General features: G+C 72.9%; 53 protein-coding genes and 1 tRNA gene (1 of these 54 cut by a window edge). 42 read left to right on the top strand and 12 right to left on the bottom strand.

The window, feature by feature from the left end:
* The first annotated feature begins 10 nt into the window (after positions 1–10).
* Positions 11–751: an endonuclease III gene (gene nth, locus ACFQQL_RS04800; protein ID WP_382391785.1), complete on the top strand. Its 741-nt coding sequence runs from the start codon at positions 11–13 to the stop codon at positions 749–751.
* Positions 752–756: 5 nt separating this feature from the next.
* On the opposite strand, the gene ACFQQL_RS04805 is transcribed toward nth, so the two are convergent.
* The 5 genes from ACFQQL_RS04805 to ACFQQL_RS04825 form a co-directional block, all read right to left on the bottom strand.
* Positions 757–1,671 (bottom strand): alpha/beta fold hydrolase, encoded by a 915-nt coding sequence (locus tag ACFQQL_RS04805; protein ID WP_382391787.1) that lies wholly within the window; start codon positions 1,669–1,671, stop codon positions 757–759.
* A gap of 30 nt (positions 1,672–1,701) precedes the next feature.
* Positions 1,702–2,022 (bottom strand): branched-chain amino acid transporter permease, encoded by a 321-nt coding sequence (locus ACFQQL_RS04810; RefSeq protein ID WP_382391789.1) that lies wholly within the window; start codon positions 2,020–2,022, stop codon positions 1,702–1,704.
* Positions 2,015–2,713 carry an AzlC family ABC transporter permease gene (locus ACFQQL_RS04815; protein WP_382391791.1) on the bottom strand — a complete coding sequence of 233 codons (699 nt, stop codon included), beginning with the start codon at positions 2,711–2,713 and terminating at the stop codon, positions 2,015–2,017. Before ACFQQL_RS04815 ends, ACFQQL_RS04810 begins: the two co-directional genes overlap by 8 nt.
* A 188-nt stretch (positions 2,714–2,901) precedes the next feature.
* Positions 2,902–4,890: an acetate--CoA ligase gene (acs, locus tag ACFQQL_RS04820; protein WP_382391793.1), complete on the bottom strand. Its 1,989-nt coding sequence runs from the start codon at positions 4,888–4,890 to the stop codon at positions 2,902–2,904.
* Positions 4,891–5,026: 136 nt separating this feature from the next.
* Positions 5,027–6,157 (bottom strand): hypothetical protein, encoded by a 1,131-nt coding sequence (locus ACFQQL_RS04825; protein WP_382391795.1) that lies wholly within the window; start codon positions 6,155–6,157, stop codon positions 5,027–5,029.
* A 192-nt stretch (positions 6,158–6,349) separates the two neighbouring features.
* Here ACFQQL_RS04825 and ssd point away from each other — a divergent pair, with 192 nt between their 5' ends.
* The 4 genes from ssd to ACFQQL_RS04845 are packed head-to-tail and all read left to right on the top strand — an operon-like array spanning position 6,350 to position 9,886.
* Positions 6,350–7,396: a septum site-determining protein Ssd gene (ssd, locus tag ACFQQL_RS04830; RefSeq protein WP_382391797.1), complete on the top strand. Its 1,047-nt coding sequence runs from the start codon at positions 6,350–6,352 to the stop codon at positions 7,394–7,396.
* The gene (locus ACFQQL_RS04835; protein ID WP_382391799.1) at positions 7,393–8,583 is read left to right on the top strand and encodes a TadA family conjugal transfer-associated ATPase; all 1,191 of its coding nucleotides are present in this window, start codon (positions 7,393–7,395) and stop codon (positions 8,581–8,583) included. Before ssd ends, ACFQQL_RS04835 begins: the two co-directional genes overlap by 4 nt.
* Positions 8,580–9,323, top strand: coding sequence for a type II secretion system F family protein (locus tag ACFQQL_RS04840; protein WP_382391801.1), 744 nt, complete (start codon positions 8,580–8,582; stop codon positions 9,321–9,323). The genes ACFQQL_RS04835 and ACFQQL_RS04840 overlap by 4 nt, the downstream gene beginning before the upstream one ends.
* A complete protein-coding gene (locus ACFQQL_RS04845; RefSeq protein WP_382391803.1) occupies positions 9,320–9,886 on the top strand; it encodes a secretion system protein in 567 nt (188 codons plus the stop codon). The genes ACFQQL_RS04840 and ACFQQL_RS04845 overlap by 4 nt, the downstream gene beginning before the upstream one ends.
* On the opposite strand, the gene ACFQQL_RS04850 is transcribed toward ACFQQL_RS04845, so the two are convergent.
* On the bottom strand, positions 9,811–10,416 hold the full coding sequence (locus ACFQQL_RS04850) for an NUDIX hydrolase (protein WP_382391805.1): 606 nt from the start codon (positions 10,414–10,416) through the stop codon (positions 9,811–9,813). The genes ACFQQL_RS04845 and ACFQQL_RS04850 overlap by 76 nt on opposite strands.
* A 197-nt stretch (positions 10,417–10,613) precedes the next feature.
* Between ACFQQL_RS04850 and ACFQQL_RS04855 the strand changes: the two genes are divergently transcribed.
* The 3 genes from ACFQQL_RS04855 to ACFQQL_RS04865 all read left to right on the top strand — a co-directional run bounded on the left by ACFQQL_RS04855 (position 10,614) and on the right by ACFQQL_RS04865 (position 11,705).
* Entirely contained in the window at positions 10,614–10,832 is a 219-nt protein-coding gene (locus ACFQQL_RS04855; RefSeq protein WP_382391807.1) for a DUF4244 domain-containing protein, read from the top strand.
* A 112-nt stretch (positions 10,833–10,944) separates the two neighbouring features.
* Entirely contained in the window at positions 10,945–11,304 is a 360-nt protein-coding gene (locus ACFQQL_RS04860; RefSeq protein ID WP_382391809.1) for a TadE family type IV pilus minor pilin, read from the top strand.
* Complete coding sequence (locus tag ACFQQL_RS04865) at positions 11,301–11,705, top strand: Rv3654c family TadE-like protein (RefSeq protein ID WP_382391811.1); 405 nt, start codon at positions 11,301–11,303, stop codon at positions 11,703–11,705. Before ACFQQL_RS04860 ends, ACFQQL_RS04865 begins: the two co-directional genes overlap by 4 nt.
* 7 nt (positions 11,706–11,712) lie before the next feature.
* Here ACFQQL_RS04865 and ACFQQL_RS04870 read toward each other — a convergent pair whose 3' ends face one another.
* Positions 11,713–14,166: a DEAD/DEAH box helicase gene (locus ACFQQL_RS04870; RefSeq protein ID WP_382391813.1), complete on the bottom strand. Its 2,454-nt coding sequence runs from the start codon at positions 14,164–14,166 to the stop codon at positions 11,713–11,715.
* A gap of 93 nt (positions 14,167–14,259) precedes the next feature.
* On the opposite strand from ACFQQL_RS04870, the gene ACFQQL_RS04875 reads away from it, so the two are divergent.
* On the top strand, positions 14,260–16,572 hold the full coding sequence (locus ACFQQL_RS04875) for a sodium-translocating pyrophosphatase (RefSeq protein WP_382391815.1): 2,313 nt from the start codon (positions 14,260–14,262) through the stop codon (positions 16,570–16,572).
* Positions 16,573–16,647: 75 nt separating this feature from the next.
* Here the strand turns inward: ACFQQL_RS04875 and ACFQQL_RS04880 are convergent, their stop codons facing one another.
* Positions 16,648–18,507: a BCCT family transporter gene (locus ACFQQL_RS04880; protein WP_382391817.1), complete on the bottom strand. Its 1,860-nt coding sequence runs from the start codon at positions 18,505–18,507 to the stop codon at positions 16,648–16,650.
* A 260-nt stretch (positions 18,508–18,767) separates the two neighbouring features.
* Between ACFQQL_RS04880 and ACFQQL_RS04885 the strand changes: the two genes are divergently transcribed.
* The 12 genes from ACFQQL_RS04885 to ACFQQL_RS04940 all read left to right on the top strand — a co-directional run bounded on the left by ACFQQL_RS04885 (position 18,768) and on the right by ACFQQL_RS04940 (position 30,630).
* A complete protein-coding gene (locus ACFQQL_RS04885; protein WP_382391819.1) occupies positions 18,768–19,622 on the top strand; it encodes an SDR family oxidoreductase in 855 nt (284 codons plus the stop codon).
* Between the two features lie 113 nt (positions 19,623–19,735).
* A complete protein-coding gene (locus tag ACFQQL_RS04890) occupies positions 19,736–20,611 on the top strand; it encodes a phosphatase PAP2 family protein (protein ID WP_382391821.1) in 876 nt (291 codons plus the stop codon).
* Between the two features lie 95 nt (positions 20,612–20,706).
* Positions 20,707–23,415 (top strand): type I DNA topoisomerase, encoded by a 2,709-nt coding sequence (gene topA, locus ACFQQL_RS04895; RefSeq protein ID WP_382391823.1) that lies wholly within the window; start codon positions 20,707–20,709, stop codon positions 23,413–23,415.
* Between the two features lie 3 nt (positions 23,416–23,418).
* Positions 23,419–23,805, top strand: a complete 387-nt coding sequence (locus tag ACFQQL_RS04900) for a hypothetical protein (RefSeq protein ID WP_382391825.1) — start codon at positions 23,419–23,421, stop codon at positions 23,803–23,805.
* A 61-nt stretch (positions 23,806–23,866) separates the two neighbouring features.
* Positions 23,867–24,892 carry a Gfo/Idh/MocA family protein gene (locus tag ACFQQL_RS04905; RefSeq protein ID WP_382391827.1) on the top strand — a complete coding sequence of 342 codons (1,026 nt, stop codon included), beginning with the start codon at positions 23,867–23,869 and terminating at the stop codon, positions 24,890–24,892.
* A 319-nt stretch (positions 24,893–25,211) separates the two neighbouring features.
* Positions 25,212–25,877, top strand: a complete 666-nt coding sequence (tmk, locus tag ACFQQL_RS04910) for a dTMP kinase (RefSeq protein ID WP_382391829.1) — start codon at positions 25,212–25,214, stop codon at positions 25,875–25,877.
* The gene (locus ACFQQL_RS04915) at positions 25,874–27,049 is read left to right on the top strand and encodes a DNA polymerase III subunit delta' (protein ID WP_382391831.1); all 1,176 of its coding nucleotides are present in this window, start codon (positions 25,874–25,876) and stop codon (positions 27,047–27,049) included. The genes tmk and ACFQQL_RS04915 overlap by 4 nt, the downstream gene beginning before the upstream one ends.
* Positions 27,050–27,115: 66 nt before the next feature.
* On the top strand, positions 27,116–28,657 hold the full coding sequence (locus tag ACFQQL_RS04920; protein WP_382391833.1) for an alpha/beta hydrolase: 1,542 nt from the start codon (positions 27,116–27,118) through the stop codon (positions 28,655–28,657).
* A 112-nt stretch (positions 28,658–28,769) separates the two neighbouring features.
* A tRNA-Thr gene (locus ACFQQL_RS04925) sits at positions 28,770–28,845 on the top strand.
* Between the two features lie 346 nt (positions 28,846–29,191).
* Complete coding sequence (locus ACFQQL_RS04930) at positions 29,192–29,356, top strand: hypothetical protein (RefSeq protein WP_382391835.1); 165 nt, start codon at positions 29,192–29,194, stop codon at positions 29,354–29,356.
* A gap of 128 nt (positions 29,357–29,484) precedes the next feature.
* A complete protein-coding gene (locus ACFQQL_RS04935; RefSeq protein ID WP_382391837.1) occupies positions 29,485–29,814 on the top strand; it encodes a histone-like nucleoid-structuring protein Lsr2 in 330 nt (109 codons plus the stop codon).
* A 78-nt stretch (positions 29,815–29,892) separates the two neighbouring features.
* Entirely contained in the window at positions 29,893–30,630 is a 738-nt protein-coding gene (locus ACFQQL_RS04940) for a phosphoglyceromutase (RefSeq protein ID WP_382391839.1), read from the top strand.
* Between the two features lie 87 nt (positions 30,631–30,717).
* On the opposite strand, the gene phoU is transcribed toward ACFQQL_RS04940, so the two are convergent.
* On the bottom strand, positions 30,718–31,404 hold the full coding sequence (gene phoU, locus ACFQQL_RS04945) for a phosphate signaling complex protein PhoU (protein WP_382391841.1): 687 nt from the start codon (positions 31,402–31,404) through the stop codon (positions 30,718–30,720).
* Between the two features lie 187 nt (positions 31,405–31,591).
* Here phoU and ACFQQL_RS04950 point away from each other — a divergent pair, with 187 nt between their 5' ends.
* Together ACFQQL_RS04950 and ACFQQL_RS04955 are read left to right on the top strand one after the other, a co-directional pair.
* Positions 31,592–32,881 carry a sensor histidine kinase gene (locus ACFQQL_RS04950; protein WP_382391843.1) on the top strand — a complete coding sequence of 430 codons (1,290 nt, stop codon included), beginning with the start codon at positions 31,592–31,594 and terminating at the stop codon, positions 32,879–32,881.
* On the top strand, positions 32,878–33,570 hold the full coding sequence (locus tag ACFQQL_RS04955; protein WP_382391845.1) for a response regulator: 693 nt from the start codon (positions 32,878–32,880) through the stop codon (positions 33,568–33,570). The genes ACFQQL_RS04950 and ACFQQL_RS04955 overlap by 4 nt, the downstream gene beginning before the upstream one ends.
* Before the next feature lie 28 nt (positions 33,571–33,598).
* Here the strand turns inward: ACFQQL_RS04955 and ACFQQL_RS04960 are convergent, their stop codons facing one another.
* Positions 33,599–34,114 (bottom strand): hypothetical protein, encoded by a 516-nt coding sequence (locus ACFQQL_RS04960; RefSeq protein ID WP_382391847.1) that lies wholly within the window; start codon positions 34,112–34,114, stop codon positions 33,599–33,601.
* A 190-nt stretch (positions 34,115–34,304) separates the two neighbouring features.
* Between ACFQQL_RS04960 and ACFQQL_RS04965 the strand changes: the two genes are divergently transcribed.
* Genes ACFQQL_RS04965 through ispF form a run of 3 tightly spaced genes read left to right on the top strand, consistent with a single transcriptional unit; the run spans position 34,305 to position 36,019 of the window.
* Complete coding sequence (locus tag ACFQQL_RS04965) at positions 34,305–34,787, top strand: CarD family transcriptional regulator (protein ID WP_382391849.1); 483 nt, start codon at positions 34,305–34,307, stop codon at positions 34,785–34,787.
* Positions 34,788–34,808: 21 nt separating this feature from the next.
* Positions 34,809–35,534: a 2-C-methyl-D-erythritol 4-phosphate cytidylyltransferase gene (gene ispD / locus ACFQQL_RS04970; RefSeq protein WP_382391851.1), complete on the top strand. Its 726-nt coding sequence runs from the start codon at positions 34,809–34,811 to the stop codon at positions 35,532–35,534.
* 5 nt (positions 35,535–35,539) lie between these two features.
* Positions 35,540–36,019, top strand: coding sequence for a 2-C-methyl-D-erythritol 2,4-cyclodiphosphate synthase (gene ispF, locus ACFQQL_RS04975; protein WP_382391853.1), 480 nt, complete (start codon positions 35,540–35,542; stop codon positions 36,017–36,019).
* A 36-nt stretch (positions 36,020–36,055) separates the two neighbouring features.
* On the opposite strand, the gene ACFQQL_RS04980 is transcribed toward ispF, so the two are convergent.
* Positions 36,056–37,375 carry an MFS transporter gene (locus ACFQQL_RS04980; protein WP_382391855.1) on the bottom strand — a complete coding sequence of 440 codons (1,320 nt, stop codon included), beginning with the start codon at positions 37,373–37,375 and terminating at the stop codon, positions 36,056–36,058.
* A 73-nt stretch (positions 37,376–37,448) separates the two neighbouring features.
* Between ACFQQL_RS04980 and cysS the strand changes: the two genes are divergently transcribed.
* The 8 genes from cysS to ACFQQL_RS05020 all read left to right on the top strand — a co-directional run bounded on the left by cysS (position 37,449) and on the right by ACFQQL_RS05020 (position 47,780).
* Positions 37,449–38,876, top strand: coding sequence for a cysteine--tRNA ligase (cysS, locus tag ACFQQL_RS04985; RefSeq protein WP_382391857.1), 1,428 nt, complete (start codon positions 37,449–37,451; stop codon positions 38,874–38,876).
* Entirely contained in the window at positions 38,876–39,862 is a 987-nt protein-coding gene (gene rlmB, locus ACFQQL_RS04990; protein WP_382391859.1) for a 23S rRNA (guanosine(2251)-2'-O)-methyltransferase RlmB, read from the top strand. Before cysS ends, rlmB begins: the two co-directional genes overlap by 1 nt.
* Positions 39,863–40,117: 255 nt before the next feature.
* The gene (locus tag ACFQQL_RS04995; RefSeq protein ID WP_382391861.1) at positions 40,118–40,786 is read left to right on the top strand and encodes a winged helix-turn-helix domain-containing protein; all 669 of its coding nucleotides are present in this window, start codon (positions 40,118–40,120) and stop codon (positions 40,784–40,786) included.
* A gap of 315 nt (positions 40,787–41,101) precedes the next feature.
* Positions 41,102–42,727 carry a DUF1800 family protein gene (locus ACFQQL_RS05000; RefSeq protein WP_382391863.1) on the top strand — a complete coding sequence of 542 codons (1,626 nt, stop codon included), beginning with the start codon at positions 41,102–41,104 and terminating at the stop codon, positions 42,725–42,727.
* 13 nt (positions 42,728–42,740) lie between these two features.
* Complete coding sequence (locus ACFQQL_RS05005; protein ID WP_382391865.1) at positions 42,741–44,198, top strand: DUF1501 domain-containing protein; 1,458 nt, start codon at positions 42,741–42,743, stop codon at positions 44,196–44,198.
* A gap of 99 nt (positions 44,199–44,297) precedes the next feature.
* Positions 44,298–45,350, top strand: coding sequence for a glycosyltransferase family 2 protein (locus ACFQQL_RS05010; RefSeq protein ID WP_382391867.1), 1,053 nt, complete (start codon positions 44,298–44,300; stop codon positions 45,348–45,350).
* The gene (locus ACFQQL_RS05015; RefSeq protein WP_382391869.1) at positions 45,338–46,900 is read left to right on the top strand and encodes a hypothetical protein; all 1,563 of its coding nucleotides are present in this window, start codon (positions 45,338–45,340) and stop codon (positions 46,898–46,900) included. Before ACFQQL_RS05010 ends, ACFQQL_RS05015 begins: the two co-directional genes overlap by 13 nt.
* Entirely contained in the window at positions 46,893–47,780 is an 888-nt protein-coding gene (locus tag ACFQQL_RS05020; protein ID WP_382391871.1) for an NAD-dependent epimerase/dehydratase family protein, read from the top strand. The genes ACFQQL_RS05015 and ACFQQL_RS05020 overlap by 8 nt, the downstream gene beginning before the upstream one ends.
* Positions 47,781–47,807: 27 nt before the next feature.
* Here ACFQQL_RS05020 and ACFQQL_RS05025 read toward each other — a convergent pair whose 3' ends face one another.
* Positions 47,808–48,947: an Ig-like domain-containing protein gene (locus ACFQQL_RS05025; protein WP_382391873.1), complete on the bottom strand. Its 1,140-nt coding sequence runs from the start codon at positions 48,945–48,947 to the stop codon at positions 47,808–47,810.
* Positions 48,948–49,295: 348 nt separating this feature from the next.
* On the opposite strand from ACFQQL_RS05025, the gene ACFQQL_RS05030 reads away from it, so the two are divergent.
* The 8 genes from ACFQQL_RS05030 to ACFQQL_RS05065 all read left to right on the top strand — a co-directional run.
* A complete protein-coding gene (locus tag ACFQQL_RS05030) occupies positions 49,296–50,159 on the top strand; it encodes a glycosyltransferase family 2 protein (protein WP_382391875.1) in 864 nt (287 codons plus the stop codon).
* A gap of 81 nt (positions 50,160–50,240) precedes the next feature.
* Positions 50,241–51,314 (top strand): hypothetical protein, encoded by a 1,074-nt coding sequence (locus ACFQQL_RS05035; protein ID WP_382391877.1) that lies wholly within the window; start codon positions 50,241–50,243, stop codon positions 51,312–51,314.
* Positions 51,311–51,721: a hypothetical protein gene (locus ACFQQL_RS05040; RefSeq protein WP_382391879.1), complete on the top strand. Its 411-nt coding sequence runs from the start codon at positions 51,311–51,313 to the stop codon at positions 51,719–51,721. The genes ACFQQL_RS05035 and ACFQQL_RS05040 overlap by 4 nt, the downstream gene beginning before the upstream one ends.
* Positions 51,722–51,750: 29 nt before the next feature.
* Positions 51,751–52,983, top strand: a complete 1,233-nt coding sequence (locus tag ACFQQL_RS05045; protein WP_382391881.1) for a polysaccharide biosynthesis protein — start codon at positions 51,751–51,753, stop codon at positions 52,981–52,983.
* Positions 52,980–54,818: a hypothetical protein gene (locus ACFQQL_RS05050; protein ID WP_382391883.1), complete on the top strand. Its 1,839-nt coding sequence runs from the start codon at positions 52,980–52,982 to the stop codon at positions 54,816–54,818. The genes ACFQQL_RS05045 and ACFQQL_RS05050 overlap by 4 nt, the downstream gene beginning before the upstream one ends.
* Complete coding sequence (locus tag ACFQQL_RS05055; protein ID WP_382391885.1) at positions 54,815–55,054, top strand: hypothetical protein; 240 nt, start codon at positions 54,815–54,817, stop codon at positions 55,052–55,054. Before ACFQQL_RS05050 ends, ACFQQL_RS05055 begins: the two co-directional genes overlap by 4 nt.
* A gap of 10 nt (positions 55,055–55,064) precedes the next feature.
* The gene (locus ACFQQL_RS05060; RefSeq protein ID WP_382391887.1) at positions 55,065–55,973 is read left to right on the top strand and encodes a glycosyltransferase family 2 protein; all 909 of its coding nucleotides are present in this window, start codon (positions 55,065–55,067) and stop codon (positions 55,971–55,973) included.
* A 143-nt stretch (positions 55,974–56,116) separates the two neighbouring features.
* Positions 56,117–56,657, top strand: the 5' portion of a protein-coding gene (locus tag ACFQQL_RS05065; protein ID WP_382391889.1) for a hypothetical protein. The gene runs 329 nt beyond the window's last position; only the first 541 of its 870 coding nucleotides appear in the window; the start codon lies at positions 56,117–56,119; its stop codon lies off the right edge, out of view.

Consider the following 56,657-nt stretch of genomic DNA (forward strand, 5'->3'; position numbering starts at 1 on the left):
GTCTCGACCCATGACCGCACGTGCCTCCGGCGCCCGCACGTCGACCACCCGGCGCAGGCCACCGCGACCACGCTCGAAGAAGGCCGCCAAGGAGCAGGCTCTCGCCGTCGATGCGCTGCTTGCCGAGGAGTGGCCGGACGCTCGGTGCGAGCTCGATTTCACCAACCCGCTCGAGCTGCTCGTGGCAACCGTGCTGTCCGCGCAGACCACAGACAAGCGTGTGAACCAGGTGACGCCCGCGCTCTTCGCGGCCTACCCCGACGCCGCCGCGTACGCCGCGGCCAGGCGCGAGGACCTCGAGGAGATCCTGCGTCCACTCGGCTTCTTCCGTGCCAAGGCGGCGTCCCTCCAGGGCCTGGCCGCCGCCCTGGTGGCCGACCATGCCGGCGAGGTGCCGGACACGCTGGAGGAGCTCGTGAGGCTGCCCGGCGTCGGCCGGAAGACCGCGAACGTCGTCCTCGGCAACGCGTTCGGCATCCCGGGCATCACGGTCGACACGCACGTCGGCCGTCTCGCCCGGCGCCTCGCGTGGAGCCGGGAGAAGGACGCGGTCAAGGTCGAGAAGGACATCGCCGCGCTGCTGCCGCCCGAGGAGTGGACGATGGCGTGCCACCGGCTCATCTTCCACGGCCGTCGGGTGTGCCACTCGCGCAGGCCCGCCTGTGGTGCGTGCGTGCTGGCCGGGCTGTGCCCGTCCTACGGCGAGGGCGAGACGGACCCGGAGAAGGCCCGCGCGCTCGTGACGGCCTGAGACCGTCAGAGGCAGATCTCTCCGAGGAAGTCCACGAGAAGCTCGGTGACTGCGTCGGGAGCTTCCTCGGGCAGGAAGTGCCCGGCGCCGTCGATCGTCTCGGTCCGGAACGGACCGGTGACGAAGCCGGCGTCGTGCCGGAAGGACCAGGCCGGCCACAACGGGTCGAGCGCACCGCGGACCGTCAGGGTCGGCACCGTGACCGGGGCACTCACCTGCTCGAGGTAGCGGCGGCCGTCGGGTCGCGGCGTCGAGCGGAGCAGCCAGCGGAAGTGCTCCATCGTGGAGTGCGCGGCGAACGGCAGCGCCAGCGCGTCCGTGTAGCGGACGGCCTCGGCGAACGCGCCGTCGTTGCCGGGTGCCGACCAGGCCACCAGCAGCCGCCGCACCAGGTCACCGGTCCGGATCGCCCGTTCCGGGAACCACGGCACCTGGAAGCGCAGCAACATGGCCAGCGCCCGCGGGGGGACCGGTGTGCGGAGCCGGTGCAGCGGCACCGGATGGGGGTTCGCGAGCACGGCGACGGCGCGGGTCAGCGACGGCGCGACGTGCGGCATCGACCACGCCACGGTCCCGCCGAACCCGTGGCCGACCACTACGGCCTCGCCGAATCCGAGCGACCGGACGACGCCGGCGACGTCCCGTGCCAGGACGTCCGTCTCGTGATGGTGCGGAGGCTTGTCACTCCCGGCGAACCCGCGCAGGTCCATCGCGACCACCGCGTAGCCCGCCTCCGCCAACCGGGGAATCTGGTGCCGCCACGCCCACCAGAACTGCGGGAACGCGTGCAGCAGGACGACCAGGGGCCGTCGTGGCTCGAGGTCACCGGCAGTGGCGACGTGGAACTGCGCACCGTTGGCGGCGACGTCGCGGTGCTGCCACGGACCTGGGACCAGCACACTGCTCGAGTCGGCGACCACGCTCCGCGACGTTACCGTCACCGGCCGCCGTCACATGAGCGACTGTGTCGCGATGTAGGCCGCGGTGCCGCCGATGATGCTCAGCAGGGCGTTGCGGCGCCACAGGTGCAGGCCCGCGGTGACCGCCACGCCGACCAGCTCCGGCACGCCGTGCGGGGCGGCGGTGAGGTCGACCTCCGCGAGCGTGTAGACCACGAGGATGGCCATGACTCCGAGCGGCATGGACCGTGCCAGGTAGTCGACGACGGCGGAGTCCTGCACCCGCCGCAGGGCGACGAACGGCGCCAGCCGGAGCGCGTAGGTCACGGCGAAGATCACCAGGAGCGTCAGGAGGATCCGCCACTCAGGCACGGCGGCTCCTCCTCACTGCGAGCCGGGCCACCAGCACGATCACGAAGGCGCCGAGTGCGAGGACCAGCATGGCCCCCGGCGCCACCACGAGGGCCAGGACCGCGCAGCCGAGGGCGATCAGCAGCGAGGTGCGGTCCGGTGCGGCACGGTAGGCGTCGATGGTCAGCACGACGAACAGGGCGGTGAGCGCGAAACCGAGGCCCTCGACGTCGAGGCCGACGCCGTGGCCGAGGAGCGCGCCCACGGTGGATCCGGTCACCCAGTACATCTGGCAGAAGATCTCGGTGCCGAGGACGCGCGGGCCGGTCAGCTGAGCGTGCGGCCGGGTCGCCAGCAGGGCGTACGCCTCGTCCGTCAGGGCGTGCACGCCGTACAGCCGGCCTGGGGCCGACCGGATCTTCCGCAGCGGGAAGGACAGGCCGTAGAAGACATGCCTGAAGTTGACGAAGAACGTCGTGGCCGCGACCTGGACGAGCCCGACGCCGCCCGTCACCAGGCTGATGGCGAGGAACTCCATTGAGCCGGCGTAGATGACCACCGAGAAGACCGGTGCCCACCACCACTCCAGCCCGGAGGTGACGAGCAGGACTCCGAACGCCGCACCGAGCGGCAGGTAGCCCATCCCGACGCCGACGGTGTCCCGCAGGGCCTTGACGACCTCGTCACGTGTGCGGACGGGTCCATCTGGCATGCCCTCAGGCTACGAGAGCACGAGGGCCTCCCAGGCCCGCGAACGTGACGGAGTGGCGCGAGGCGTCTGCGGGGGCGGCGGTCGGAGTGCCGGCAGGCTGGGTGGGCCTGGCCGTCGCGACGAGGAACGAGGAGCGACTGGTGCGCCTGCCGGCGCCCGACCGCCGCCCCCAGGAGAGCAGGTGGGCCTCAGCCCGCCTTCATGCCCTTGGAGATCTGCTCCATGACCGAGGAGTCGGCCAGCGTCGTGACGTCACCCGCCTCGCGGCCCTCGGCGATGTCCCGGAGCAGCCGGCGCATGATCTTCCCCGACCGCGTCTTCGGCAGCTCGGCGACCACGAGGATCGACCGCGGCTTGGCGATCGGGCCGATCTCCTTCGCCACGTGGTTGCGCAGCTCGGCGACCACGTCGCCACCCTCGCCCTCCTCGTCCGCGCGAGAGACCGCCTCGGCGCGGAGGATGACGAACGCGACGACGGCCTGACCGGTCGTGTCGTCCTTGGCGCCGACGACGGCCGCCTCGGCCACGGACGGGTGGGAGACGAGCGCCGACTCGATCTCGGTCGTCGAGAGCCGGTGCCCGGAGACGTTCATGACGTCGTCCACGCGGCCGAGCAGCCAGACGTCGCCGTCCTCGTCCTTCTTGGCGCCGTCACCGGCGAAGTACATGTTCTCGAAGCGCGACCAGTAGGTCTCCTGGAACCGCTGCGGGTCCCCCCAGATGCCGCGCAGCATGGACGGCCACGGCTCGGTGAGGACGAGGTACCCGCCGCCGCCGTTCGGGACGGGCTTGCCGGCCTCGTTGAGGACGTCCGCGCTGATGCCCGGCAGCGGCACCTGGGCGGAGCCTGGCTTGGCCGCGGTGACACCGGGGAGCGGGGAGATCATGATGGCGCCCGTCTCGGTCTGCCACCACGTGTCGACGATCGGCGTCTTCCCGCCGCCGATGGTGTTGCGGTACCAGATCCACGCCTCGGGGTTGATCGGCTCGCCGACGCTGCCGAGCACCCGCAGCGAGGACAGGTCGTGCTTGTTCGGGTACTCCTCGCCCCACTTCATGCAGGCGCGGATCGCGGTGGGCGCGGTGTAGAGGATCGTGACCTTGTACTTCTCCACGATGTCCCACCACCGGTCCTTGTCCGGGGTGTCCGGCGTGCCCTCGTAGAGGACCTGCGTGGTGCCGTTGAGGAGCGGGCCGTAGGTGACGTAGCTGTGCCCGGTGACCCAGCCGATGTCGGCGGTGCACCAGTAGACGTCGGTCTCCGGCTTGTGGTCGAAGACGTGGCGGAACGTGAAGGCGGTCTGGGTGAGGTAACCGCCGGTGGTGTGCAGGATGCCCTTGGGCTTCCCGGTGGTGCCGGAGGTGTACAGGATGAACAGCGGGTGCTCCGCCTCGACGTCGACCGGCGCGTGCTCTGGGGAGGCCGCCTCCAACGCCTCGCCCCACCGGACGTCACGCCCCTCGGTCCAGGCGACCTCCTGGCCGGTGCGCTCGACCACGAGGACGTGCCGCACGTCGGTGCCCTTGGCGAGCGCCTCGTCGACCGCGGGCTTCAGCGCGCTCGGCTTGCCCCGGCGGTAGCCGCCGTCGGCGGTGATGACCACGCGGGCGTCGGCGTCGATGATCCTGCTGTGCAGGGCCTCGGCGGAGAACCCGCCGAAGACCACCGAGTGCGGGGCGCCGATGCGGGCGCACGCCAGCATCGCGATGACTGCCTCGGGGATCATCGGGAGGTAGATGGCCACCCGGTCCCCGGTGGCGACGCCGAGCTCGGTGAGGGCGTTCGCGGCGCGGGAGACCTGGTCCTTGAGCTCGGCGTAGGTCAGCGTCCGGGTGTCACCGGGCTCGCCCTCGAAGTGGATGGCGACGCGGTCGCCGAGGCCGGCCTCCACGTGCCGGTCGACGGCGTTGTACGCGGCGTTGAGCGTGCCGTCGGCGAACCACCGGGCGACCGGGGCGCCGGAGAAGTCGAGCACCTCGGTGAAGTCCTTCGACCACGTGATGAGCTCCCGGGCCTGCTGCGCCCAGAACGCCTCGCGGTCGGTTGCCGCGACGTCGTACATCTCGACGGTGGCGTTCGCCTGCGCGGCGAACTCAGGGCTGGGCGGGAAGGTCCTGGTCTCGTGGAGGAGGTTCTCGAGATCGGCACCCGGCTGGGTGGCTTCGTTCTGGGACATCTGCGTCCTCCCGTGACGAGGTCGTGGTGGCCCCGGGGTGTGCCCAGGGCGCACGGAAGCTGTCGAGAGCAACATATCGAAGTTGCGGCGTCGTGCAGACTCCGGCGACGGGCCGTGCGGGGACCGCCTGCGCGCGTCAGGCCTTGTTGTTGCCGTGGCGGGCCGTGCGGCGCTCGTACGCCTCACGACGGCGCTGCTCGGCGCGGCCGGCCCGGCGGACTCCCGCCGAGACCAGGCCGACGACGAACAGCGTCAGGCCGTAGAGCGCGAGCCGGCCGGAGGGGCCGTCCTGCAACAGGTGATGGGCCACGTTCCCGCCGAACGCGTTGAGCCCCTCGAGCCAGTCCGTGACGGGTCCGAGCAGATCTGCCGCCCGGGCGGGGACGGCGACGAACGCGGTGCCCACGAGCAGGACGATCAACCCGACGACGGTCGCGCCGAGCGCGGAAAAGCGGGCCGCGAGAAGGACGACGACGGTGACCACCAACCCCGCGGCGAGCTCGATGAGCGCCGCCGGGGAGACGACACCGGTCTGCCACGGGCTGTTCTCGCCGAGGGTCAGCCGGGCTCCGGCGTCGGCCACGAGGTACCAGGCCACCGGCCCGAGGATCAGGGTGATCAGGAGGCTCCACCAGTGTGCGCCCGCGCGAGAGCGCGGCCGCGCCTCCGTCGCGCCGGCCAGCACGGCCTCCGAAGGCCTCTCCCGATCGGTGCCCCAGCGTTCCCGCAGCTGTGCCTCGTCCGCGGACGTGCTCGCCCCGGCCGGTGCCGCTGCGGCGTCCTCGTCACGTGCGGGCGCGGTGGCCGGGGTGATCGGTGCGGCGTGCGCGGGGCCGCTCTCGCGATCAGCGGTGCCGGCGGGCGACGAGGTGCTCGTCGTGCTCGAGGAGCTGGTCGCGGCGGTCGTGCGGGGCTCGTCGGTCCGGCCGAGGAATCCCTGGCGCCGGGTCGCCGTCGAGGTGAGCTCATCGTCCCGCGCGCTGTCAGCGGGCTCGCTGGGCTCGCCCGCCGTCCGTGCGCCGGCTGCGGGTGTGCCGCTGGGCGGGGTGGTGGTGGCGGGTCTGCCGGGGTCAGGCGCGACGGCCGCGGAGGGCTCGTCGGCCGGTGCTGGGGAGGAGTCGTCCGTGGCGGGCTCGGCGAGCCAGCTCGGCCGGCTCGGTGGCGGGGTCTCCCCAGCGGGCACGGAGGCACTCTGCTCCGAGGACCCGCCGGGTACCTCCGTGGCGTCGGTGGCCTCGTCGGGGCGGTTCGGGTCGGGCGTGGTCACAGGTCCTCCTCGGCTTCTCTGACGGATTCCACGCTACTGCCGGAGGTGTGCGCGGCCCGGGGGACGCGCCGCATCCACATGCGGCCGCGTCACGCCGCGTCGTCCACAGGCCGTGCCGGAGGCCCGGCCGAGTCGTGGGCGGCCGCTGCATGGTGGGCGACGAGTGAGTCGCCCGCACGAGAGGAGACGACGGTGACGACAGGAACGAGCTCCGCGATGCTGCTCGAGGACCCCGCGGCCGCGTCGCCGCACGACGGCGTGGTGCCCGTCGTCCTGCACGGTGACGACCCGGAGCTCGTCAACCGCGTCCGGAGGCTGGCCGACCTGGCGGGGCTGGAGCTGGACGTCGTCCCGGGCGACCGTCGTGTCCCGCCGGCCGCGGTCGTGCTGGAGGAGACCACGGCCGGCTCGCTCGACGTGTTCGTGGACCCGTCCCGTGCCGCCGCCGCGGAGACCGCGATCCCGTCCGCGGTGCGTCTCCCGGCAGACGAGGCCCGCCTGCTGGACGTGCTCGTCACCGCGGCGACGCCGCACCGAGCCCGGACGGTCGGCGTGCTGGCCGCCCACGGCGGCGCGGGCGCCTCCGCGCTCGCGGCCGTGCTCGCGCGGGCGTGCGTCACCGCCGGCTCCGCGACCGCCCTGGTGGACCTCGACCCTGCGGGCGGCGGCCTCGACGTGCTGCTCGGCCTCGAGTTCGACCCGGGGCGCCGCTGGGCCGACATCCGCGAGGAGCGGGGGGCTCTCGTCTCGGAACGGCTGGCGCTCGCGCTGCCCACCTGGCACCTGGTCCGCGTGCTGTCCGGCGACCGCCGCGGTGGCGCCGACGTCGAAGACCTCGTGGTGCGCTCGGCCGTCCGGGCCCTCGGTCAGGGGCACGACGTCGTGGTCCTCGACCTGCCGCGCCAGGTCCTGGCGCCCGGCGCGGCGCGCGACCTGTGGCTGGACCGGTGCGACGACGTCGTCCTGCTCTGCTGCGGCGGGGTGCGGGCCGGTGCCGCGGCGATGGCTGCCGCACCGCTGCAGGCGGCCGGCTGCGCAGTCCACCTCGTCGTGCGGGCTCCCGCCGCGGAGGCCGAGGAGGTCGCCGCCTCGGCGGGGCTGCCGCTGGCGGCGGTGATGCGCACGGAGCGCAAGCTCGCCTCCGACGTCGAGCACGGCCTGCGGCCGGGCGACCGGCGACGCGGAGCCCTCATGGCGACCGCTCGAGAGCTTGTCCGCGCGCTGGGTCTGCGGTCGTGACGGAGGGAGCGGACGCCGTCGCCCAGGTGCGCCGCGAGCTCGTACGGGGCAGGCCGCTGACCGGAGCCCTCACGGAGGTCGACCGGCTGGGTGCGGCCGGGCTCCTCGGCCTGGAGAGCGCCGTCCGGGCCGAGATGCGCGGTGCCGGGCCGCTGCAGTCCCTGCTGGACGACCCGGCTGTCACCGACGTGCTGGTCAACGGTGGTGCCGGTGTCTGGGTGGACCGTGGCGGCGGGTTGGTGCCGGTGGAGACGGGCATCGACCTCGGTCCCACCGCCGTTCGCCGGCTCGCGACCCGGCTGGCCGCGGCGTGCGGCCAGCGGCTGGACGACGCGAGCCCGGTGGTCGACGGCACGCTGTCCGACGGCACACGGCTGCATGCCGTCCTGCCGCCCCTCTCGGCGAACGGGACCCTGATCTCGCTGCGCACCCACCGGCCGCAGGCCCTCACCCTGGAGGACCTCGCCGTCCGGGGCACCGTTCCCGCTGCGCTCGTCCCGGTGCTGCACGCCCTCGTGGAGGCGCGCGCCAACGTCCTCGTCTCGGGAGCGACCGGTGCGGGCAAGACGACGTTGCTGGCCGCGCTCCTGTCTCTCGTGCCCGAGGACGAGCGCATCGTCTGCATCGAGGAGTCGGCCGAGCTGCGGCCGGACCACCCGCACGTGGTGCACCTCCAGGTGCGGCGCGCCAACGTCCAGCAGGTCGGCGAGGTGCCGCTCGCCGAGCTCGTCCGTGCCGCCATGCGGATGCGGCCGGATCGCATCGTGCTCGGTGAGTGCCGTGGCGCGGAGGTTCGGGACGTGCTCGCCGCGCTGAACACCGGGCACGAGGGCGGCTGGGCGACCGTGCACGCCAACGCCGTGGTCGACGTCCCGGCCAGGCTCGTCGCGCTCGGGTCGCTGGCCGGACTCGCGGAGGAGACGACGACGGCGCAGGCAGTCGCGGCGGTCGACGCCGTGATCCACCTCCGTCGCGACCGGAGCGGGGTCCGACGGCTCGCGGAGATCGGCGTGCTCGGCCGAGAGGGGACGACCATGCGGTGCGACCCGGCCCTCGAGGTCCGAGACGGCGAGGTCCTGACGCGGCCCGGCTGGGACGGGCTTGCGCTGCGACTCGGGCTGTCACGTCCGGGCACCGGCCGCCGGGCGGGTGGTGCCGTCCGCGGCCGCCACGCCGCGGCGCCATGACCGCGCTCGCGGCCGGCGCGCTGCTTGCCGCCGCGCTGGCACTGCTGGTGGCACCCGGTCGTCCGCTCCCACGCCCGCGCCGCCCGATGCCGGTTCCGCGCCGCCGGCGCAGGCGCCGCTCCCGGGCGAGAGACCTCGACCTCGGGTCGCTCGTCATGGAGGTCGCCACCAGGCTCCGGGCGGGCGCGCCGGTGGAGCAGGCCTGGGGCGAGTCGTTCGACCGGGCCGGCCTGCCGGCGGGCGACGACTCGGAGGACGGGGTACCGCCCCAGCTGCTCGCGCTCGCCCGCCGACCGCTCCGGACGGGCCGGGCGGGACGGCGCCGGCACGTCACCGTGAGCCCGACCACGGCCGGCGCGCTGCCGGGCACCCTCGCGGCCTGCCGACTCACCCGCGAGCTGGGCGCCCCGTTGGCCGACGTCCTGCAGCGCTGCGCCGACGGGCTGACGGAGGCGGGACAGGCGCAGGCAGCACGATCCATCGCGCTCGCGGGCCCGCGGGCCACGGCGAGACTGCTGGGCTGGCTGCCGGCGCTCGGTCTCGTGCTCGGGCTCGCGGTGGGAGCCGACCCGTTCGGCGTGCTCCTGGGCGGAGGTGCGGGCACCGCGTGCCTCGTGCTCGGCATCGCGCTCGTGCTCGCCGGGCGGCGGTGGGTGGCCGCACTGCAGCGCGCCGCCGTCGGCGGCGGCACCGAGCGGGGGAGGCGGTTCAGTCGGGCCCGGTCACGGGGGCGGCCATGACGGGGTCCGGGTTCCTGCTGGTGCTGCTGGCCGGGCTGGCCTGCCTGCCGTGGGCGGTGCGCCGCAGGTGCGCACGGCCGTCGGCCCCGTCCCGCCGCCCACGACGGGTGCCGGCGACCGAGGTCGACGTCGCCGTGCTGCTCGATCTCGCGGACGCCGCGCTCGCCGCCGGGGCGTCGGTGCCGGGCACCCTCACCGCGCTCGGCCGGGCGGTCGACGGACCCGGGACGACGTCGGCCACCGGCGATGCGCTCGTCCAGGCGGGCCGGGCCCTCCTGCTCGGCGCCGACTGGTCGGAGGCCTGGTCGGAGGCCCCCGAGACCCTCGGCCGGCTCCGTGACGCCCTCGAGCCCGCGTGGGTCGACGGCGCCGCGCCCGGGCCGTTGCTCCGGCAGGCGGCCGGGGCGGTCCGTGCGGACCGGTCCCGGCAGGCCCAGGAGGCGGCGGCCCGCCTCGGGGTCCGGCTCGTCCTGCCGCTCGGCCTGTGCTACCTCCCGGCGTTCGTGCTCCTCGGGGTCGTGCCCGTGGTCCTGGGCGCGGGCTGGCTCGTGCTCGGGCAGTGACCGCGTGCGGCGGCGAGCCGGACGACGTCGCCGTGCGCGGAGACGTTCTCGCCGATGGCCGCCACGGCCTCGGCCGGGGGTAGCGCGCGCACGTCCACGACGCGCTCGCCGTCCGGTGGGTTGGTCGGTGCCGACACAACCTCGGCGGGGCCGACGGCGAACGACCAGTACGACGTGGGGTGCGGCAGATGTGGCCGGTAGGGCGACGGGCGCTCGCTCACGGCGCGGAGCGCCAGGAGATGTGTCAGCTCGCCGCGGAGCTCGGCACCGGCCTCCTCGCGGAGCTCTCGGCGGGCAAGGTCGGCCAGGGACTCGTCGGGCTCACGCGTCCCGCCCGGGAGGAACACGTCACCGTCCTCGCCCACGCACACGAGCACGTGCCCGCGGTCGGTGACGGCGACGAGGTGCAGCTTCGCGACCAGGCCGTCGGGTGGCACATCGAAGGTCCCGAGTACCCGGCAGCCTGCGAACTCCAGGTACCGCTCGGTGAAGAGGGTCGGGAACTCGCCGCTCGACGGCTCGCTGCGCATGGCATGCACCCTGCCACCTGGGCGGCCGGACGCCGTCCCGTGCACAGCTGCGCGTGACGCGGACGGCCCGTCCACACACGCGACGGTCACGCCCGCACGGCGTCGCCCGGACGGCGCAGGCTCGCTCCCGTGACCGGTGTCCCGCCGGTCAGCATCCAGTCCTCGGTGACCCCGAGGGCGTCGAGGAAGGAGACACGATGACAGTTAGACGTCGGGCCGGGCGGGTGCGGGCGGCCCTCACCCGCCGGGTCCGATCCTTGCGTGCCACGGCCGACGGCGGCATGGCGACGGCGGAGTACGCCCTCGTCATGGTCGCTGCGGCCGCCCTGGCCGGGATCCTGCTCCTCATCATCAGGAGCGACTTCGTCAGGGGGCTGCTCGAGGCCATCTTCCGGCGGGCGCTCGGGATCGATTGAGCCGATGAGCCGGACGGCACGACCGTCGGCGGGCGGGGGTGCGGCTCCCCGCCCGCCGACGGGCCAGGATCACGAGCAGGTGCGTCGCCGCGGGAGCACGATGCCGTCCCGCGTGCCTCGCCGGGAAGACCCTGAGCGCGGCTCCGCGACCGCTGAGACCGCGCTCGTCCTGCCGGCTGTCGTCATGCTGCTCGTGGTGCTGCTGGTGGCGGCGTCCGCGGCCGTGACGCAGGTCAGGGTCGCCGACGCGGCTCGGGCGGGCGCCCGGTCGGCGGCGCTGGGCGAGACGTCCCAGGTGGTGCACGACCTCACGCAGGAGCTCGCCGGCGAGGACGCCGCGGTCCGCATCGGGCGCGACGGCGCCTACGTCGTCGTCGAGGTGACGCGCCGCATCCCGGGTCCACTCGGCCTGGCAGACCTGCAGGCCAGTGCGAGCGCACGGGCGCTGCCCGAGCCGGGGGAGGGGCCGTGACGCGCGGCCGCACCAGGAAGGCCGGCGGCGGGACGATGGACGACGATCCTCAGCGCGGGTCCGGCACGGTCCTCGGCCTCGCGCTCATCGCCCTGCTGCTCACCGCGACCCTCGTCGTCGTCGGGCTCGCCCGCGCGGTCCACGCCCGAGGGGTAGCGCAGACTGCGGCCGACCTCGGCGCGCTCGCCGGCGCGACCGCCTTGCACGCGGGCGGCGCCGCCGAGCCGTGCGCGGTGGCCCGTGAGGTGGTGAGCACCAACGACGCGGAGCTGGTGACCTGTCGCGTGGCGGGCGAGGACGTCGAGGTCGGCGCGAGCGTCGCCGTCGTGGCCGAGGGGTGGCCGGTCGAGGGACGGGAGCTGCACGCCCGTGCGGAGGCCCGCGCCGGACCGGATCGGTGAATGGGCCTCAGTCGGGCCCGGGCCCGTTCGGTGCGCAGCGCAGCAGCAGCGACAGCAGCCGCACCGCACCCTCCTTGTGCAGCGGTGAGTTGCCGTTGCCGCACTTCGGTGACTGCACACACGCGGGGCACCCGTCGGCGCAGCCGCACGAGACGATCGCGTCGCTGGTCGCGCGCACCCATTCGAGCGCCGCCCGGTACCCGCGTTCGGCGAACCCGGCGCCGCCCGGGTAGCCGTCGTGGACGAACACGGTCGGCTGACCGGTCTGCGGGTGCAGCGCCGTCGACAGGCCGCCGATGTCCCAGCGGTCACAGGTCGCCAGCAGCGGCAGCAGCCCGATCGAGGCGTGCTCCGCCGCATGCAGCGCACCGGGAAGCGTGTCCCGGCCCACCCCTGCGGCCTCGCACGCGGACTCCGGAAGGGTCCACCACACGGACGTCGTCGGCAGCACCCGCTCCGGCATGTCCAGCGGGTAGGAGCCGACGATCTCCAGCCCCGGCAGGCGCCGCCGGTCGTAGCCCGTCACGCGGCTGGTGACCTCGACGTCACCGAACCGCCACACCACCGTCGTGCCGTCGCGGTCCGCCCACTCCGAGGTCTGCCGGACCGAGAGCACCCGGACCGAGGACGTCGAGCGCGCCTTGGTCCGGTAGCTCACGTCGCTCTCGGCACGCACCAGCGCGACGTCGTCCTCGAGCGCGTCCACCACGAACGTCCGGCCCTGATGCAGGTACACGGCACCCGGGTGGACCGTGGAGTCCGCGCGGGCGCCGTCGACCGTGCCCAGCACGGTGCCCGTGGCCGCCTCCACGATCTGCACCGGCGGCTCGCCCCCGCCCCGCAGGTCTGTCAGGTCCTGCGGTCGCTCCGGGCGGGCGATGTCCCAGAACCACCCCGTCGGGCGTCGGCGCAGCAGTCCACGCCGCTCCAGCTCCTCGAGCAGCTCGGTGCCGCCCAGGCCGAACAGCGGCAGGTCGCCGTCGGTCAGCGGAAGCTCCGCCGCCGCGGCGCACAGGTGCGGGGCGAGCACGTACGGGTTGGCGGGGTCGAACGTCGTCGCCTCGACGCCGAAGACCGTCTCAGGGTGGTGCACGACGAACGCGTCGAGCGGGTCCTCGCTCGCCACCAGCACCGCGACGCCGTCCGCCCCGGCGCGACCGGCCCGGCCGGCCTGCTGCCACATCGACACCCTGGTCCCCGGCCAGCCGGCCATCACGACGGCGTCCAGCCCCGAGACGTCCACACCGAGCTCGAGCGCGTTGGTGGTCGCCAGCGCGAGCAGGTCACCGGTGCGCAGCGCCTGCTCCAGCTCGCGCCGTTCCTCGGGCAGGTAGCCGCCGCGGTACGCCGCGACGCGGGCCGGCAGGTCTGGGTCGACCTCCCGCACCCGCGCACGGGTCTGCTCGGCCACCACCTCCGCCCCGTACCGGGACCGCACGAAGGCCAGCGACCGGGCGCCGGCGGCCGTGAGGTCCGCCAGCAGCTCGGCGGTCTCGGTCGTCGCGCTGCGTCGCGGGCCGGAGGACAGTGGCTCGTCCTGACCGTCGGACGCCGGCAGGTCGACCCCTTCGCCGGGCCAACCCCCGACGATCGCGGGCTGCCACAGCGCGAGCGTGCGCCGCCCGGCCGGTGCCGAGTCCTCGGTGACGGAGACGATCTCCTCCTCCGGCGCCCCGATCAGCCGCGCGGCGGTGAGGCTCGGCTCCGCCGTCGTCGCGGAGGCGGCGACGACGGTCGGGTCACCACCCATCGAACGGGCGAGCCGCAGCAGGCGCCGCACGACCAGCGCGACGTGCGCCCCGAGCACGCCGCGGTAGGCGTGGCACTCGTCGAGCACCACGTAGCGCAGACCCGAGAGCAGCCGTTGCCAGCGCCGGTGGCCCGGCAGCAGCGAGTAGTGCAGGAAGTCCGGGTTGGACAGCACCACGTCCGCGTGGTCACGCGCCCAGTCACGCTCGGTCAGCGGGGTGTCACCGTCGCACGTCGTGACGCGGACGTCACGGATCTGCGCCGCGCTCAGCAGCCGCTCGAGCCCGGCGAGCTGGTCGGCGGCGAGCGCCTTCGTGGGGGAGAGGTAGAGCACCGTCGGCCGCCGGCCGTAGGACGCGATGCTGCCGGTCCGGGGACGCGCTTCGCGCGGACCGCCCCGGACGGCGGAGAGCGCCGGCAGCCAGGCCGCGAGCGACTTGCCCGACCCGGTCCCGGTCGCGAGCACCGTGTGCCTCCCGGCGTGGACGGCGTCGGCCGCAGCGACCTGGTGCACCCACGGTGCGCCCACGCCCAGCGCGCGGTAGCCGGCGACGAGATCGGGGTCGGCCCACGCGGGCCACTCTGCGGTACGTCCCTCGCGAGCGGAGATCACCTCGAGGTGGACAAGTCGTCCGTCACGCGAGCCGACCCGCTGCAGCAGCTCGACGAGGTCTGAAGAAGGCACCGTCCCAGTCTGGCCCGCCGTGTCCATGTTGCGGACATCGAATGTCCAGCAGGTACGCTCGGCCGGAATCAACACCACAGCGTCGCTGTCGTCGCTGAGGGCAGATGCCGAGGAGGGCGGATGCTGGAACTGGGTACCACGAGCCTGACGATCGTCGGGGTCATCGCCGGGGTCGCGATCGTTGCGCTGGTGATCGCCGTGCTGCTGCGGCGTCAGGTGCTCGCGGCCGACACGGGGTCTCCCCGGATGCAGGAGATCGCCGGCGCGATCGAGGAGGGCGCCCAGGCGTATCTGCGGCGGCAGTTCCGGACGCTCGGCATCTTCGCCGTGGTCGTCTTCGCGCTGCTCTTCCTCCTGCCCGCCGACATGAGCGTCAAGATCGGTCGAGCGATCGCGTTCCTGTTCGGCGCCGGGTTCTCCGCCGCGATCGGGTACCTCGGCATGTCCCTGGCCGTGCGCGCGAACGTCCGCGTCGCAGCCGTCGCCTCAGTCCCCGGGGGCCGGTCGATCGGTGCAGGGATCGCCTTCCGCACCGGCGGCGTGGTCGGCATGAGCGTCGTCGGCCTGGGCCTGCTCGGAGCGGCCGGGGTGGTCCTCGTCTACCGCGGGGACGCTCCCGCCGTGCTCGAGGGCTTCGGCTTCGGCGCGGCGCTGCTCGCGATGTTCATGCGGGTCGGCGGCGGCATCTTCACCAAGGCGGCCGACGTCGGTGCCGACCTCGTCGGCAAGGTCGAGCAGGGCATCCCCGAGGACGACCCGCGCAACGCCGCCACCATCGCGGACAACGTCGGCGACAACGTCGGCGACTGCGCCGGCATGGCCGCCGACCTGTTCGAGTCCTACGCGGTGGTGCTCGTCGCGTCCCTCATCCTCGGCACCGCCGCCATGGGCGAGCAGGGACTGGTGCTGCCGCTCATCGTCACCGCGGTCGGCGCCGTCGTCGCCGCCCTCGGCGTCGTCATCACCCGGGTCCGCGGCAGCGAGTCCGGCCTGACCGCCATCAACCGGGGCTTCTACATCTCCGCCGTCGTCGGCGTGGTCCTCGCCGCCATCGCGACCCTCGCCTACCTGCCCTCCAGCTTCGGCGAGATCCAGGGCGTCAGCGAGGAGCTGGCGGACCACACGGGTAACCCGCAGCTGATCGTCATCGCCGCGGTCGTCGTCGGCATCGTGCTCGCGGGCGTCATCCTGTGGCTCACCGGCTACTTCACCGGCACGACCTCGAAGCCCACCAAGCACGTCGCCGCCACCTCGCGCACCGGTGCCGCCACCGTGGTGCTCTCCGGCATCGGCGTCGGGTTCTCCTCCGCGGTCTACACCGCCGGCATCATCGCCGCGGCGATCTGCGCGGTCTTCCTCATCGCCGGCGGCAGCGTCTGGCTGGCGCTCTTCCTCGTCGCGCTCGCCGGCTGCGGCCTGCTCACGACGGTCGGCATCATCGTCGCGATGGACACGTTCGGGCCCATCAGCGACAACGCACAGGGCGTCGCCGAGATGTCCGGCGAGGTGGACGAGGAGGGTGCCCAGGTCCTCACCGACCTCGACGCCGTCGGCAACACCACCAAGGCCATCACGAAGGGCATCGCGATCGCGACGGCGGTGCTCGCCGCCACCGCGCTGTTCGGCTCCTACGCCGATGCCGTCACTCATGCGCTGGCTGAGATCAGCGACGCCGGTCAGGCCATGGCCGGCGGCGTGGTCGGCGCGATGGTGACCTACGAGATCATCTCGCCGATCACGCTCGTCGGCGTCATCCTCGGCGGCGCCACCGTCTTCCTGTTCTCCGGGCTGGCGATCGACGCGGTCACCCGGGCGGCGGGTGCCATCGTCTTCGAGGTGCGCCGACAGTTCCGCGAGATGCCCGGGATCATGACCGGGCAGGACCGGCCGGACTACGCACGCGTGGTGGACATCTGCACCAAGGACTCCCTGCGCGAGCTGGCCACGCCCGGTCTCCTGGCCGCGTTCGCCCCGATCGCCGTCGGGTTCGGACTCGGCGTCGGACCGCTGGCCGGCTTCCTCGCCGGGACGATCGGCGCGGGCGTGCTCATGGCCGTGTTCCTCGCCAACTCCGGCGGCGCCTGGGACAACGCGAAGAAGATCGTCGAGGACGGCCACTACGGCGGGAAGGGCTCCGAGGCCCACGCCGCGACGGTCATCGGCGACACGGTCGGTGACCCGTTCAAGGACACGGCCGGTCCGGCGATCAACCCGCTCATCAAGGTCATGAACCTGGTGTCGCTGCTCATCGCCCCGGCCGTCGTCCAGCTGAGCGTCCCCGCCGACACCAACCACGCCGTGCGCATCTCGATCGCGGTCGTGGCGGCTGCGATCGCGCTCGGTGCCGTGTTCGTCTCGCGGCGTCGCACCGGCACGGTCGACACCGCCGACGACGGCGCGAGCACCGACGTGCCGCAGCCCGTGGAGTCCTGAGGGCACTGCCCGTACGAGTTCGCCCGATCGGTCGGTCGACCGATCGGGCGAACTCGTTGGTGAGGACGGGCCCCGCTACCGCTTCCGGCGGAAGCGGGACGTCCTCGTCGTGGGGCTGGTCGAGGCCCCGTCCGAGCCGCTCGTCCCGCCGTTGCCGCTGACCTCGGCGTAGGCCTTCTCGAAGCGCTCGTCGAAGTGCTCGTCGAAGTGCTCCGGCACCTGCGTCGAGACCTCTTCCTCGATGTGGCTGGTCAGCTGCGAGGAGACCCGGCGGGCGAGCTCCTCCCGCCGCTGCCGCCGCTCGGCCTCCACCAGGACCTGGTGCTCCTCGCTCAGCGCCTTGTAGACCGAGGCACACATGCCGATCATGACGACCGCGACGGGGATCGAGGTGAGGATCGCCGCGTCACGCAGCATCTCCAGCCCGCCGGCGACGAGCAGGGCGATCGCCACGGCTCCCTCGAGGAGCGCCCAGAGCACGCGGCTCCACTTCGGCGGGTCGACGTCACCGCCCGAGGACAGCATGTCGACGACGAGCGAGCCGGAGTCGGAGGAGGTGATGAAGAAGATCGCCACCAGCAGCGTCGCGACCACGGCGAGCACCCACGCCACGGGGGTCGGCGAGAACCCGTCGATGTAGTTGTACAGCACGTTCTCCGGCTGGACGTCCGGACCGCCGAGCTCGGGGTTGTAGAGCCCGCCGACGCCGTCCTCCCAGGCTCGGCGGATGGCGCCCGCCCCCATGACGGTGAACCAGACGAAGGTCAGGGCAGTCGGGACCAGCAGCACGCCGCCGATGAACTCACGGACGGTCCGGCCACGGGAGATGCGTGCGATGAAGACGCCGACGAAGGGCGCCCACGAGATCCACCAGCCCCAGTAGAAGACCGTCCACCAGCGCTGCCAGACCTGACCGGCCTCACCGGTGTACGCGGAGGTGTTGAACGTCAGCCCGACGACGTTCTGCATGTAGCTGCCGAGGGACTGCACGAGGTCGCGCAGGAGGTACATCGTGGGTCCGAGCAGCAGCAGGGCGATGAGGAACACGCCCGCCATGCCCAGGTTGATGTTCGAGAGCCACTTGATGCCCTTGGAGACGCCACTCACCACGGAGGTCAGGGCGCACAGCGTGATGACGCAGATGACGACGATGAGCACGGTGTTCGAGACGGAGCCGTTCTCGTTGATCTGGCTCTCGGGGACCAGGCCGAGGTAGTTCAGGCCGGCGGAGATCTGCTGCACGCCCAGACCCAGCGAGGTGGCGACACCGAAGAGCGTGCCGACCACGGCGATGACGTCGATGACGTCGCCGATCCAACCCTTGACCCGGTCGCCGAGCAGCGGCTCGAGCGCCCAGCGGATGGAGATGGGCCGCCCCTTGCGGTGGATCGCGTATGCGACGGCGAGACCCACCACGGCGTAGATCGCCCACGCGTGGAAGCCCCAGTGGAGGAAGACCTGGTTCATCGCCGCCTCGGCCCGCTCGGCCGCCGGCGCGCCGGCCGACAGACCCGGCTTGGGGCTGGCGAAGTAGGTGAGCGGCTCGGCCGCCCCCCAGAACACCAGGCCGATCCCCATGCCGGCCGCGAAGAGCATCGCGAACCAGGCGACCAGGGAGAACTCGGGCTCGTCCTCGTCCTTGCCGAGCTTGATGTCGCCGAACCGGCTCAGGCCCATGACGAGCGAGAAGACGATGAAGCCGGCGACGGCGATGACGAACCACGGTCCGAGAGCCGGCACGACTCCGTTCATCATCAGGCTCTCGAGGCCTGCGCTGGCCTGGGACGGCCAGACGAAGGCCACCACGACCCCGCCGAGGAGGATGGCGAGCGCCGGGATGAAGATGCGTGGCGCCGCGATCAGCTTCTTTCGCTCGGGTGGTCGCGGTGTCGGCGGGTCCGCCGTCGTGGCGGAACTTCTCGGTGTGTCACTCATGGCACTCCTCGGGCTCGGTCTGCATCTCACCGGCCCGCCACGAGCCAGACACGTCGCCAGGTCCGTCGGGCGCGTGTCTGCCTGGTGCCGGGCCGCAGGTGTCGCGGAAAACGGTCCCCGACGTTAGCGGCTTACCCGTCCATCGTGCACCCATCGCCGCTCATCGGGCAGAGGTGCGGCCGCGTGGCGGCGCCCCGTCACTGCCGCAAGATGAAGCCGCTCCGGGTGCGCCGGCGCTCTCCCCGGGTCACGATGGGGCGATGAGCGACCTCACATCGATCCCGCCCCAGAGCCAGGACTGGCCGGGTACCACGGCCGACCTGCAGCCGGCCCCGGACCACGGTGAGACGTCCTACACCGGCCGCGACCGGCTGGTCGGCAAGCGCGCCCTCATCACCGGTGGCGACTCCGGCATCGGCCGGGCCGTCGCCATCGCCTTCGCGAAGGAGGGGGCCGACGTCGCGATCGCGTACCTGCCAGAGGAGCAGCAGGACGCCGAGGAGACGCAGAGGCAGGTGGAGGCGGCCGGGCGCCGGTGCGTCCTGTGTCCCACGGACCAGCGGACCGAGCAGGCCAACGTCGAGCTCGTCTCCAGCGCCGTGCACGAGCTCGGCGGGCTGGACGTCCTGGTCAACAATGCCGGCTTCCAGATGACCCACAGCGACCTGGAGGACTTCCCGGGCGAGCAGGTGGAGCGGACCTTCGCCACCAACGTGTACGCCACGTTCTGGCTGACGAAGGCGGCCGCGCCGCACCTGCAGAGCGGCTCGGCCGTCATCAACACCACCTCGATCCAGGCGTTCCAGCCGTCGGAGCCGCTGCTGGACTACGCCGCGACCAAGGCGGCGCTGAACAACCTCACGGTCAACCTGGCCGCCCAGCTGGGCCCGCGTGGCATCCGGGTCAACGCGGTCGCGCCCGGTCCGATCTGGACCCCGCTGATCCCCTCCACGTTCCCCGGCGAGCGCGTGGAGGGTTTCGGCTCGGACACGCCGCTCGGACGGGCGGGCGAGCCCATCGAGGTGGCCACGGCCTTCGTCTACCTGGCGAGCGACGAGGCCAGCTACGTCTCCGGCACCGTCCTGGGGGTCACCGGCGGGAAGCCCGTCTTCTGACGACGCCGGGAGGCTGACGAGCGCGAGCGAGGCGGGCCGAGGACCGTCCGGCGCCGAGTGATCCGCACAACGAAGGCGCGCGACCGGGCGACGGCGCCCTCTACCGTAGGTCCGTGATCTCGGACGTGCGCGACGGCGGCCGCCGGGTGGTCGGGGGGCTCCTCGCCGTCGCGGCGGCCGGTGCCGTGCTGGGCGTCTGGCGGTTCTTCGTCACCACCCCGAGCGGGCAGCGACTCGACGAGATCGCGTACGAGGGCTCCACGATCGGCCGCAGCCGGCTGTTCGAGACGGCGCACCAGGTGCTCGACGTCGTCTCGATCCCGTTCCTCGTCGTCGTCATCGCGGTCGGTGCCGGCCTGGCGCTGCTCCGGCGCCGCTGGCGGCACGCGATCGCCGTGTGCGCCGTCGTCGGCGGTGCGAACCTCACCACGCAGGTGCTGAAGTACCAGGTCCTGACCCGGCCCGACCTCGACATCTCCACGCTTCAGGACAACTCGCTGCCGTCGGGTCACACCACCGTCGCGGGGACGGTGGCCGCCGCCGCGTTCCTCGCCGCCCCGCCTCGCTGGCGGTGGGTGGCGGCTCTGCTCGGCGCTGTGTACGCCGGCGGCACCGGGGTCGCGACCATGATCGGTGGCTGGCACCGCGCCAGCGATGTGGTGGCCGCGCTCCTGGTCGTCGCGGCGTGGTTGTTCGCGGCGCTCGCGGTCCTCGGCCCGGCCGGGGACGACACCGGCCGGGCCGCGCCGGCGTGGGTGCGGACGGCCGACAGGCTCGCGCGTCCCCTGCTCGCGGTCGTCGGCATCGGGGCGGGTCTGGTCGCGCTGCTCAGTCTGCTGCTGACCACCCAGGTCACCGGGGCCAGTCGCACGGAGCTGATGATCGCGTACGGTGGAGCCAGCGTCGGGGTGGTGGCAGTGACCTGCCTGAGCACCCTGGCCGCCCTGCAGCTGGCCACGCGTCGTGCCCGTGGCCCGTCGCACCGGTAGCACCGGCCCGACTGCGGGGTCCCTCGCTGTCGAGGTACCGTCGGCGCGAAAACCCCGCCGCCGCGCAGGCGGTTCATCAAGTAAGGAAGGTCCGCGTGGCCACACCCCGCAAGCTCGTGATCGTCGAGTCGCCCGCCAAGGCGCGCACCATCGGCGCGTACCTGGGTTCCGACTTCGACGTCGAGGCCAGCGTCGGGCACATTCGTGACCTGCCGCAGCCGTCCGAGCTTCCGGCGGACATGAAGAAGGGCCCGTACGGCAAGTTCGCGGTCGACGTCGAGGGCGACTTCGACCCGTACTACGTCGTCGCACCGGACAAGAAGAAGAAGGTCAGCGAGCTCAAGCGCGCCCTCAAGGAGGCCGACGAGCTCTACCTCGCCACGGACGAGGACCGGGAGGGCGAGGCCATCGCCTGGCATCTCCTGGACGTCCTCAAGCCCAAGGTGCCGGTCAAGCGGATGGTCTTCCACGAGATCACCCGGGAGGCCATCAGCCGGGCGCTGGAGAACACCCGCGAGGTCGACGACCGCCTGGTCGACGCTCAGGAGACGCGCCGGATCCTCGACCGGCTGGTCGGCTACGAGGTCTCCCCGCTGCTGTGGCGGAAGGTCAAGCCGGGCATCTCGGCCGGCCGGGTCCAGTCCGTCGCGACCCGGCTGGTGGTGGAGCGCGAGCGTGAGCGCATGGCGTTCCGAGCGGCGTCCTACTGGGACGTGCGCGGCACCTTCACCGGTGGTCCCGAGGACGACCGGTCGCAGTTCGAGGCGCGGCTGGTCACGCTCGGCGGGAGGAAGGTCGCCGTCGGCCGCGACTTCCGGGACGACGGCACGCTCAAGCCGTCCGCGGTGAAGGCCGACACCCTCCACCTCGACAAGGCGGTCGCGACCGACGTCGCCACGGCGCTGCAGGAGGTCGAGGCCCGCGTCGTCTCGGTCGAGACCAAGCCGTACACGCGGCGCCCGGCCGCGCCGTTCACCACCTCGACGCTGCAGCAGGAGGCGTCGCGGAAGCTCCGGATGAGTGCCCGCGAGACCATGCGGACGGCGCAGGGGCTGTACGAGAACGGCTACATCACGTACATGCGGACCGACTCGCCCGTGCTGTCCTCGCAGGCGATCTCCGCCGCCCGCAGCCAGGCGGCCGAGCTGTACGGCCCGGAGTACGTGGCGGACAAGCCCCGCACCTACGGCAAGGCGAAGGGGGCGCAGGAGGCACACGAGGCCATCCGGCCGGCCGGAGACTCCTTCCGCACCCCCGGGCAGGTCGCGGCCCGGCTGAACCCGACCGAGCTGAAGCTCTACGACCTCATCTGGAAGCGCACCGTCGCCTCCCAGATGGCCGACGCGCGCGGCTCCACCGCCACCCTCCGGCTCGGTGCCGACCCGGTCCTGGCGGACGGCGGCGAGACCCGTGCCGAGCTGACCGCCTCCGGGACCGTGATCACCTTCCGCGGCTTCCTCGCCGCCTACGAGGAAGGGCGAGACGCCGACCGGTACGACGGCGAGAGGTCCCGCGACGACGCCCGGCTCCCGGCCGTCTCCGAGGGGGACGCGGTCCAGACCGACGAGGTCAGTGCCGAGGGTCACGAGACCACACCGCCGCCCCGGTACACGGAGGCCAGCCTGGTCAAGGCGCTCGAGGAGCGGGGCATCGGCCGGCCCTCCACCTACGCGGCGACCATCTCGGTCATCGTCGACCGCGGCTACGTCGAACGACGTGCCCAGGCCCTCGTGCCCACCTGGCTGGCCTTCTCCGTGGTCCGGCTCCTCGAGGACAACCTGCCCCGGCTGGTCGACTACGACTTCACCGCCGAGATGGAGGCCGACCTCGACCGGATCGCCGCCGGCGAGGCGGAGCGGGTCAGCTGGCTCGCGGGGTTCTACCGCGGTGACGCGAGCGCCGACCGGCCGGGCCTGAAGAACATCGTGGCGGACCTCGGTGACATCGACGCCCGGGCCGCCAACAGCATCGACATCGGCGAGGGCATCACGCTGCGCGTCGGCCGCTACGGCCCGTACCTCGAGGAGGGGCAGGGGGAGGACGGCCGCGCCGCGCGCCGCGCCTCGGTGCCGGATGACATCGCGCCCGACGAGCTGACCGTCGACGTCGCCCGCGAGCTGCTCGCCAAGCAGGCCGACGACGGGCGCGAGCTCGGCACGGACCCCGAGACCGGCCGCACGATCGTCGCCCGGAACGGTCGCTTCGGCCCGTACGTGACGGAGGTCGTCGAGGAGGACGGCGCCGCGTCGTCGAACGGGAAGAAGAAGTCCACCAAGAAGCCGCGGCCTCGCACCGCGTCGCTGCTGAAGTCGATGCAGCTCGAGACGGTCGACCTGGAGCAGGCGCTGAAGCTCCTCAAGCTGCCCCGCGTGGTGGGCACCGACCCCGACGGCGTCGAGATCACCGCCCAGAACGGCCGGTACGGGCCCTACCTCAAGCGCGGCACCGACTCCCGATCCCTGGAGACCGAGGAGCAGATCTTCGACATCACCCTCGAGGAGGCGCTGGCGATCTACGCCCAGCCGAAGCGGGGCCGGGGTGCCAGCGCCCGGCCGCCGCTGCGCGAGCTCGGTACCGACCCCACGTCGGGCAAGCCCGTGGTGGTCAAGGACGGTCGGTTCGGGCCGTACGTGACCGACGGTGAGACCAACGCGACCCTCCGCAAGGACGACGAGGTCGACTCGATCAGCCCGGAGCGTGGCTACGAGCTCCTGGCGGAGAAGCGAGCCAAGGGACCGACGAAGCGACCGGCACGACGCGGCGGCAGCTCCTCGCGCGGACGGTCGACCGCGAGGAAGGGCTGACCGATGAGCATGCCACGGGCCGACAAGAGGCAGCAGCCGAACGGGTTGTTCCTCCGGGTCGTGATGATCGAGGGGGCCGCCCTGGCGGCGGTGACCCTGCTGTACGTCTTCGACGTGATCGAGAACGACCTGTTCGTCGGACTGATCACGGCCGTGGCGCTGCTGGGTGGCTCCATCCTTGCCTTCACCCTGATGCGGCAGGCCCGCCGCACGCAGCAGCCTGCCGGTCAAGACGGACCGGCCGTGGACCCGGGCGGCAGCACCGTCCACGGGAGCGGCGCCTCCATCTCCGGCACCGGACCCGCAGCCGGGCAGACCGGGGCCGACGCCCCGGACGGCGTCGGTGACGGCTACGACCCGATGAGGAAGTACCGCTCGCCGAACGCGTGAGACCGCCGGGCCTGCCGACCGAGCGGTCCGCGGGCACGCCCGGTCCCCTTAGATTGAGGCCATGAGCTCACCGGTGACCTCCCTGAACCTGACGGCGCCGCCGGACCCGTACGAGGCCCCGCCGCTGCGTTGGGGCATCCTCGGGGCCGGCGGCATCGCCCGGAAGTTCGCCACCGAGGTTCCCGCGAACTCTGCCCAGCGGGTCGTCGCCGTGGGCTCACGCTCCGCCGCCAAGGCCGCCGGGTTCGCCGAGGCGCACGGCATCTCCCGCGCGCACGGCAGCTACGCCGACCTCGTCACCGACCCCGAGGTCGACGTCGTCTACGTCGCGACTCCCCACAGCCACCACCGCGACCACGCGGTCCTCGCCCTCGAGGCCGGCAAGCCGGTGCTCGTCGAGAAGGCGTTCACGCGCAACGCTCGCGAGGCGCGGGAGGTGCTCGAGGCGGCCGAGAGCCGCGGGCTCTTCGCGATGGAGGCGATGTGGACCCGGTTCCTGCCGCACATGACGGCGCTGCGGCACCTCGTGGCGTCCGGCGCGCTCGGCGACGTGCTCGCTGTGCACGGGGACCACGGTCAGCGGCTCCCGCACGTGGAACGGCTCCGCGAACCCGGCTTGGCGGGCGGCGCCCTCCTCGACCTCGGCGTCTATCCCATCTCCTTCATCCACAGCCTGCTCGGCCGGCCGGAGGCGATCCACGCCGTCGGGATGCTCTCCGACGCGGGGGTCGACGTCCACGAGGCCGTGAGCCTCACGTACGGCAACGCCGTCGGCGTCGCGACGGCGAACATGTGGGCCCGGAGCCGGACGTCGGCATCCGTCATCGGGACCGAGGGCCGGATCGACCTCGCGGACACCTTCTTCGTGCCGACGACGTTCACCGTCACCCCGGCGGACGGTGACCCCTGGACGTGGTCCGAACCCGGCGTGACCGGCGGGTTCCAGTACCAGGCGGCCGAGGTGGCGCGCTGCGTGGCGGTCGGGTCTCAGCAGTCGGAGATCCTGTCGTGGGCGGCGACCGTGGAGGTCATGGAGATCATGGACGAGGTGCGCCGGCAGCTGGGCGTCGTGTACCCGGGGGAGTAGCGGTCGTCCGGGTCACCTTCACGGGCCGGGCAGTGGGTGTCGCGGGACGTCCAGGTCCGATCGCTCGTTCCTCGCTCCGGACCCGCCAGACCCAACCAGCCCCGCGACACCCACCACCCGGGCCTCGGGTGGCGCGGCGGCACTCCCGCCCGGCACCGCTGGCAGCGATCAGTCGTTCCTCGCTCCGGACCCGCCAGACCCAACCAGCCCCGCGAACCCACTGCCCGGCCCTCGGGTGGCGCGGCGGCACTCCCGGCCGGCACCGCTGGACCATCGGCTTCGGCGCGGTGGTGTCGGCGTGCCCGACTACGCTGGCCGGGTGAGTCACGAGGTCCCGCCGTCCGCGTCCGGCGACACCGGAGCGTTCCCGGGCCGGTTCGTCTCGCTCGAGGGCGGTGACGGTGCCGGCAAGACCACCCAGCGGGACCTGCTCGGCGCCTGGCTCACGGCCCTCGGTCACGAGGTGGTCCTCACGCGGGAGCCCGGCGGCACGGACCTCGGCAGCGTGCTGCGTGACGCCGTGCTGCACGGCGACGACCTCGATCCGCGGACCGAGGCGCTGCTCTACGCGACCGACCGCGCCCATCACGTGCACCGGGTGGTGCGGCCGGCGCTGGCCCGGGGAGCCGTCGTCGTCACGGACCGCTACCTCGACTCCTCGGTCGCCTACCAAGGGGCGGCCCGGGACCTCGGCGCCGGCGAGATCCGCGACCTCAACCTGTGGGCCACCGAAGGGCTCCTGCCGGACCTCACCGTGCTGCTCGACCTCGACCCGTCCGTGGGCGCCGGCCGACGGGCCGACGCTCCCGACCGCCTCGAGCGCGAGTCCGCCGCGTTCCACACCCTGGTGCGCGAGCACTTCCTCGCCCTGGCGGACGCCGAGCCGAACCGGTTCCTCGTGCTGGACGCCACCCTCCCGCCCCAGGAGGTCCATGCCGCCGTGCGGGACCGTCTCGCCGCCATGCTCCCGGAGCTCGCCTCGTGAGCGTGTGGGACGACGTCGTCGGCCAGGACGCCGTCGTCGCCACCCTCTCGGACGCCGTCCGGGCCTCCCGCCAGGGCGCGGGCGACGCCGCGGCCCGCGCCATGACCCACGCGTGGCTCGTCACCGGGCCACCCGGCTCCGGGAGGTCGGTCGCGGCACGCGCGTTCGCCGCGGCGCTGCAGTGCACGGACCCCGACGAGCCAGGCTGCGGACGCTGCCACGACTGCACGACCGTCATGGCGGGCACCCATGCCGACGTCACCCTGGTGGGCACCGAGAAGGTCATCTTCAGCATCGACGAGATCCGTCCGCTCGTCTCCCAGGCCCAGCGGGCGCCGGCGCGTGGCCGGTGGCGCGTGATGCTCATGGAGGACGCCGACCGGATGGTGGAGCGGACGTCCAACGTGCTCCTCAAGGCCGTCGAGGAGCCACCGCCGCGGACCGTGTGGCTGCTGTGCGCGCCCAGTCCGGAGGACGTGCTCACCACGATCCGGTCCCGCTGCCGCGGCGTCCACCTCCGGGTGCCCGACCCCCGAGCCGTCGCCGACCTCCTCGTCCGTCGTGACGCGCTCTCCCCGGACGTGGCACTCGCGGCGGCTCGCGCGGCGCAGTCGCACGTGGGCCTGGCCCGGCGGCTCGCCCGGGATCCCGCAGCGCGTGAGCGCCGCAGGCGGCTCCTCGCCGTACCGGCCGGCATCCGGGGGGTCGGCGACGCCGTGCTGGCGGCCGCGGAACTCATCGAGACGGCGAACGCCGACGCGAAGGCGGCGACCGAGGAGCGCGACGCCGCCGAGAAGGCCGAGCTGCTGCGCAGCCTGGGCGCCGACGCCGGGACACGGCTGCCACCGGCGCTGCGGGGACAGGTCCGCCAGCTGGAGGACGAGCAGAAGCGGCGCGCGACGCGGGCGCAGCGGGACGTCCTCGACCGGGCGATGGTGGATCTGCTGTCGCTCTACCGCGACGTCCTCGTCGTCCAGCTCGGCGCCGAGGTGGACCTCGTCAACACGGACCTCGAGGCGGAGGTGCGCCGGCTGGCCGGCGCCACCACCCCGGAGCAGACCGTCCGGCGGATGGACGCCGTGGGCGTCGCGCGCGAGCGGCTGGAGGCCAACGTCGCACCCCTCCTCGCCGTCGAGGCGATGATGGTCGCCCTGCGTCCCCAGGCGGGCTGAGCGACACCCGCGCCATCCGGCGTCCGGGTGCCGGACGCGGCGCGGACCCGCGGGTAGCGTGATCTGGTGCGCGCCTCCCTCCGCCGAGCAGTGCCGTCCGCCGCCGTGCTCGCGCTCGTGCTGGCGGGGTGCGTCGGGCCGGAGCCGATGGAGCGGGTGCAGACGCCCGCACACCCGTCGGACGCCTCGGCTGCCGCGACGCCCCCGTCCGCCGACCTCGCCGAGTTCTACGCACAGGAGCTGGACTGGAGCAGCTGCGGCGAGCTGGATTGCGCGCGGCTGACGGTTCCGCTCGACTACGACGCCCCGGATGCGGAGTCCATCGAGCTGGCGGTCACGCGGCGGCCGAGCGACGACGGCGACGCCATCGGCAACCTCGTCCTGAACCCGGGTGGACCGGGCACCTCGGCCACGCGCTTCGTCGGCACGGTCGGCGACCGGTGGACCGGGGAGCTGCTCTCCGCCTACGACGTCGTCGGGCTCGATCCGCGGGGTGTGGGCCGCTCGGCGGCCGTCGAGTGCGTCAGCGATGCGCAGCTCGACCAGGTGCGTGCCGCCGACCACGACATGTCGAGCCAGGAAGGCGTCGCCGCGTTCCGCGCGGACGCGCGGACCATCGCGGAGGGCTGCGCGGAGGGGACCGGTGAGCTGCTCGGTCACGTCGACACCGTCTCGGCCGCCCGCGACATGGACGTGCTGCGTGCGGTGCTGGGGGAGGAGAGCCTCGACTACGTCGGCTTCTCCTACGGGACCGAGCTGGGCGCGCGTTACGCGGAGCTCTTCCCCGCGCGCGTGGGGCGGTTCGTGCTGGACGGCGGACTCGACCCGACGCTGACGGACGAGGAGAGGACGCGGGACCAGGCCATGGCGTTCGAGCGGGCGCTGCGCAGCTACGTCGAGGACTGTCTGGCCTGGACGGAATGCCCGCTGACCGGCGACCCCGAGCAGGCGCTCCAGCAGATCGGGACCGTGCTCGAGCTCGCCTCCGCCAACCCGCTCCCCACGGACGATCCCGACGGCCGCGAGCTCACCGCGTCACTGGCCTTCTCCGGGATCCTCATGCCGCTGTACACGCCGCGGTCCTGGCCCGCGTTGTCCGGTGCGCTCACGCAGGCCATCCACGACGGCGACGGCTCCGGCCTGCTCGCGCTGGCGGACAGCATGGCCGGGCGCGGGCCGGACGGCACGTACGCCGACAACTCCACCGAGGCCAACTGGGCGGTCGAGTGCCTCGAGCATCCCGCCGACGGTGACCTCGCCCAGTGGCGTCAGGAGGCCGCGCAGCTCGCCGAGGCGGCTCCGCTCCTCGGTCCCTCGTTCGCCTTCGGCGACACACTCTGCGAGCCGTGGCCCGTCGCCGCCGAGGCCAGCAACGCTCCGGTCCGGGCCGACGGGGCCGCACCGATCGTCGTCGTCGGCACGACCGGTGACCCGGCGACACCCTACGAGTGGAGCGAGTCCCTCGCCGAGCAGCTCGCCTCGGGCGTCCTCGTCACCTACGAGGGGGAGGGCCACACGGCCTACGGACGCTCCAACGCCTGCGTGACCGACGCCCTCGACGCCTATCTCGTCGACGGGGTGGTCCCCGTCGACGGTCTGACCTGCTGAACCGGGTCGTTGGCGACCTCGCCAGGTGTCGCGGGTCACGCCCGGATCTTTTGTCCTGGCACACCGCGCCCTTGTACAGTTGTCTGCGCCGCGTCGCCGGTTCGGCGACAGTGCCGCCTTAGCTCAGTCGGCAGAGCGATTCACTCGTAATGAATAGGTCGTGGGTTCGATTCCCACAGGCGGCTCCACGAGGCCCGGGCCAATGGTCCGGGCCTTCTGTGTGCCACGGGCACCCGTCGGGGAATGCGTCAACAATGTCCGAGCCCGGGTGGCGCGCTGGCGGGTCCATAATGTGGCCGGTCCGGCAATCCCGGGTAGGCCAATCCGGACGTCGCGCACCGGAAGCCGGACCGGGATGACCAGGAATGTGCGGCGACGCGGAGTTTCTCGGTAGCCGCCGGCCGGGCCATGAGCCGCCGACCGGCGATCCGCGATGCCCCCGCGAGCCCGGCGCCGTTCACGATGCGGCCGAGGTCACTCGTGATCTCGTGCTCGGGACCGCGCGCAGGGCTGCGGCGCCCTAGACTTGGCGCCGTGGACTACCTCGTGGCACTCGTCCCCTCCGTGGGGACGGGAATTCTCTTCTTCATCGCCATACGTGCGATCGTCCGGGCCGACCGAAAAGAACGCGACGCCATGCGCAAGCTGGAGCAGGAGTCCCTCTCGAAAACCGCCTCACCGTCGCAGGCCACGGAATAGTCGATCCCACCCGGCAGCGTCCGGATGGTGACATTTCCTCCCGCAACAATTAGGGTGGCCCGTGGGAACACACCACGACGTGGCGTACCCGATGAATCTTCGGCAAATCGCGACACTGGGGAGAACACATGGCGCAGAAGGTGCAGGTCCAGCTCATCGACGACATCGACGGCTCGCCTGCGGACGAGACCGTCACGTTCGCCCTGGACGGCGTGACCTACGAGATCGACCTGACCGACGCGCACAGCAAGGCGCTGCGCGAGTCGTTCGCGGAGTGGGTCGGCCACGCGCGACGGGCGGGCGGCCGGCGTACGACCGGGCGGCGCGGCTCCCGCTCGGGCTCGTCCTCCGACGCCGGCAAGATTCGCGACTGGGCGCGGAAGCACGGGTACGAGGTCTCCGAGCGCGGCCGGATCTCCGCCGAGGTCCGCGAGGCCTACCAGAAGGCCAACTCCTGAGCCCGACCACGAGCACAACGACGGCGGCCGGTCACCACGGGTGGCCGGCCGCCGTCGTGCTCGTGATGGAATGGGCGCATGACATACACCCTCGTGCTGCTCCGCCACGGCGAGAGCGAGTGGAACGCGAAGAACCTCTTCACCGGCTGGGTGGACGTCCCGCTCTCGGAGCAGGGCGTGCAGGAGGCCGTGCAGGGCGGCCGGATGCTGGTGGACGCGGGGATCCTCCCGGACGTCGTCCACACGTCGCTGCTGCGCCGCGCGATCTCCACGGCGAACCTCGCTCTCGACGCGGCTGACCGGCACTGGATCGGCGTGCACCGGCACTGGCGGCTCAACGAGCGCCACTACGGCGCGCTGCAGGGCAAGAACAAGAAGGAGATCCGCGACGAGTACGGCGAGGAGCAGTTCATGCTCTGGCGCCGCTCCTACGACGTCCCGCCGCCGGAGATCGAGCTCGGCTCGGAGTACTCCCAGGACGCCGACGCGCGGTACGCAGGGGAGCCCATCCCGCGCTCGGAGGCCCTCAAGCAGGTGCTCGAGCGGGCCCTGCCGTACTGGGAGCAGGCGATCGTCCCGGATCTGAAGGCGGGCCGCACCGTCCTGGTCGCCGCGCACGGCAACTCGCTGCGGGCGATCATCAAGCACCTCGACGGGATCGACGACGAGACCATCTCCGGCCTCAACGTCCCCACCGGGATCCCGCTCGTGTACGAGCTCGACGAGACCTTCGCCCCGACGGTCCGTGGCGGCCGCTACCTCGACCCGGCGGCCGCCGAGGCCGCGATCGCCGCGGTGGCGAACCAGGGTCGGTAGCCGCCGCAGCCTGCCCGTACGGACGACGACGGCGGCCCCGCACCGTGCGGGGCCGCCGTCGTGCTCGTGCTGGTGCCCGGCTCGGGATCAGGCTCCTTCGGAGGTCCGTGCGGTCTCTGCGGCGGCGACGGCGTTGGTCAGGTCGCCGGTGACCAGGAAGGAGATCCGGCGGGCCACCGAGACCCCGTGGTCGCCGAAGCGCTCGAGGTAGCGGCCGAGCAGCACGACGTCGACGAGCTGCTGGCGGGTCAGCTCGGAGCTGTCGTCGAGGACCACCTCGAACGATGTGCGGTGCAGCCGGTCCAGGACCTCGTCCTCCGACTCGATGCTCGCGGCCAGGCCGAGGTCATGGGTCTGCAGCAGGTGCACGGTCTGCGTCCCGACCTTCGCGGCCTGGGTCGCCATCTGCAGCAGGACGTCGCGCGCCGGGCCCTGGGCGGCGCTCTCCGGGTAGCGGCCGCGTGCGACGTCGGCGACGTGCCGCGCCAGGTCGCCCATGCGCTCGAGGGTCGAGGAGAGCCGCAGCGCGGTCACGACCACGCGGAGGTCGGTGGCCACCGGCTGCTGCCGCGCGAGCAGCGAGACGGCCTGCTCGTCGATGCTGTGCTGGATCTCGTCGATCCGTTCGTCGGCGTCGATCACCTGCTCGGCGAGCGTGAGGTCCGCGGTCTCGAGGGCCGTGGTCGCCTTCTCGATCCCGGTGGACATCTGCTCGGCCATGCTGACCAGGTCGAGGCCCAGCTGCTCTATCTCTTGCTTGAAGATCTCACGCATCGTGGGCTCCTTGCTCGGTCGTGACATCCGCCGTCGGACGGGGTGCCGAGCACCACGCCACGTGCGGTCTACCTCCAACGGTAGCCAAGTGCGCACCTGTGTACGACCGGTGGCGCGCGGGTGAACGCCTCGTGACCGCCCCGAGTGAGGTCGGTGAACACCCGACCGGCGGCCTAGTCTGGACGGCATGGAGCTCTGGCAGATCCTCAGCATCGTGCTGCTGGCTCTGCTCGTCGTCGCCGCTGCGGTGATCGCCTTCCTGCTGAGTGAGCGCGAGCGGCGCAGCCGCGACCAGGGAGAGGGTGACGGCCTGGACGACGTCGTGTCCGTCCTGTCCGTCCTGCCCCAGGCGGTGGTGGTGCTCGAGCCCGACGACGAGGTCCAGCGGGCGAGCGGGGCCGCCTACTCCTTCGGCCTGGTCCGCAACGACACCCTCGCCCACGCCGAGATCCGCGAGATGGTCAAGGCGTTGCGGCGCGACGGGGAGATCAGGGACGCCGAGGTCTCGCTCGGGCGCGGCGGCGACGGTGCGGGAGCCATGCGGATGGACGTCCGGGTCGCCCCCCTGCGGAACAGCCGGGTCCTGGTGCTCGCGGAGGACCGCACCGAGGCCCGCCGGCTGGAGGAGATGCGCAGGGACTTCACCGCCAACGTCTCGCACGAGCTCAAGACGCCCGTCGGCGCCCTGTCGCTGCTCGCGGAGACGATCGCGGAGGCGGCCGACGAGCCGGACACGGTCCGGCACTTCGCCGACCAGATGCGCAAGGAGTCCTCCCGCCTGGCCACCCTCGTGCAGGAGCTCATCGAGCTCTCCCGGCTCCAGCGGCCGGACGCGCTCGTCGATCCGGAGCTGGTCGACGTGGACGAGGTGGTCGCGGAGGCGGTCGACCGGGTCCGTGTCGAGGCGGATGCCCGCAAGGTGAACCTCGTCCGGGGCGGCACAGCCGGGCTCAAGGTCTACGGGGACGCGGCACTGCTGACGACCGCCGTGCGCAACCTGCTGGACAACGCCGTCCGGTACTCCCGGCCCGCCGGCCGTGTCTCGGTCGGGATCTCCCGGCACGACGCCCTGGTGCGGATCGCCGTCGTCGACCAGGGCACGGGCATCGCGCCCGAGCAGCGCGCGCGGGTCTTCGAGCGCTTCTACCGCGGCGACGAGGCGCGCTCCCGCGAGACCGGCGGCTCGGGCCTCGGGCTCAGCATCGTCAAGCACATCGTCAACGACCACGGCGGCACCATCGAGCTCTGGTCCACCTCGGGCAAGGGCTCGACCTTCACGATCGTGCTGCCAGAGGCGTACGGTCCGGACAACGCGGACGACGAGGCCGCGACCGACCGGGACGACGAGGCGCCCGTGGGTACCGAGCAGAGCAGACAGGACGGGACGGCGGCGGAGCCGGAGTCACGGGCCCCGGCCCGCGGGTTCGGACGACCGGCCGCCGCACGGCAGACGCAGATGGAGGACAGCCACCGATGACGACCATCCTTCTCGTGGAGGACGAGGCCTCGTACCGCGAACCGCTCACGTTCAAGCTCGAGCGCGACGGGTACGACGTGGTCGCCGTCGCCGACGGGCACGACGCCCTCACCGCCTACGACCGGGGTGGCATCGACATCGTGCTGCTGGACCTCATGCTCCCGCGGCTGTCCGGGACAGAGGTCTGCCGGCAGCTGCGCCAGCGCGGGAACGTCCCGGTCATCATGCTCACCGCGAAGGACAGCGAGATCGACAAGGTCGTCGGGCTGGAGATCGGGGCGGACGACTACCTCACGAAGCCGTACTCCTACCGCGAGCTCGTGGCCCGGGTGCACGCGGTGCTGCGGCGCGGCGGGGCGCAGGACGATCTCTCCCAGCCGTCGGTGTTGAGCGTGGGCCGGGTGCGCATGGACGTGGACCGGCACGAGCTGTCGGTGGACGACGAGCTCGTGCCCATGCCGCTGCGCGAGTTCGAGCTCCTCGAGCTCTTCCTGCGCAACCCGGACCGAGTGCTCACGCGCGGCCAGCTCATCGACCGGATCTGGGGCTCGAACTACGTCGGCGACACCAAGACGCTGGACGTCCACGTCAAGCGGGTGCGCGCCAAGATCGAGAAGGACCCGGCGCACCCGACCATGCTGCAGACGGTCCGCGGTCTCGGCTACAAGCTGGTCACGCCCGAGGAGTAGCGCCCGGCACCCCCGCAGTCGGGGAGACTCAGTCGCGGCTGGACGGCGTCCAGGTCTCGCCCGACTGTGCGGACTCGAGGAAGTCGTCGTACGGCGGGATGGTGCCGTCGAGCACGGGGACGCGCGTCGTCGTCTCCCCGTCCTGGGACGTCGCGACGACGGACGGCAGGACAGCACCAGGCGGCACCTCGACCTGGTCGACGGTGATGCCCGCCTCGGTGAAGTTGACGGTGGCCTCCGGCTCGACCGTGACCGGGATCGGCGCACCCGACTCCCCGAACGTGAAGGAGACCTCGACCGCCTCCGTCCCGCGGTTCACCACGGCCCCGAGCAGGTGACCGGTCTCCCCGTCGGCCTCCGTGAGGACCATGAGGTTCTCCACCACGAGGTCGCTCCGGATCGGCACGCGCACGCCGTCGCTCGGGGCGTACGGCTCGGCGGTGGTGATGGGGTTCATCGTCGCGCAGCCGCCGGCGGCTGCGGCGACGGCGATGCCGGTCGCGGCGAGAGAGACCAGACGTGTGCGGCGGGTGGTGCGGGCCACGGAACTACTCCTTCTCGGGGTGTCGGGACAGCGCTGCGGCCCTCCCAGGAGGAGGTTACCCGAGTCGGCCGTTTCCTCGGCACAGTCGACGCCTCCTCGTCGCCGACCTGGGCGGATGCCCGGGAGCCGCGGAATCACGCCACTTTGGCGTGGTAGACTGGAGGCCTTCACGACCGAGGAGAACAACACAATGACCTTCGCTGTCGGCGAGACCGTCGTCTACCCCCACCACGGGGCCGCGCTGATCGAGGACATCTCCACCAGAGTCATCCGCGGCGAGGAGAAGACCTACCTCCACCTCCGAGTCGCCCAGGGCGACCTCACGATCCAGGTTCCCGCCGAGAACGTCGATCTCGTCGGTGTCCGCGACGTCGTCGGCAAGGACGGGCTCGAGAAGGTCTTCGAGGTCCTGCGCGCGCCGTACACCGAGGAGCCGACGAACTGGTCCCGCCGGTACAAGGCCAACGTCGAGAAGATCGCCTCCGGCGACGTCATCAAGGTCGCCGAGGTCGTGCGTGACCTCTCCCGTCGTGACACCGACCGCGGCCTGTCCGCCGGTGAGAAGCGGATGCTCGCCAAGGCCCGCCAGATCCTCGTCTCGGAGCTCGCGCTCGCGGAGAAGACCGAGGAGGACAAGGCCGAGGCGATCCTGGACGACGTCCTCGCGTCCTGACCTGACTGCCGTCCGCGACTGATGGCCTCGGTCGCCGTCCTCACCTCGGCCGGCTCGGGCACCCGACTGGGCCGGAACATGCCGAAGGGGCTCGTCGAGCTCGACGGCGTGAGCCTGGTCGTCCGCGCCGCCCGCGGCCTCGCCGACGCCGGATGCCTGAGCGGGCTCGTCGTCACCGTCCCGGTGGCCGAGGTCACCACGTTCGCGGCGTGCTTCCCGGGCGATGTGGTGCCCGGCACCAGGCTCCCGGTCCGGGTGGTGCCCGGCGGTGACACCCGGCAGGCCTCGGTAGCCGCCGGTCTCGCCGCCCTGGACGACGACGTCGACGTCGTGCTCGTGCACGACGCCGCCCGGTGCCTCACCCCGCCCACCCTCGTCCACGCCGTCGAGGCGGCCGTCCGCTCGGGGCGTGGCGCCGTCGTACCGGCGTTGCCGGTCACCGACACGGTCAAGCGGGTCGGCCCAGTCCAGCCCGACGGCGCCGCCCCGGTCGCCGCCACCGTGGACCGTGCCGACCTCCGTGCCGTCCAGACGCCACAGGGCTTCGACCGCGCCCTGCTCGTGCGTGCGCACGCGAGTGGCGCTCACCTCGCCGCGGAAGAGGAGTCCGCCGTCTCCGACGACGCCGGACTGGTCGAGGCTCTCGGCGAGCCGGTGTGGGTGGTGCCCGGCGACGAACGCGCCCTGAAGATCACCACCCCTCGCGACCTCGCGCTGGCCGAGCTCCTCCTCCGCGAGACACCATGAACGTCATGGACCTGCGCACCGGCATCGGCACGGACGTGCATGCCTTCGCCCCGGAGGGCTCCGGAAGGCCGATGCGCCTGGCGTGCCTGGACTGGCCGGGCGAGACCGGACTCGCGGGGCACAGCGACGCCGACGTCGCAGCGCACGCCGCATGCGACGCGATCCTCTCCGCCGCCGGCCTCGGCGACCTCGGCACCCAGTTCGGCACGGACGATCCTGCCTGGGCCGGCGCGTCGGGCGCGGCGCTGCTGGGCGAGTCGGCCCGTCGGGTACGCGGGGCCGGCTGGGAGATCGGCAACGTCGCCGTCCAGGTGATCGGCAACCGGCCCCGGGTCGGTTCGCGTCGCGCCGAGGCCGAGCAGGCGATGGGGGCGGCGCTCGGTGCGCCCGTCTCGCTCTCCGCCACGACGACCGACGGGCTGGGGCTCACCGGCCGCGGCGAGGGCGTCGCCGCCATCGCGACCGCTCTCCTCACCCGCCCCTGACCCCCGCCGAGTCGTCACAGGGTTGACGAGTCGCGGTCAGAGGCGGGGGGTCTTGAGCGGGAGGAAGGCCGCCAGCCCGAGGGCGAGGGTCACCACGATGCCGAGCATGCCGAGCCGGGCGCCGCCCATGGCGGTGAAGACGCCGATGAGGAACGGGGAGAGGAAGCTCACCGCGCGGCCGGCCGTCGCGTACAGGCCGAACGTCTCGTTCACGTCCTTCGGCGGCACGATGCGCGTGAGCAACGTCCGGGACGCGGACTGGACCGCACCCACGAGGGAGGCGATCGCCAGGCCGCAGACCCAGAAGACGGCGGTGGCGTCGAACGCGATGATGACCAGGCCGAAGACGATCATCGCGACGAGCGTGCCGATGATGATCGGACGGGGCCCGATGCGGTCGTCCACCCGGCCGAACACCCACGTCCCGGCGGCCGCGACCACATTGGCCGCGATGCCGAAGATCGCCACCTGGACCGTGTCCATCCCGTACGAGCTCGCCGCGATCACACCCGCGAAGGAGAAGATCGCTCCCAGCCCGTCCCGGTAGACGGCCGACGCGACCAGGAAATGCAGGATGCGACGCTCCTCGTGCCACATGCGCACCACCCTGCGGACGATCTCGCGGTAGGTGCGCACCACCCCGAACGGCTCACGGTCGAGCTCCCGTTCGGGCACGTCGGCGGGCCCCCAGATCATCAGCGGCACCGAGAAGACGGCGAACCAGCCCGCGCACAGCAGCGCCACGGCGCGGGCGTTCTGCGCCTCCTGCGTGGGCAGTCCCAGCATGCCGCCGTCGAGGATCATCCCGAACAGCGCGATGACGAGGGCGACGACGCCGCCGACGTACCCCAGCGCCCACGCCGTCCCGGAGATCCGGCCGACCGTCGACGGCGTCGCGATGACGTGCAGCATGCCGTTGTAGAACACCGTCGCGATCTCGGCGATGACGGACGCCAGCGCGATGAGGGTGACGCCGAGCAGCAGGTAGCCGTGCTCGGGACGGACGAACCACATCGCCGCCATCGTGAGGACGACCAGCAGCGTCGAGACGGTCAGCAGCAGGCGCCGGTTGCGCACCCGGTCCGCCCAGGCGCCCATCAGGGGCGCGAGGAGCGCCACGAGGATCCCGGCGATCGTCTGGGAGTTGGCGTACACCTGCTGACCCTGCTCGGGGTCGGCCGCGACGGTGCCGGTGACGTACACCGAGAAGACGAAGGACAGGATGACCGTGTTGAACGCGTTGGACCCGAAGTCCCACAGGCTCCACGCGGCGACCACGCGGCGTGGGGCGGGCGACTCCGGGAGATCCGGTGCGGGAGCGGCGGGCGCGCGGCCCGGATCCGAGGGGTTCGTCACGGGCGAACCGTAGCGGCCCCGGGTGCCCGGACGGTGACGAAACCGCGCCGTGGTGCGCAGGTAGCCTGGCGTGGTGAGCCTCAGCCTTTACGACTCCGCCACCCGGTCGGTGCGCCCGTTCGAGCCGCTCGAGCCCGGCAAGGTCGGCATCTACCTGTGCGGCCCGACGCCGCAGGGCTCACCGCACGTGGGGCACGTCCGCGCCGCGATCGCCTTCGACGTGCTCGTGCGGTGGCTGCGTCGTCGGGGCCTGGACGTCACGCTGGTCCGCAACGTCACCGACATCGACGACAAGATCCTGACCAAGTCCGCCGAGGCGGACGCCCCGTGGTGGGCGTGGGCGTACCGGTTCGAGCGTGAGTTCGCCGCGGCGTACGACGCCCTCGGGGTCGAGTCGCCCACGTACGAGCCGCGCGCCACCGGTCACGTGCCGGAGATGGTCTCCCTGGTCGAGACCCTGCTCAAGCGCGGTCACGCCTACACCGGTGACGAGGGCAACGTCTGGTTCGACGTCCGCTCGCTGGCGGAGTACGGCTCCCTCACCCGTCAGACCCTCGAGAACATGGTCGCCGAGGAGGAGCCGGCCGCCTCCGACAAGCGCGACCCCCACGACTTCGCGCTGTGGAAGGCCGCCAAGCCCGACGAGCCGGCGACCGCCTCCTGGACCACCCCGTTCGGGCGCGGCCGGCCCGGCTGGCACCTGGAGTGCTCGGCGATGGCCCGCCGCTACCTCGGCGAGACCTTCGACATCCATGGTGGCGGCATCGACCTGCGGTTCCCGCACCACGAGAACGAGCAGGCGCAGTCCCACGCCGCTGGCTACGGCTTCGCCCGGTTCTGGCTGCACAACGCCTGGGTGACCACCGGCGGGGAGAAGATGAGCAAGTCGCTCGGCAACTCCCTCGTGGTCGGCGTCGTCCTCCGGCACGTCCCGGCAGCGGTCCTGCGGTACGCCCTCGGCACCGTGCACTACCGCTCCACGGTCGAGTTCTCCGACGTCACGACGGCGGAGGCCGCCACCTCGTGGGACCGGTTCACCGGCTTCGTCAGCCGCGCCGCCGACCTGGTCGGGGAGGTACCGGCCGAGGAGGTCGCCGGACTCGGCGCGGACGACCTGCCCACCGGGTTCGCCGCCGCGATGGACGACGACCTCAACGTCTCCGCCGCCCTCGCGGTCATCCATGAGCACCTGCGCGCCGGCAACACGGCACTCGCCCAGGGAGATGCCGCGGCGGTACGGACCGCGCAGAGAGACGTCCGGGCCATGCTCGACGTCCTGGGCCTGGACCCGCTCGCCGAGCCGTGGCGCGGCTCCGGCGGCGGCTCGGCGGAACGGGCCGCGCTCGACGCGCTGGTCACGGCTGTGCTCGCCGAGCGTGACGAGGCACGCGCCGCCAGGGACTGGGCGCGGGCCGACGCGCTGAGGGACCGGCTCGCCGCGGCCGGCGTCGTGGTCGAGGACTCCCCGGACGGGGCCCGCTGGCACCTTGGAGGTCGATGATGGCCGGCAACTCCCGCCGCCGCGGCTCGATCCGCAAGCCGGGAAGCAAGAAGGGCCAGACGGTCGGGTCCGGCGGTCAGGGTCGCAAGGCCCTGCGCGGGCGAGGCCCGACCCCGAAGGCGGAGGACCGTCCGTACCACCCGGCGGCGAAGCGCAAGGCCGCGGCCGAGCGGCGCGAGTCGCGGCAGCGCACGGAGAACGCGGGCGCACAGCGTGCCGGCAAGGTGCGCGCCGCCGTCGGGATCGACGCCGAGAGCGAGCTGATCGCGGGCCGCAACCCCGTCACCGAGGCGGTCCGTGCGGGCGTGCCGCTGCGGCGGGTGCTGCTCTCCGCGGGCAAGGCCACCGACGAGCGCGTCGCCGAGGTGGTGCGCACCGCCACGGCACTGGGCGCTCCGCTGGTCGAGATCTCTCGGACCGACCTGGATCACCTCACCGACGGCGCCGTGCACCAGGGCGTCGCGATCGAGGTCCCCCCGTACGAGTACCGCGACGTCGCCGACCTGCTCGCCGCGGCGGACAGGTCGGACCGTCCCGCCCTCGTCGTCGCCCTCGACGGCGTGACGGACCCGCACAACCTCGGTGCCGTGCTGCGCAGCGCCGGTGCCTTCGGCGCCGACGGCCTGCTGATCCCCGAGCGTCGCTCGGCCGCGGTGACCGCGACGGCGTGGAAGGTCTCGGCGGGGGCCGCGGCGCGCGTGCCCGTGGCCCGGGCGACCAACCTGGTCCGGGCCCTGGAGCAGCTCAAGGACGCCGGCTGCTTCGTCGTCGGGCTCGACGGCGAGGGGCCGGTCGGGGTCGGCGAGCTCGAGCTCGCCACCGAGCCACTGGTGCTGGTCACCGGCTCGGAGGGCAAGGGCCTGTCCCGCCTGGTCCGCCAGACCTGCGACGTCGTCGCGTCCATCCCGATCGCGCAGGCGGTGGAGTCGCTCAACGCCGCCGTGGCCACCGGCATCGCGCTGTACGAGATCGCTCGCCGCCGCTGACGAACGTCTATGCGGAGGTCGGGCGAACAGACCCGTCTCCAGCGGAGGACGAGGAAGCGCGGCATCGGACATTGCCGCCGTGCGACCTGACCCGGTCGGGTCCCTCCGGCAGGCCCGGAGATCTCACCCCCTGGGACCAACCTCAGGAAATCCTCAAGATCTGAAGTTGCTCAACCACCACCCCGTCGACGTGCGGGAAACGGCTCCGGTTGGTGTGCTCAGCGCGCGGCGATTGGGGGGCACGCGGTGCAGGTCATGGTGGTCGGGGGCGACGAGCAGCTCGGCGTCGCGCTCTCGCACGCCCTGCAACGGCGTGGGCTGAACGTCCTCCGGGCACGCAGCGGAGCCGCCGCGCTCCAGCAGCTGCGCCCCGGCACCGACCTGGTGCTCCTCGACATCGCGCTGCCCGACATGGACGCCCTCACCGTCTGCCGCCGGGTGCGCCGGGCCGCGGACGCCGCGATCATCATGACGGCCGGCAGCTCCGGGGTATCCGCCCGAATCCGCGGCCTGGAGGCGGGCGCCGACGACTTCGTCACGAGACCCTTCGACGTGCGCGAGATGGTCGCCCGGATCGAGGCGGTGCTCCGCCGCCGGCAGGCGGGTCGGGTTCCGGACGAGCCGAAGGACCGTGTCGAGGTCCGCGGCATCGCCATCGACGTCGCCGCCCACAAGGTCAGGCTGACCAACGGTCGGCTGGCTCGCCTGACCCGCATGGAGTTCGAGCTCCTGGCCGCCCTGGCGCGGCGCGACGGCGCCGTGGTCACCCGGGAGAGCCTGCTGCACGAGGTCTGGGGCTCCGGCTGGAAGGGCCTGGAACGCTCGCTCGAGGTGCACGTGAGCTCGATCCGCCGCAAGCTCGGCGTCCCTGGTGTGGTGGAGACCGTCCGCGGGGTCGGCTACCGGCTCGGCACCGAGGGCTAGCCGCACGGGCCTGCTCCTGTGCCGGCCGAGCGGTCCCTGGGAGTACGGCCCGGCCGGCACAGGGCGTCTGCAGGCCCGCCGACCCCCGCCGCATCGCCGGCGTGCGCGCGGCAGGTGTTCCCGACTATGCCGATGGGCCGCGCGCGACCGCGTGCCAGTTGAGACACGTCAGAGGTCTCCGGCGGCGGGCCCCACGAAGCCTCGCCCGTGACGTTGACAACCTCGTGCGCCGCCCGGTTCCGTCTGCGCCGGGTCCGGGGGGCGGTGGCCGTGTGGGCTGCCGCGCCCTTTCGTCCCGGACGGCGAGGAGCAGACATGCCGAGCAGTGACAGCGAGCCGGGCGGTGTCGACACCGCGCCCGCCCCGCCCACCGCGCCCGCGCCGGACGCCGAGCCCGGCCAGACCGACTCGGGTGCGACGGCAGAGCCGCTGGCCGACGACACCGTGGACGAACCGGCGCCGGCCGGCTCCGACCTCTCGACGTCCGGGACGACGTCCTCACTCCCGCTCGCCACCACCGCCGCCTGGCACCTGGCCCGCCGCGCCGCGCACGCCCCCACCGCCGAGATCGCCGCCAGGATCGCGGCGATGGGCACGCATGCGTGGATCGACCGGCAGCTGGAGCCGGAGGGCATCGGCGACTCCCGCCTCGAGGACTACGTCAGCCGGTACTTCCCGTGGTCGCGACTGCCCGCTGCCCAGCTGGAGAACGCCACCGGAGGCCGTCCGTTCCTCGCCGAGTACCAGGTCCGCATCGCCCTTCTGGCGCGTGCCCGGTTCACCGAGCGGGTCCTGCTCGAGACCGTCGTCGAGACTCTCTCCGACCACATCTACGTCCCCCTCGCCGGGAAGGGCGCGCCGTTCTCGCCGGACTGGGACCAGACGCTGCGCCGGCACGCGCTCGGCCCCTTCAACGAGCTGCTGCACGCGGCCCTCCGGCACCCCGCCGTGCTGCGGTCCTTCGACAACCAGCACAGCACGAAGGACTCGCCGAACGAGAACCTGGGCCGTGAGCTGCTCGAGCTGATGACGGTCGGGTCGGGCCACTACACCGAGGAGGACGTGCGGCAGTCCGCGCTCCTGCTCACCGGCCACACCATCGACTGGGACACGCTGGAGTACGCGTTCGTGCCGGAGCGGCACCACGTCGGCGCTCTGCAGATCATGGGCTTCGCCCACCCGAACGCCTCCGCGGAGGCAGGGCCCACCGTCCTGGCCGAGTACGTCGACCACCTCGCCCACCACGAGGCCACCGCCCTCAGGCTCGCCCGTCGGTTCGCCGTCCGGTACATCAGCGACGCACCCTCCGCGGCGGTGGTCGAGGACCTCGCCGCCGCCTACCTCGACGGCGACACCTCCATCGCGAGCCTCGTCCGGGCGACGCTCACCCACGAGGAGTTCCGCACCTCGGCGGGCCGGAAGTGGAAGCGGCCGCTCGAGTACGTGATGACGATCGCGCGGGCGGCCCGTCCGGCCGAGTTCGTTCCCGACGGCCGGGTCGGGGCCAACCGCGAGTTCGACACCGGCGCCTACGGCTGGCTGGTCGGCCTCGGCCAGCACCTGCCGCGCGGGTGGCCGGGCGTGGACGGGTATCCCGACACCGCGCCGTACTGGCGGTCCCCGAACCGGACGCTCGCCATGTGGAACGGCACGGTGCATGCGGTCAAGGGGGACGCGTCCGAGTCCGGCGTCACCGACTGGGCGCAGGTCCTCGAGATCGGGCTGGGCGACAACGTGCTTCGGACGGCCGAGCGCATCACGCAGCACCTGACGGGATTCACCTGGCCACGCGCCCACCTGGAGGATGTCGCCGCCATGCTCGGCAACGGTGGCGAGCGGGCGGTCGGCCCGTCGGACGTGATCACCGAGCACTCCGTCACCTGGCACATCAAGGACGCCCTCCAGCTCGTGTTCGCGAGCCCCTACGGATTCCTGCGATAGAGCGGAGTGCGACATGACCCAGACCCGGCGGAAGACGCGGTTCACGCGCGGAGCGGCACTGCTCCGGGAAGACGTCGTCACGCCCCTGCACCATCACGACGACGCCCGGGACACCCTCGTCGTGGACGTCGACGGCGAGCGCCGTGCGATGAGCCCGTGCGAGGCGGACGGCTTCGTCACGGACAACTTCTCCCTGCCCGAGCTCACCGACGTCGAGCACGTCGACGGCGGCCCACGCCACATCTCCCGCCGCCACGTCCTCGCCGGGGCCGCCGCCGGGATCGGTGGCCTGCTCGCCGGTTCGCTCATGCCGCGCTACTCCTTCGCCGCGACCGGCGACGGCACCACCGCACGCGACCTCCTCGTGTGCGTCTTCATGCGGGGCGGGTTCGACGGGCTGTCCGCCGTCGCGCCGGTGGGCGACTCCGCGTACTACGCCGCGCGGCCCACGATCGCCGTCCGTCCGGAGCAGACCATCGCCCTGGACGACACCTGGGGACTGAACGCGAACATGGCGGCGCTGCGGCCGCTGTGGGACGCCGGCGACTTCGCCGTCGTCCAGGGCTCCGGCTCCCCGGAGATCAGCCGGTCCCACTTCGACGACCAGGCGGCCGTCGAGCGGGCGGCGCCCGCCAACGTGCGGTCCGGCTGGCTGGGCCGCCACCTGCAGACCTCGTCCGCGCAGACCGGGACGCTCCGTGGCGTGACCGTGGGGAGCGCCTCGGTGCTCTCCCTGGCGACCACCGCCATGGACACCCTGGCGATGTCCAGCCTCGACTCGTTCGACCTGCGCACCCACACGCCGGCTGCGCGGGGCCGGGTCAGGGCCGTGCTCGACGAGATGTACGGGGCCGCCGGTGGGGCCGTCGCGGAGCAGGCGGACACCACGTTCGAGGCGATCGACCACGTCCGCAGCGTCCGTGAGATGGGCGTCTCGACGGCGCCGGGCGTCACCTACCCGGACTCGGCCTGGGGTCGCGGGCTGGCCGAGGTCGCCAAGGTGGCGAAGGCCGGCGTCGGCGTCGAGGTCGCGTGCCTGGACATCGACGACTGGGACATGCACGCCCGGCTCGGGCAGGCCGTCAACTCCGGCGACTGGTTCTCCAGCCGGTCCCGCGACCTTGCCCAGGGGCTGGCGTCGTTCCGCGAGGACCTGGGCGAGCGGTGGGCCACCACGACGGTCGTCACGATGAGCGAGTTCGGGCGGCGGGTGGCGGAGAACGGCTCCGGCGGCCTGGACCACGGCCAGGGCAACACGATGTTCGTGCTCGGTGGCGGGATCAACGGGGGCCGGGTCTACGGGTCCGTCCCGTCGCTGCGCGCCTCCAACCTCGTGCTGGGCGACGTGCCGGTCTCGGTCGACTACCGGCAGGCGCTCGCGGAGATCGTCACCGCCCGCCTCGGCAACGGCGCCAACCTCGCCGAGATCTTCCCGGGCTTCACCCCCGGTGACCCGCTCGGCATCGCGTAGGACTGCCCGAGGCTCCGAAACCCGCCCGAGGCTCTGAAGAACGTCAAGTCCGGCCCGTGGGCTGGCGGCTCGCCGTGGCACACCTAGGCTGCCGATGACATGGCACCTCACCACAGCGACCTGACGGTCGACGTCGTCATCTGCTGCTACACCCTCGACCGCTGGGAGCTCCTGGTGGCGGCGGTGCGGTCGGTGCGTGCCCAGACCCGCCGCCCGGGCCGGCTGGTCATCAGCGTCGACCACAACCGCGCGCTCTTCGAGCGGTGCGCCGCCGAGTGGGGCGCGGAACCGGTAGCCACTGACGGCCCGGTTCCCGTCGTCGTCGAGAACCGGTATCCGGGCCGGCTCGGGTCCGCCCGGAACACGGGTATCGAGCACTGCACCGCGGACGTCGTCGCGTTCCTGGACGACGACGCCGCGGCCGAGCCGGACTGGCTCGAGACCCTGCTCGCGGTCTATGCGGACCGACGCATCTACGCCGTCGGCGGCGCGCCGCGGCCGCGTTACGAGGCGCCCCGGCCGGCCTGGCTGCCCGAGTCCTTCAACTGGGTCTTCGGCTGCCACTACGAGGGACTGCCGGAGACCCTGGCCCCAGTCCGCCATCTCATCGGGGCGAACATGAGCGTGCGGCGCGCGCCGTTCGTCGCGCTCGGCGGCTTCCACGCGGACGACCACGACGATCAGGACCTCTCGCACAACATCGCCCACACCTACGGGCCGGACGCCGTCATCTACGAGCCGAAGGCGCGGGTCAACCACTTCGTCAGCGCGAACCGGTTGACCTGGCAGTACTTCTCCCGGCGCTGCTTCGTCGTCAACCGCAGCAAGGTGGCCTCGGTGGCCGACATGGGCGAGGCGGGCAACATCGGCGCCGAGCTGCGCTTCGCGCTCGGCGTGGCGCGGTCCCTGCCGCGTGCCCTGCGTGCCGCCGCACGCCGGGACGTCCGGCCCCTGCAGCACTTCGCGGTGGCGGTCACCGGCCTGGGCCTGGCCGGTGCCGGGCACCTGGTCGGAAAGGTGGAGCTCGCGCTGGGCCGGCGCAGGCCGCAGCTCAGCACCGGGCTCGAGAGACCGTCCGCCGCCGCGCCCGACGAGGTGACCGCGCGGCCCGCCCCGGCCCGTGGCGTGGAGGAGCCGGCGTGGAGAACCTGATCGTCGGCTCCGGCCCGTCCGCCGCGGGCGCCGCGCTGGCGCTGTGCGCCGATGAGTCCCAGTCCGTCACCGTCGTCGACATCGGTGAACGACTCGAGGACGACGCCCGCTCCGCCGTCGCGCGGCTGGCGGGCCAGGACGCCGCCGGATGGTCGGCGCGGGACGTCGAGACGATCTCCGAGCAGCCGGTGCGCGTCGGTGCCGGGCGGATCCCGCAGAAGCGTGCGTACGGCTCGGACTTCGCCTTCCGGGACCGCGGCCAGCAGGACGGCGTCCTGCTGCCGACGGGTGGCAACACGGCACCGGTGTCCGGGGCGCTCGGCGGGTTCTCCAACGTCTGGGGTGCCCAGGCGATGCCGTTCTCGCGGAGCACGTTCGACAGCTGGCCGGTGTCCTGGACGGACATCGAGCCGCACTACCGGGCGGTGCTCGCCGAGGTGCCGCTGGCGGCCGAGGAGGACGACTACGCCGAGGAGTTCCCGCTGCTGGGGCCCAGCGGGCCGCTGCCGCCCGTCTCCGCGCGGACCGGACGCGTCCTGGACCGGTACGCCCGGCACCGGGAGGCGATCCGGCGCGCGGGCGTCGTCGTCGGCAAGGCACGGATCGCGCTGGCGTCCGCGCCGTGCGTCCGGTGCGGACTGTGCATGACGGGATGTCCGTACGGGTTGATCTACTCGGCCAGCCACACCTTCGAGCGGCTGATCCGCGCCGGCCGGATCCGGTACCTCTCGGACATGCTCGTCACCCGCGTGCGGGGCGGTGACCGGCCCGCGGTGACCGGCGTCGAGCTCGCCACCGGATCCCCGTTCAGCCTCTCGGCGGACCGCGTGCTCGTCGGCGCCGGCGCGATCGGGACCAGCCGGATCGTGCTGTCGTCGATGGACAACCCTCCGGCCGCTGTTCCGCTCCAGGAGTCCATGCAGTTCCTGGTGCCGTTCGTCTCCGCGACCAGCACCGGCGACCCGCGCCGGAACCCCGGCGGCGACTTCACCCTCAACCAGTTCAACATGCTCGTCGAGTTCGACCACCGCGCCTACACGACCTCCCAGATCCACTGCTACCCGTACAACCCGGCCATCGCGGGTGCCCTGCCGGCGCCGCTCCGGGCGAAGGTGATGGACCGGGCGGCCGGTGAGCTGCTGGGCCGGCTCACCGCCGGCTTCGGATACCTGCCGTCCTGGGAGGCGCCGCAGCTCACCCTCCGGCTCGAGCGCGGCCGGGGCGACCGGTTGGCCGAGGTGTCCGTCCAGGTCAGGACCGCCGAGAAGCCCCTGCTGCGCAAGGTCCTCGCCCGGCTGGCCCAGGTGGCGCCCCGGCTGGACCTGTACCCGGTGCTCCCGATGGTCACCCCGTCCGGGCCGGCCAAGAGCTACCACTTCGGGTCGACCTTCCCGCACGGCCAGGGCTCCGACCTGCTCGGCCGCGTGGACGGCCTGCCAGGCGTCCACCTCATCGACGGCGCCGTGCTCCCGTCCGTCCCGTCGACCACGTTCACCCTCACCGTGATGGCGAACGCGCACCGGATCGCGAGCGAGGCGCTGCGTGCCTGACGCACGGGTGGTGGGCATCACCGGCGCCGGCGGTTACGTCGGCACCGTGCTGACGCGGCACTTCCGTCAGGCCGGGTGGCACGTGGTGGCGCTGCAGCGTTCCGCTCCCGCCGACCCGGCGGTCGAGCACCGCCCCTACGACCTCACCTCCGCGCCGGGCCCGGCGCTGTTCGAAGGGCTCGACGCGCTGGTGCACTGCGCGTACGACCTCCGGCTCATCGACGAGGCGGAGATCCGCCGGGTCAACCTGCTGGGCACGGAACGGCTCTTCGAGGCCGCACGGACGGCCGGGGTCGGCTCCCTCGTCCTGATCTCCTCGATGTCCGCGTACGAGGGGACCACGCAGATCTACGGCCGTACCAAGCTGGCGTGCGAGCATCTCACCACCCAGCTCGGGGGCACCTCGCTGCGCCTCGGCCTCGTCTACGGCGACGGCGGCGGCGGCATGGCGGGCGCCCTGACCACACTCGCCACCCTCCCGGTGGCCCCGGTGCTGCGGCCGGAGCCCTACCAGTACACGGTGCACGAGGACGACATGGCGCGCTGCGTCCTCTCGGTGACGGCGCAGCGGCCCGTGACGACCCGGATGGCCGGCGTCGCCAACGGGCGCCGCGTCCCGTTCGACGAGGTGCTGCGCGGCCTGCGCAGGTCCGCGACCGGTTCGGCGAGCATGCGCGTCGCCCCGGTGCCGGGCCGCCTGCTCGGCACGGCGCTGCGCCTCGCCGAGCGCAGCGGGCTGCGGCTGCCGTTCCGGGCCGACTCGCTCGACGGCCTCGTGCGGCCGGCGCCGGCCGTGCCGAACATCGACCTGTGGACGCAGCGGCGCATCACGCTGCGTGACTACGCCGACCACATGCTCGGGGCCGCACCCGAGGCCTGACCGGGACCTGACCGCACGCGCTGCCCGTCAGGCGGGCGCCTTGTGATAGGCGCTCACCTCTCGCGCGTGCGCGGTCACCGGCGTCGCGGACGCCGAGCCCTCGGGGCGCTGGTAGACGAGGTCGTCGACGTCGGAGGTGACGATCTCGGCGCCGTCGACGGTCGTCGTCGCGGCCGCCGTGTAGCCGTCCTTGAACCCGACCGTGTCGTCCCGCCCGTGCACCGGCTCACCACTCGCGTTCGTGCGGTGCCGCACCGGGAAGTCCAGCCGGAGCTGGAGTCCGTCGAGCACACCCCTCGGCGCGGTGACCACGAAGGTGGGTACGCGACCGGCGCACGTCGCAGACACCTCGACCTGGGCCGGGACCGCCCTCGAACCCCACTCGGCTCCCGTGCCGAGGCCTCGGGCCAGCAGACGCCCGCCGGGGAAGAGGAGCTCGCCGTCCTCGCAGAGCTCGAGGTCGTCGTCGAGCGTCACCTCGGTCACCGATTCCGTCCAGGCGCCGGCTCGGAGGTTGACGCCCCAGACGGCATGGGGGCCGTCCGGGTCGACGAGCGCCCCGTCGGGCCGCAGAGCGGTCGCCACCCCCTGGCCGCCCACCCACCAGGCGTAGGCGTTCTCGGGACGAACCGGCCCGCCGACATGTTGCTCGATCGTGACGGTCTGCCCCGGATAGACGTCGAGGACCATGACACCGTCGGTGAACATCAGCTCGGACTGGTCGAACCGGGTCGTGAAGTGTGCGGTGCCGCTGACATCGGTGTGGCGGTCGATGTACTCGGTGAACGTCGCGACGAGCGTCCCGTCCTCGACCACGACGTCCGCAGCGACGGACCCGTCCTCGGCGATGAGCTCGAACGGGACGATCGACGTGGCGTCGAGGACCGACGGCAGTGCGACGGCCATGCGATCACCGGCCGTCCAGGTGTCGGGCACCGACCAGGCGAGGTCGGTCCGGGCGGTCGCGTACTGCCCGTAGGTCACGTCATCGAGCCGCGCGCTCGTGACGGCGCCCGGACCGGACGTGACCCGGGCCGGTGACTGCGGTCCGACCGGCACGCGGCCGCCCGCCCGGTCGGCCGGTGCCGGGGACGCGCCGGCCGTCACGACCACCGCGGCCGTCATGCCGACGGCCGCCACATACGCAGCGACGTCTCGCAGGTTCATCTCTTCGCTCCAGTCCGGGCCCGGCCGCGCGGCGGTGCAGGGCGACCGAGGGTGACGACAGATGGCGGGCCGCGGGCCCGTCGAGGCATCCGACGGGACGACCGGTCACGAGCCGCCCACCTCGAGACTGTGAACGCGGAGGCCGCGAAAGCGCCCGCGGACCGAGCCGATTTGAGGCCGTTCAGAGGCTTCCGGACGCGAGCCTCAGGACTCGATCAAATGCCGGGATCTGGACCAGCTGTCACGGCCCGGCTCCCGCAAGATGCTGGGCAAGGCAACCGGACGTTCCGCACCACCGTCGCCGCGGGTGACGGCGCGGGACGAGGGTCCAGATCCAGGGGGGAACTTGTGACCACGACCTACGGCACCGCCGTCCAGCCGATGCGTTCGGTGGACGATCTCGACTCGACCCGCACGCCACGCGTACGCGACGACGCGCTCGACGTGAGCGTGGTCATCCCGACCATGAACGAGGCGCTCAACATCGCCGAGGTGCTCAAGGTGATGCCGCCCGTCGCCGAGCTCATCGTGGTGGACTCCGAGTCCACCGACGGCACCGTCGAGGCGGTGCTCGAGCAGTGGCCGGACGCCGTCATCATTCGTCAGGGCCGCAACGGCAAGGGCGCCGCCATGCGCGCCGGCTTCGCCGCGGCGAGCCGCGAGAACATCGTGGCCATCGATGCGGACGGCAGCATGGATCCGCGCGAGATTCCCGCGTTCATCGCGATGTTCGAGCGCGGGTTCGACGTCGTGAAGGGCTCGCGGGCCGCCTGCGGAGGCGGCTCGACCGACCTCACCCCCCTCCGCGCGGCTGGGAACCGCGGCCTGTGCACGCTGTACAACGTCGCCTTCCGGTCCAACATGTCCGACCTGTGCTACGGCTTCATCGGCTTCCGCCGTCGAGTCCTTCCGTCGCTCGCGCTGTACGCGGACGGCTTCGAGATCGAGGCGCAGATCCTCTGCCACGCCCAGCTCGCCGGGATGCGCATCGCCGAGGTGCCGTCCCTGGAGCTCGACCGCATCCACGGGGAGACGAACCTGCGCACCTGGAGCGACGGCTACCGGGTGCTCAAGGCCATCCTCCGCTCCCGGTTCGCCTCAGGCCGCGAGATCTGGCGATTCCGTGACGTCGAGCGCCGAGAGAGCGAGGCGCTCGCGGGTGTCCCGCGCGGGGACCGGCTCCGGCTCGCGGCACCCACCCTCACGCCGTGAGCACGAGTCTGGACCCGCTGACCCGCACCGTCCTTCGACGCACCCTCGTGGTGGCGCTGCCGACCCGGTGAGGAGGAGACCATGACCGAGCTGCATGCCCTCGCATCGGCGCGGCCGTCCAACGAGGACACCCCCTCGACGGCGACCACGGGCACCGCACGGCCCACCTGGTTCGACATCCACGGGTACGCGACCGTCGCGGTCGAGTCCAACACGCCGGCCGAGCATCTCTTCCGGGAGAAGCTGCTGCCGTTCCACGCCGCACCACCCTCCGGGGCGCGGCCGGACATCGCGGTCGGCCTCGGATCGAGCGTCCGGCTGCGTGCCCACGGCGGCCCGCGCGACGCGTTGCGGATCACCGACGGCGGCGTGGACGCGCTCGCTGGCCGGGTGCACGTGCGGCGCGTCGGCGACCGTTTCGACCTGAGCGGTCGCGGCGAGCTCGTCACCGCGGTGCTTCCTCTGGTCGATGCGGTGGCGGCGGGGCGTGGTGCCGCCCTGGTCCGCGGCGCGAGCTTCGCCGTCGGAGGGCGTGGCCTCTTCATCCCCGCCTGGGGCACCGCGGCCCGTGCCGCAGTCGTCGCGAGCATGCTGGCGTCCGAGCACGTGGCCCTCATGGGCGACGACTGGGCGTTCCTGGGAGCTGACGGGCGCCTGCTCGGGTACGCGGGCCAGATGATGCTGGAGCAGTCCGATCGGGCGTACTTCCCGCACCTGTTCGCGCCCCGGTCCCCGGCCGGCCGCCTCGCCGACCGGGCTCTGCGGTTCACGAACGGCCGGACCGACGGCGTGGTCGTCCACCCGCGGACGTTCCTGCCGGCGGAGAAGGTCGCGGCCAGCGCACCGCTCGCCGCGGTGTGCCTCGTCGAGCCGTGGGACGGGCCCCACCTCGAGCTCGTCCGGCGGGACACCGACGGGGTGGTGCGGCGCATCCTGGGCAACGTGGTCGCCCGGCTTCCGGAGCCCTCTCGCCTGGTGCTGACCAGGCTGGCCGAAGCCGGCCTGATCGGGCTTGACGAGCACTTCGGTGCCAAGGGTGAGGTCCTGCGCCGTGCACTCGAGGGCGTCACGCCGACCGCACTCCGCGTCCCTGCCGCGTGGCCGGCGCGGCGGGCGGCCCACGCGATCGCCGAGCGCGCGGTGGACCTGCTGTGAGCGCGGCGGCGCCGCGGCCCGCCGATCTCGCCCCCGGCCCGGCCGTCGACCGGCCCGGCGAGGCGCCCCGGCACGTCACGCTGGCGCTGCTCGTGGTGACCCTGGCGACGGTTGCGCTGAGCGTCACCGACGGCCCGCCGTCGGCGCGGCTGCCCCTCCTGCTGGTGTTCGTGTGCACGGCGCCGGGTTGGGTGCTCTTCGCGCGCGCCCAGGACCCCGCGCCCCGCCGGTGGACGGTGGTGATCGCCGCGAGCGTCGCGATCTCGATCCTGCTCGCCATGGTCATGCTGCTCACGAACTGGTGGGAGCCGGCGGCCGTCATGCTGGCGCTGGAGGTGCTCACCGCCGTCGGCCTCGTGATCCGTCTGGCTCGGCGCCGCGACCGGCGCTCGGGTGACACCTCGTGACGGCGACGGCGACCGCCCGGGAGGAGACCGTGTCTGCGCGGCGGGGCGGCGGCCGCGGGGGCATGTTCGCGGATGGTGCGGCCCTCGGCGGGAGCGCCACCGTCACCGCCCTCGCCGGACTGCTCGGCTGGCTGATCGCCGCGCGGATGCTCCCGCAGGCCCAGGTCGGTGAGGCCTCCGGTTTCGTCAACGCCTTCAAGATGGTCGCCGCGATCTCCGAGCTCGGCCTGGCGTTCGGGCTGCTGCGCTGGCTGCCCCGAGCGGGTTCCGCCGGGGCCACCCTGGTGACGCGGTGCTTCGTCGTGACGGTCGCCCTCGGCCTGGTGGTGGCCGCCGTGTGGTTCCTCGTCCAGCCGGGCACCATCCCGGCCGCCTCCGAACCGCTGCCGTGGCTGGCGGCAGGGGGCCTGTTCGTGCTCGGCGCCGTCTCCTGGGCGCTGTTCAGCTTGCAGGACGACGCGCTCACCGGCCTCGGGTGGGCGCGGTGGGTCCCGGTCGAGAACGTCACGTTCGCCGTCGTCCGCATCGGGCTGCTGGTGGCTCTGGCGCCCCTGCTCGGCGCGCTCGGCATCGTCCTGTCCTGGGTGGTGCCGGTGGTCATCGGCGTGGTCGTCGTGACCACCCTCATGCTTCGCCGGGCCCGCCGCGCCACCGGGCCCGCGCTGCTGCCGGGCCGCCAGGAGGTGGCAGGCCTCGTCGGGCCGGCGTACACCGCGCACCTTGCCGTGTCGGTCGCCGGCAACGTCATCCCCCTGGTGGCGATCGCACGGTTCGGCACCGAGGTCGGCGCTGCGTTCTTCGTGGTGTGGACCGGCCTGCAGGCCCTCGAGTTCGCCACCACCGGGTTCGGCAACTCGCTCGCCATCCGGATCGCCGCGGACGCGGACGACCGCCGCGGCCTCATCCGCCACCTCGCCGTCCGGGTGGCCATGGTCCTGGTGCCCACGCTCGCCCTGGCCGCGCTGCTCGCCGACGTGATCATGGGCCTGTTCGGCGCGAGCTACCTCTCGATGACGCCACTGCTGCGCTGGGTGCTGCTCGGCTTCGCCGCGCGTGCGGCGGTGCTCATCGTCGTCGCCGTGCACACTGGCGCCGGTCGCGGGTTCCGCCTCGGGCTGCTCCACGTGGTGAACGCCGCGGGGCTCATGGTCGCGGCCTTGGTGACGCCGGACGTCACCACGATCGGCGTGCTGTACGTCTGCTGGCAGGTCCTGTGCGCCGTCGGCGCGGCCGTCGACCTGGCGAGGGTCGAACGACGATGAGCACCGGACTGGACGAGCAGCGCGTGACGCTGGGTGATCTGTTCCCCGAGCGCGGGACCGCCCCGCCGAACGGTGCGCCCACCCCGCAGGACCGTCACGAGCGGCGGCGGGAGCTCGCGCACCTGCTGAAGGACCTGGCACCCGCGGCGCTGGTCCTCCTCGGGGTGCTGCTGTGGGCCGTGGGGCTGGAGCCGGTGGACCCGGACACGCTCGACGGCTACGGCCTGATCACGAAGCTGTCCCCGGTGTGCCTGACCGGCATCGTGCTGGTCGGTGCCGCCGGGGCGTGGGAGCTCTTCGGGCAGCGACGCACGATCGTGCTCGCCCTCGCCACGATCGGGCTCTGGCTCTCCGTCTCGGCCACGCAGCCGCTGGTCTACGGTCCCGCGCGCCTGCCGTGGGGATGGATCCATGCCGGCTTCTCCGAGCACATCGGGATGACCGGGGACGTGATCCACAACTTCGACATCCGGTTCTCCTGGCCGGCCATGTTCACCGTCACCCAGATGTGGGCCGAGGCGGCCGGCCTGGAACGCGTGGACCGGATGATCGAGCTGGCGCCCGTGGCCTTCACCGGGATCGCCGCCCTCGGCGTTGGCGCGCTCGCGCAGGCGGTGGCCGGTCCGGGCCGTGTCGCGTGGCTGGCGGTCTGGCTCTTCCTGGCCGCCAGCTGGACCGAGCAGGACTACTTCTCGCCGCAGGCGCTCACCTACTGCCTGTACGTCGCCGGTCTCGCGATCATGGTCTCCGACCTCACCAGTCCCGGCCCCGCCACCGGCGGCCGGATCCTGCCCTGGCGCCGCTCGGTGCCGCCGACGACGCCGGGCACCCGCATCCGCGCGCACGTGCTCCTGCTGCTCCTCGCGGTCGCGCTGGCCCCGACGCATCAGCTCTCGCCGTTCGTCCTCGCCGGCATGGCCCTGGTCCTGCTGCTGTTCGGGCGGCTCTCCAGTGCCTGGCTGCCGATCATGCTGCTCTCTGCGCCGACCGTGTGGTTCTTCCTCGGCGCGCGGGAGACCTGGGTCAACGAGCTCGAGAAGATCGTCGGCGGCATCGGTGACTTCGGCGGGTCTCTGAACGCCGGCGTCACCGACCGGGTCTCGGGCGACCTCGGTCATCAGGTCATCACCTCCGGGCGGATCGGGGTCTTCCTGCTGGTGGGCCTGATCGCGTTCGTCGGCTGGCTCGTGCTGCGCCGCGCGGCGCACCGGACGTGGGCGCTCCCGGTGCTGGCCGGTTCGACGTTCCTCATCGCGGCCGTCCAGCCGTACGGCGGCGAGATCTTCATGCGGTGCTACCTCTTCTCGCTGCCGTGGCTGGCGATCGGCATCGGCTACGCCCTCGAGGCGCTCAGGTCGCGCGCCGTCCTCGCTCGAGTCGTCTCGGCGGTCCTCGTCGGCGCGCTCGCGGTGAGCTGCCTCGCCTTGCGGGGCGGCAACGACGCGTGGCTCACCTTCACCGACGGTGACCTGGCGGTCATGGACGTCGCGTACGGCCAGGCACGGGAGGGGGAGACGATCGTCGTGCTGCGGTGGTCCACCCCGCTGCAGATGGCCGCGGCCGCGGACGTCCCGCAGCGCGGCATGGACGAGCTCGACTCGGAGGAGCGCCCCTGCGTCACGGAGGAGCAGATGGTCGCGTGCCTCGAGCAGGACGAGGTCGAGTACGTGGTCATCACCCCGCAGCAGGACCGCGAAGGGGTCATCCTCGACGGTATGGAGCCGGGCTGGACCGGCCAGGTCGCCGACGGGCTCCTCGCCCACGGCTACCGGGTGGTCTACGAGCACGACGGACGGCTGCTGCTCGCGCGTGAGGACCGGGAGGCCGGCCCATGATGTGGACCGCCGTGCTCGGGGCCATCACGTGGATCGCCTTCCTCGTGGCCTGCCTCACCCGGGTCGTGCTGGCCGAGCGGTCCGCCGGGACGGGCGGTGCCGACGAGCGCACGCCGCTGCCGCGCCGGTCGGCGGCGGTGCGCCGGCTCGACGTCGCCATCGCGTTCCTCACCGTGGCGTGCCTCGCGTCGCTGTTCGGTCACTTCTTCCAGGTGCTGTCCGATGTCGCGAGCTGAAGGGGGAGCGGTGCACGCACCGACCGTCTCGATCGTCATCCCGATCCACAACGGCGAGCGATTCCTGCGGGCCACGCTCAGCAGCGTCCTCGCCCAGTCCGGTGTCGACTTCGAGGTGGTGGCGGTCAACAACGCCTCGACCGACGCCACGGCTGCCGTCCTGGCCGAGTGGGACGATCCGCGCCTCCGCGTGCTCACCACCACCACGCTGCTGCCGCTGGCGCAGAACTGGCGGTTCGCGATGTCCCACGCGCGGGGCGACTTGGTCAAGGTGGTGTGTGCCGACGACCTGATCTACCCGGGCATGCTCGCGACCCAGGCGGCGATGCTCACCGAGCATCCTGCGCTGGCGGTCGTCGCCTGCCGGCGCGACTTCATCGACGAGCACGGCCGGACGCTGCAGGCGGCCCGAGGGCTGTACGGGCTCACCGGTTGGCGGACCGGCGCCGAGGTGGTCCGCCAGGTGGTGACCCTGGGCATCAACCCGATCGGGGAGTCCGCAGGAGTGATGTTCCGGCGGGACGACTACGAGACCGTCGGCGGGTTCGACACCCGGCGCACGTTCCCGATGGACATCGACCTGTGGCTCCGCCTGCTCGAGCGCGGCCACCTGTACGGGCAGGCGGAGAGCCGGGCGGCGTTCCGCCTGTCCACGGCGGGTCTCTCGGCGGCACACTCCAGGCACCAGCACGCCGAGAACACCGCGTTCGCCACGGAGGCTGCCGCGCACTGGAACGTCTCGTCCGTCCAGCGCGGGCTCGGCCGCGTGCTCCAGCCGCTCGCCTGGTGGGCATGGGCGCTACGGGCACGACTGTTCGGCGCCGTGACCGGCCTGCGGCGCAGCCACAGGGAACCGGCGGCCATCCCATCGCCGCCCTCCCTCCGCACCGAGCCGACGGCGGAGTCCGCGCCACGGTGAGCACGGCGGCTGGCAGCACACCCACCACCCATCGACCAGGAGAGGCGAACGGAGCCATGCCCCGCTACGAGACAGCACAACGGGACCACAGCCGCTCGACGCGCACGCGTCCTGCTCCGGGGCGGGGGGCGTACGTCCTCGGCATGCACCGGTCCGGGACGTCCGTCGTCACCGGTGTGCTCGACCGCCTCGGGCTCGACGGTGGGCCCCGCGACCTGATGCTCGACGGCGACCGGTTCAACGCCGACGGGTACTGGGAGCAGCGGCCACTCGTGGAGCTGCACCGGGCGATCCTGCGCCGTGAACGGGGTTTCGCCTCGGCACCACCGAAGGAACCGATGTGGTACTCGGCCCGTTCGCGGGAGCTGGCCGCCCGCGGCATCGACCAGGTGCTGTCCGTCTTCGCGGACCGGCCGTGGTTCCTCAAGGATCCCGCGCACTGCCTGTTGCTCGATCTGTGGGACGACCATCGCGGCCTCGGTGACCTCGCCGTCGTGGTGAGCCGAGCCCCCCGGCACGTGGCACGCTCGCTCCGGCACCGGAACCGCTACAGCGAGGCGATGGCGCTCGGCCTGTGGGAGCGGTACAGCCGCGCAACGCTCGGCAACCTCGCCGGGCGGGCCTGCCATTTCGTCCGTTACGAGGACCTGCTCGAGGACCCGCACGGCACCGTCGCGGATCTGG

It is taken from the genome of Georgenia alba (assembly GCF_042665525.1).
Lineage (GTDB): Bacteria > Actinomycetota > Actinomycetes > Actinomycetales > Actinomycetaceae > Allobogoriella > Allobogoriella alba.

Excerpts from the sequence above, each read along its gene's own strand:
- ACFQQL_RS04880 (WP_382391817.1), bottom strand. The coding sequence starts at position 18,507 with ATGAGTGACACACCGAGAAGTTCCGCCACGACGGCGGACCCGCCGACA.
- ACFQQL_RS04965 (WP_382391849.1), top strand. The coding sequence starts at position 34,305 with ATGACCTTCGCTGTCGGCGAGACCGTCGTCTACCCCCACCACGGGGCC.
- phoU (WP_382391841.1), bottom strand. The coding sequence starts at position 31,404 with ATGCGTGAGATCTTCAAGCAAGAGATAGAGCAGCTGGGCCTCGACCTG.
- ACFQQL_RS05050 (WP_382391883.1), top strand. The coding sequence starts at position 52,980 with ATGAGCACCGGACTGGACGAGCAGCGCGTGACGCTGGGTGATCTGTTC.
- acs (WP_382391793.1), bottom strand. The coding sequence starts at position 4,890 with ATGTCCCAGAACGAAGCCACCCAGCCGGGTGCCGATCTCGAGAACCTC.
- ACFQQL_RS04940 (WP_382391839.1), top strand. The coding sequence starts at position 29,893 with ATGACATACACCCTCGTGCTGCTCCGCCACGGCGAGAGCGAGTGGAAC.
- ACFQQL_RS04935 (WP_382391837.1), top strand. The coding sequence starts at position 29,485 with ATGGCGCAGAAGGTGCAGGTCCAGCTCATCGACGACATCGACGGCTCG.
- ACFQQL_RS04850 (WP_382391805.1), bottom strand. The coding sequence starts at position 10,416 with ATGCGCAGCGAGCCGTCGAGCGGCGAGTTCCCGACCCTCTTCACCGAG.
- ACFQQL_RS04900 (WP_382391825.1), top strand. The coding sequence starts at position 23,419 with ATGAGCATGCCACGGGCCGACAAGAGGCAGCAGCCGAACGGGTTGTTC.
- ACFQQL_RS05010 (WP_382391867.1), top strand. The coding sequence starts at position 44,298 with ATGGCACCTCACCACAGCGACCTGACGGTCGACGTCGTCATCTGCTGC.
- ACFQQL_RS05005 (WP_382391865.1), top strand. The coding sequence starts at position 42,741 with ATGACCCAGACCCGGCGGAAGACGCGGTTCACGCGCGGAGCGGCACTG.
- ACFQQL_RS04950 (WP_382391843.1), top strand. The coding sequence starts at position 31,592 with ATGGAGCTCTGGCAGATCCTCAGCATCGTGCTGCTGGCTCTGCTCGTC.
- nth (WP_382391785.1), top strand. The coding sequence starts at position 11 with ATGACCGCACGTGCCTCCGGCGCCCGCACGTCGACCACCCGGCGCAGG.
- ispF (WP_382391853.1), top strand. The coding sequence starts at position 35,540 with ATGGACCTGCGCACCGGCATCGGCACGGACGTGCATGCCTTCGCCCCG.
- ACFQQL_RS04840 (WP_382391801.1), top strand. The coding sequence starts at position 8,580 with ATGACCGCGCTCGCGGCCGGCGCGCTGCTTGCCGCCGCGCTGGCACTG.
- ACFQQL_RS04870 (WP_382391813.1), bottom strand. The coding sequence starts at position 14,166 with ATGGACACGGCGGGCCAGACTGGGACGGTGCCTTCTTCAGACCTCGTC.
- ACFQQL_RS04995 (WP_382391861.1), top strand. The coding sequence starts at position 40,118 with ATGGTGGTCGGGGGCGACGAGCAGCTCGGCGTCGCGCTCTCGCACGCC.
- ACFQQL_RS05035 (WP_382391877.1), top strand. The coding sequence starts at position 50,241 with ATGACCGAGCTGCATGCCCTCGCATCGGCGCGGCCGTCCAACGAGGAC.
- ispD (WP_382391851.1), top strand. The coding sequence starts at position 34,809 with ATGGCCTCGGTCGCCGTCCTCACCTCGGCCGGCTCGGGCACCCGACTG.
- ACFQQL_RS04875 (WP_382391815.1), top strand. The coding sequence starts at position 14,260 with ATGCTGGAACTGGGTACCACGAGCCTGACGATCGTCGGGGTCATCGCC.
- ACFQQL_RS04885 (WP_382391819.1), top strand. The coding sequence starts at position 18,768 with ATGAGCGACCTCACATCGATCCCGCCCCAGAGCCAGGACTGGCCGGGT.
- ACFQQL_RS04845 (WP_382391803.1), top strand. The coding sequence starts at position 9,320 with ATGACGGGGTCCGGGTTCCTGCTGGTGCTGCTGGCCGGGCTGGCCTGC.
- ACFQQL_RS04815 (WP_382391791.1), bottom strand. The coding sequence starts at position 2,713 with ATGCCAGATGGACCCGTCCGCACACGTGACGAGGTCGTCAAGGCCCTG.
- ACFQQL_RS04855 (WP_382391807.1), top strand. The coding sequence starts at position 10,614 with ATGACAGTTAGACGTCGGGCCGGGCGGGTGCGGGCGGCCCTCACCCGC.
- ACFQQL_RS04905 (WP_382391827.1), top strand. The coding sequence starts at position 23,867 with ATGAGCTCACCGGTGACCTCCCTGAACCTGACGGCGCCGCCGGACCCG.
- ACFQQL_RS05000 (WP_382391863.1), top strand. The coding sequence starts at position 41,102 with ATGCCGAGCAGTGACAGCGAGCCGGGCGGTGTCGACACCGCGCCCGCC.
- rlmB (WP_382391859.1), top strand. The coding sequence starts at position 38,876 with ATGGCCGGCAACTCCCGCCGCCGCGGCTCGATCCGCAAGCCGGGAAGC.
- ACFQQL_RS05055 (WP_382391885.1), top strand. The coding sequence starts at position 54,815 with ATGATGTGGACCGCCGTGCTCGGGGCCATCACGTGGATCGCCTTCCTC.
- ACFQQL_RS04955 (WP_382391845.1), top strand. The coding sequence starts at position 32,878 with ATGACGACCATCCTTCTCGTGGAGGACGAGGCCTCGTACCGCGAACCG.
- ACFQQL_RS05025 (WP_382391873.1), bottom strand. The coding sequence starts at position 48,947 with ATGAACCTGCGAGACGTCGCTGCGTATGTGGCGGCCGTCGGCATGACG.